We start from the raw sequence: 42,996 nt of genomic DNA on the forward strand, positions 1-42,996 counted from the left end.
ATGGCGCCGACACCCACCCCACAATCAGATCGAACACACGTTCGACCATAAAGGTGTGTGCGCCACCCCGACAAGCGTGAACCCAACGAGACCACACCAAGTTCACATTCGGCCCGGGAAGATTTGTTTTTGCGAACAGGTGACGGACTCTATCTTCGATATCTTCCCCGCTGGGCTGGGTGCGGCCTTTCGTGTCCTGGCCGTCCTCGCTCTCGGCTTGTATCTCGGATTTCTCGGCCTCGACGAACTCCTCGCCGCCACCATCTTCGAGATTCTTCGCGCCATCGTGATCGCGGTGCCGCAGTCCAAGTGACCACCCCGATCGACCCGCCCGAAGACTGACCCCCGGCGGCCTCTGTTCGCTGGGGAACCTCGCTTTCAGCGCCGCGGCGGACGGGCGCCACAAGCCGGCGGGAAGGCCAGCAGGGCATACGTGGAAAACGGGATTTTGGCGGCAGCCACCGACCGGGCGCCCGGATCTGATTACGAGTGGGGTATCGAGGTGAACCTGGGCAAGCCCGCAGGGGCGTGGATCCTGTCCTACCGCACCCGGGCGGCCGGTGACCCGATCTCGGCGACACAACGATTGAGACTGGGTTCGGATGATCTCATCCGTGAGATCGTGCTGTCCGGTGGCCCGCCGTGTTCGTCGACGCGATGGGACGCATAGGCTCTCGTCTCGTTGCGGGCTCGCCTCCACCCCGGCCAGCGCCGCACGCCCGTGCGAGGACACCCCGCGCCGGAAACAAGGGCCCCACCTCGCCGCTGCGGTTGTGGGAGGTGGCGGCTGGTCGGCAGGTGCGGGAACTTAGTCCGCGGCGAGCGCGGACGCGAGGTCCATCGGGTTGGGCCCGCCGTTCACGATCGAGAGGACCGGGGTGGTCACCCCGTGTTCGACGTACCGTCGCAGGCCGGCCCGGCACTGCTCGACCGTCCCGTGCACGATCAGCTCGTCCACGACCTCGTCCGGGATCGCGGCCAGGGCGGCCTTGCGATCGCCGGCCGCCCACGCGCTCCACATGCCCTCCAGCGCCGCCTGGCGGCCGAGCCACAGGTGGAACTCCCGGTACACCGGCACCGTCAGGTAGGCGGCGATCATCTTCCTGAGTAGAGGGCGGGCGGCTGCCGGGTCGTCGTGCACGTACACGAAGATCCGGGCGACCACCTCGGCGTCAGAGTTGTGTTCACGCACGTGCGGCAGGACGGTGTCGCAGTCGGCCGGCGAAAGCCAGTTGAGGATCACTCCGTCCGCCTCGCGACCGGCGAACTCGAGCATCCGAGGTCGCAGTGCGGCGACCATGATCTTCGGTGGGGCGGACGGTGCGACGCCGAGCCGGAAGCCGCGGACCGTGAAGGACGGGAACTCCTCGCTGATCTTCTCGCCGGCGAAGGCCCGGCGCAGGAACCGGACGGTGTCCAGCATCCGCTGGTACGGGCGGCTGAACGGGATGGAGTTCCAGTTCGAAACGATCACATCCGACGACGTGCCGAGTCCGAGGACGAACCGGCCCGGCGCGGCGGCGGCCATTGTCGCCGCGGTCTGGGCGAGCAGCGCCGGGCCGCGGGTGTAGGCCGACACGATCGCGCTGCCGAGCCGCAGCCGTGGTTCGCCGGCGGCGAGCGCCAGCGGGACGATCCCGTCCGTCGTGGTTGCCTCGGACGACCAGACGTCGGTGTAGCCGGCGTCCGCCAGTCGCCCGCACAGCGCGGGCAGGTCCGTCAGGGGCGCATCGGCCAGCGGAATCGTCATCCCCCAGCGGCCAGTTCCGGACGAGGCCGGATCCTGGCCGGTGACGGTCCCGGCTGGGGCGGGGCTGGCGCCTTGTCCGCCGGAGGGCGTCCTGCCCGCGCGGCCACTTTCGTCGCTCTGATCGCTCGTTGTCCGAGTCACCGGCGGAGTATCCCGCAAAACAGATTCGCATCTGACCCGGACAGCCGTCGTATCCGGCCGTCATCCGCCGCGATCGACCCCGGCGCCTTCGGGTCGCGTCCACGCGTACCGGCGGATACAGGATGTCGACCACTCCTGGCAGGTGGTGCTACATCCCGTGACGGGGGCGGCGCAGTACCCGACGTGCAGCGTGTCCGTCACCGCGGCCCCGTCTGGCGCAGGCGGCGATCCAGCTCAGCGCCCAGGGCCGCGCGGGCGGACAGGAGTCCTGGTGGCGCATGTGGCTGGAACCGCACGCCGTGGCTCCTGCCACCATCGCACGGGATACGGGTACGTGCATCTTTAACAGCCCCTGGAGGTGTGTTCCGGGTCCGCCAACGCAAATAGGTCGAAGTCGCGGGGATCTGGGCCGAGAATATCTTCTGGCCCTTCGTCGAGGCCGCCCGGAAATCCCACGGACAGAAACACGATGACACCTTCGATCGACCGGGAAAAGCACAGCCGTGCCCCGAAGTAAACACGTTGACCGGGATTGATCTCGTCGGCGTGCTCCAGCTTCCAGCCCGCCGCGGGCACGGCGCGGCGGTAGAAGTCCGCTACCTCGTCGACCGTGCCCGCGGAGTACAGGCGCGAGGCATACGGGATGTTGGTGCTGCCGGTGCAGCCGTAGCTGACGCCCTGGTCGTGAAGCGTCGCGCCGGCGGGGCGCAGCTCGAACTCGGCAAGATCGTTCAGTCGCGCGGCGAGGTTCCTGTCCTGGGCTGTGCATTTCCCCTCCGGCCAGCGATCGGACAGCATTGAGCAGCCAGTCGTCAAAAGTATGCTCATCAGGGCACAGAAACCAACTAGGGTCGGCGCTGCTCGATCGCCACCTCTGTTCGTCACGAGAATGAGCGTATGTGGTAGCCGTTTTCGGACAGACGGGGCCCGGGCGACTCTGCAATAGTATCTCGCCGATGTCTGAACGTGGCCGGCGCGAGGCTACCATTTTGACCGCGTCCACGGTGGTTGTGCGCTGCGCCGAGAAGTGCAGGCGCCTGCTGGCTCCATCTGGCGGAACCGTAACCGGGCAGTTGGAGAGGGGGCCACGCCGTGACGCTACTGCGCCCCAAGTCTTCGGATCATGAAAATACCTATGCCAGGTGCGTCAGTGGCCCACCCGAATGATCATCCGGAAGATCCAAAGCTGCACGCGTCGGGGGAGTGGTGTGGATCTCGCGGCGTTATGTTGCGGGGCGGAGTGGGACGGCGAAGTGGTGTGCGGTGATGGTCATGCCGGTGTTGAGGTACAGCCGGTGCGCGTCGGCCCGGTCGAGTCCGACGCCGGAGTCCAGGTGTACCTGCGCGCACTCGAGCCGTCGCGCCTCGTCGAGGAGCCAGTCGAGTAGACGTCTGGCGTATCCCTGCCGTCGGGCGCTCGCGATCGTGGAAAGGTCGTCCACGTAGAGGAATCGGCCGGCGGACAGGGAGTGGTGGACTCGGAAGCCGGCGACGGCCAGCGCGCTCGGCTGGCCCCGGTCGAACACGCCGACCAGCCGGTAGCCCTCCAGGCGTTGCACCTCGTCGACGATGCGGACGAAGTCGGCCGTGCCCACCAGTGCGGGCCGTAGCTGGGAAAGCGCGGGGAACGCTGAGGCTGTCGCCGGCGGCAGGATTTCACGGATCTGGCTGGTCACGTGGAAGGACGTTAATGCGGGAGGTCGGTGCCTGGGTGCCGGATTGTGGTAGTTCCTGCGCCAGTCGGAAATCGGCCAGTCGGGAACTCGCGCACCCCCGAGACAAGATAGTCAACGATGTTGACGCCCCTCGTTCGCTGTCGATCTTTCGGGTCGAAAAGGGGACCCGGCTGTTCCACCGCTGAAACCGCCGCTGCCACCCCTGCGTATTCGCCCCGCGTTCGGTGGATCCGTACCTCCTCGGCCGTAGCGCGGCGATCATGATCTCCGGTGGGGTGCTGCTACTGTCACGTCGCATGATCGTCGATCCTGGTGTGGGTTCGACTCGCAACTGCGTCGTGCGTGCGCTCGTCGAGCTGATGGTGGGCACATGCCCGGACCGAGTGCTGCGTGTCGCGATCGACGGTCCGGACGCGGCCGGCAAGACGACGCTGGCCGACGAGCTTGCCGGCGCCCTCGCTGACCGAGGTCGGCCTGTCATCCGGGCCAGCGTCGACGGCTTCCACCAGCCTCGGCTCGTACGCCGCGGCCGTGGGTCGCTGTCCCCGGATGGCTACTTTTTCGACGCATTCGACTACACCGCGCTACGGCATCTTCTGCTCGACCCGTTAAGCCCGGACGGAGATCGGCGCTACCGCGCAGCCGCGTTCGACCATCTCCGCGATGCCCCGCTTGACAGCCCCACCCGCGAGGCGGTGAGCGATGCGGTGCTCATCGTCGACGGTGTCTTCCTCCTCCGGGACGAGCTGCGCGATTATTGGGATCTCAGCGTGTTCCTCCAGATCAGCCCTGCCGAATCGCTGCGCCGTGCGATGTGCCGCGACGTCGCCCTGTTCGGTTCACCCGACGTGGTCCGCGAACGCTACGAGGCGCGCTACCTGCCCGGCCAGGCGCTCTACCAGGCTTCCGCCGCGCCCGGGGAACGCGCAGACGTGCTGATCGGCTACGAGCGTCCAGAGGCGCCCCGCGTTCTGCGCTGGCCCGTGTGAGCAGCCGGCCCCGTGCTGGCAGCAGAGGAGCACCGTGAACGAGATACGGACGTTGCTCACCGGGCGTGGCCTGGTCGAATCGCCGCGCTGGCATGGTGAGCGGTTGTACTTCTCGGACTGGTCGGCGGGCGAGATCGTCGCCGTCGATCTCGCCGGCGGTAGCGAGGTGGTCGCGCGGGTGGAGTCGCTGCCGCTGTGCACCGCCTGGCTGCCGGACGGCCGGCTGCTGATCGTCTCGTCCGCGGCCGGGCTGCTGCTGCGGCGGCAGCCTGACGGGGCCCTCGTCACCCACGCCGACCTTGGCGGGGTCGGCTGGAACGACATCGTGGTGGACGGGCGAGGCAACGCCTACGTCGACCGGGTCGGTTTCGACCCGGTGGGCGGGGGGCCGTTCGGGCCCGGCTCCGTCGCGCTCGTCACGGTGGACGGCGCGGTGCGCCAGGTAGCCGAAGACGTCGCCTTCCCCAACGGGATGGCGGTGACCCCCGACAACGCCACCCTGATCGTCGCGGACTCGTACCGCCACTGCCTGCTGGCCTTCGACATCGGCGCAGACGGCGGGCTGTCCAACCGTCGGGTCTGGGCCGACCTCGGCGTAGGCGCCCCGGACGGCATCTGCGTCGACGCGCAGAACGCGGTCTGGTACGCCGACGTGCCCAACCAACGATGCGTGCGGGTCGCCGAGGGCGGCAGGGTGCTGGGAACTGTCAGGCTGGACCGCGGCTGCTTCGCCTGCGCGCTCGGCGGTCCCGACGGGACGGAGCTGTTCATGGTGGCCGCCGAATGGCGGGGCATGACAGAAGCCGAGATGGTCTCCCCGGGCTCCGGGCAGGTGCTCGTCACCCAGGTCGACGTGCCAGGGGCGGGCTGGCCGTGACACAGCCCGCCGTGCGTCCGCGGGCCCTACGGATATGGAGCCCTACTGATCGTGGGGACGGGTCGCCGCCCACTGGGTGACAGGCATCATCGGGCGCCAGCCGGCGAAGCCGCCGACGGGTGACGCACGGCTCACCGCCAGCCGGATGAGATCCCCGCCGTGCCGGGCGTGCCACTTCGCCAGGATGACCTCGGATTCGATGGTGACCGCGTTGGCGACCAGGCGGCCGCCGGGGCGCAGCGCCTCCCAGCTGCGGGTGATCGTGTCCGGCGCGGTCAGCCCGCCGCCGATGAACACCGCGTCGGGGACGCCGGTCTCGTCGGCCAGGTCGTCGAGGGCGGCGGGGGCGGTCGCCGCGACGACCCGCAGTGCCGGCACGCCGAGCGCCTCGGCGTTTCGGCCGATCATGCGGACGCGGTCGGCGTGGGGCTCGACGGCGACGGCCCGGCAGGCAGGGTGGGCCCGCATCCACTCGATGGAGATGCTGCCGCAGCCGGCGCCGACGTCCCACAGCAGCTCGCCGGGGGCCGGCGCCAGCCGGGCGAGGGTGACGGCGCGTATCTCCCGCTTGGTGAGCTGGCCGTCGTGCTCGAAGACGTCGTCGGGCAGCCCGGGGATTCGGGGGAGGTGGCGGGTCTCCGGCCCGGCGGTCAGCTCCAGCGCGACCAGGTTGAGGTCGGCGGTGGAGTCGGGGCCGGCGCCCGAGCTGTCGGCCGAGGTCACGGCGCCCTCGTCGGAGCGGGTCTCGGAGCGGGCGCCGCCGAGGGCGCTTGCCCGGGTGTCCCGGCGGCGTTCCGCCGGGCCGCCCAGGTGCTCGAAGATCGTGACCGTGCTCCTACCGAAGCCGCGGTCGGTGAGCAGTCGGCACAGTTGCGCGGGCGTCCGGCGGTCCGCGCTCAGGACGAGCAGCCGCCGGCCGGGGGTGAGTGCCGGGTGCACCGCGGCCAGGGGACGGGCGACCAGGCTGACGATCTCGGTCGTGTCCAGCGCCCAGCCCAGGCGGGCGCAGGCGAGGGAGACCGATGACGGATGGGGGAGCACCCGGACGCGGGCGGCGCCCAGCTCCCGGACGAGGGTTGTTCCCAGGCCGAAGAACATCGGGTCGCCGCTGGCCAGCGCGCAGACCCGCGCGCCGGCGTGCGCGTCGACCAGCTTCGCCAGCGCGGGCACCAGTGGCGACGGCCAGCGCACCCGGCGGGCGCGGACCGCGGCGGGGAGCAGGCCGAGCTGCCGTTCGGAGCCCATGATGACCTCGGCCCGTGACAGTTCGTCGCGGGCGGCCCGGGTGAGGCCGTCCCAGCCGTCGTCGCCGATGCCGACCACGGTGACCACCGGGCCGCCGGCCTCCTGGTGGGTGACGTCTGTGTTCCCGGGGTCAGCCATGAGATCGACCTGCCACGGACCGCACGGTAGCGGAGCCGGCGGTGACGTGTGCCCTCTGGCGTGGTCTACCCCGGCGGCCACGCGTTCCGGTAGCCAGCAAGCTCACGTTGTGTGAGTGTTCGGGTACCCGTCGGTGTCGGGATGGTCCGCGTGCCGCTCGTCCCAGACGGTGGGCCGGACGCGAGCATGCCCGGGCGGGCCAGCAGGAAGCCCTGGACCTGATGGACCCCGGCCTCGCCGAGGACCTCCAGCTCCCTGGACGTCTCCACGCCCTCGGCGAGCACGGTCGCGCCGATGTCCTCCGCGAAACACACGAGCGCGGTGGCCAGCGCCCGGCAGGCCGGGGCGTCCTCCCCGATCTTCCGGATGATGCTCTGGTCCATCTTGATGATGTCCGGCCTGAGCTGCAGCAGCTGGTGCAGGCCCGCGTAGCCGGCGCCCACGTCGTCGAGCGCGGCGCGTACCCCGCGGCCGCGCAGGGCGTCGAGCGCGAGCATGATCGTCGGGTAGTCGTCGATGCGGCTGTGTTCGGTCACCTCGATGATCACCCGCTCCGGCGGGATGGTGGCGAGCAGGTCGATCAGCGCGCCCGACACGATGGCGGCCGGTGACGCGTTCACGGACAGCGGCAGCCCGGCGGGCAGCCATGGCAGCGCCGCGAGCGCGTTGCGGATCGCCGCGACCTCCAGCTCGACGCCCAGCCCGACGGACGCCGCGTCGGCGAACCACCGCTGCGGGGACGACTCGTCCGAGCCGGCGGTGCCGGTGCCGGGGCAGCGGGAGAGAGCCTCCACACCGGCGATGTCGAGCGTCGCCCGGTCGTAGATCGGCTGGAAGACCATCGCCGGCCCGCCGTCGTCGATCAGCCGGCTGATCCGGCGCCAGACGCGGTCCCGCTCGCGCCAGTCGCCCCGGTGGTCGGAGACGCAGTTCGACAGCGCGCCGGCGATCAGGGCCAGGAACGACGCGTCGCGGTCGCGCAGCGCCGGGTCCGGGTTGTGGCTCATGCACGCCAGCGAGCCGTACACGGAGCCGTCGGGCAGCAGCACCGGGGCCACGACATAGCTGCCGATGCCGACCCGTCGGGCCAGCGCCGGGTCCGCGGTGCGCCCGTCCCGCCCGGCGTAGCGGACGACCTGCGGCAGACGTCCCTCGAGCGCGGCCCGTGTCCGCTCGTAGCTGGCGGTCGTGCCCACGGTGATGCCGAACGACTCGATGTCGCCGTCATAGTGCTCGACGACCAGGACGTCGGCCACCCGGCGGGTGATGACGGCCAGCTCCATCCCGAGCCGGTGCCGGGCGACCGACATCAGCCCGGCCACGACCGCGCCGCACTGCTCGGTGTGGAGCGGGTCGACCGTCGGCGAGCCGGCGGACAGGTCACGCGGATACCGGGCCGTCGCGGGCATCGCTGCCTCCCTGGGCCGCCTTACGGGAGTCCCTGGAGGCGATACCCGCCGGTGGCGGGAAGTAGGCGTCCGCGTTCAGCCGCCGGCCGTCGTGGGGAGACGTCAGCCGGGGGAGACCGTCAGGAGGAGAACAACATCCGGGTGAGACGGCCGTGGCCGTACCCGTGGCCGTGGCCATGGCCATGCGAGCCCCAGGCCGGCGGGGCGTAGTGGCCGCCGGGCGGCGGGGGCGGCGGCGCCGGCTGCGCCCACTGCGACTCCAGGCGGGTGAGCGCCTCGAGCTCGCCGTAGTCGAGGAAGATCCCGCGGCAGTTGTCGCACTGCTCGATCTGGACGCCGTTGCGGTTGTAGGTCCGCATGGCTCCGTGACACTTCGGACACACCATGGTCTGGTAATTCACGGCAGCAGCGTACCGGGCGGGTCGCGTCGGTCCGTACTGTTCGCGGCTGTCAGCGTCCCGACCACATCCGGCGGGCGCAGGCCACGAAAGCGTCGGCGCCCTCGTCGAACGGGGTGCCGTCGGCGGCGAGGTCGGTGACGGCACCGGCCGCGTACTGCACGGCCACCGCCCGCGCCGGGCCGTCCAGGGCCTCCCACGGATCGCCGTCGGGGCCGGCCGCCGGGCCGCCGGCCTCCCGGTAGGCGCCGAGGAAGGTTCCCCAGACCTCGGCGGGCAGGATGCCCGCGGCGAACCAGGCCGCCGGACGGGCCAGATCCCAGGCGGGGTCCCCCCAGCCCAGGTCGTCGACGTCCACGATGCGCCATCCGGCGTCCGCGGCGCTGGCCGGAGCGGAGGCCACCCGGACGACCTGGCCGAGATGCCAGTCGCCGTGGATGAGGGCCGGCGCCGTACCCGGGCGGGCCGGCGTCCGCCCGAGCCAGGACGGCAGCGTCGGGTAGGCCCGCCGGACGTCGTCCGCCAGCCGCTCGATCCCGCGCACCGACGCGGCCCCGGCGGCCTGGGCCCCGGCGGCGCGAGCCTCGGTGGCGCCGGCCACAGCGGCCTCCATGCGGTCGAGCGAGCGCCGCAGCCGGGCGCAGACGCCGGCCGCCGGGACGGGCGCCGGGGCGAGCGAGGCAAGGTCCGTGGTGTGCAGGCGGGCGAGCAGCGCGGCGGCTGCCGTCCACGGCGCGTCCTCGACGTGGGCCTCCACGTCGTCGACGCACAGCGCCGTCCCGGCCGGCCAGGCGCTGACGAGACGGCCGTCGACCGGGGCGAGCAGGCCGCCGTGGCCGCCCCGGATGCGCCGGGGGGACAGCAGCACGTCGCCGAGCCGCGGGTCCGCGGCCAGCCGGAGCCGCGCGAGCAGCGGCTCGAGCTCCTCCTCGGCCATGTGCGTCTTGACGACGAGATCACCGTGCCGGACGACCAGCCGGCCCTTGCGGTCGGTGAGCACCTCGCCTCCGGGACGGGTGAGCTCGTCGAGCGTGACCTGGGCGGGGGACGTCCCCCGTGGAGGCCGGTGCCCGGGGGCGTCATCGCGCTGGGCGGCGCTGCTCGTCATTGGTCCGATTTTGACCGGTGGGGTCCTGAGCGGTGCGGCCCTGGGCCGGTTCCGGGCCGGTTCTGGGCGGGACGGGTGCGGTCGAGGGCCCGCGCGGAACCCGACAGGCGCGGTGGGGCGGGCCGGGCACTACCGTCGGGCAGATGCAACCGCTGAGCCAAGCCGAGGCCGTGGCCCGAGCCGCGCTCGTCCAGGTCCACTCGTACCACGTCGACCTGGACCTGACCGGGACCTCGTCCGGCCCGCGGTTCACCTCGACCACCACGGTCTCGTTCTCGTGCCGGCAACCCGGCGCGGCCACGTTCGCCGAGCTCAAGGCGATCGGGGTCGAGCTTGCCCGGCTCAACGGGCGCGACCTCGGCCCGGGTGCCGTCGCCGGGGGCCGGCTCGCGCTGCCCGACCTGCTCGCCGACAACACCCTCGAGGTGCGGGCGACCATGGAGTGCACGAACACCGGTGAGGGGCTGCACCGGTTCACCGACGCCGAGGACGGCGAGGTCTACCTCTACGCGCAGTCCTTCCTCGACGACGCCGCGCGGATCTTCGCCTGCTTCGACCAGCCCGACCTCAAGGCGCCGCTGAGCCTGACGGTGACCTCCCCGCCGTCCTGGGAGGTGCGGGGGAACGGCGCCGGCACCCGGGTCGGCCCGGGGCGCTGGGAGTTCGCGCCCACCGCCCCGCTCTCCACCTATGTGGTCTCTCTCGTCGCCGGGCCGTACCAGGTGTGGAGCACGACCCACGACGGGGTGGCACTGGGGCTGGTGTGCCGGCGGTCGCTCGCGCCGTACCTGGACGCCCAGGCAGCCGAGATCTTCGAGATCACCACCGGCTGCCTCGACCACTACCACGAGCTTTTCGGCATCCGGTACCCGTTCGGGAAGTACGACCAGGCGTTCGTGCCGGAGTTCAACATGGGCGCGATGGAGAACCCGGGCCTGGTCGTCTTCCGCGACGAGCTGGTGTTCCGCTCCGCGGTCACCGAGGCCGAGCGGGAGCGGCGTGCCGTCGTGATCGCCCACGAGATGGCGCACATGTGGTTCGGCGACCTCGTGACCATGCGCTGGTGGGACGACCTGTGGCTCAACGAGTCGTTCGCCGAGTACATGGGCACCCGGGTGACGGCCGCGGCGACCCGCTTCACCGACGCCTGGACGAGCTTCGCGGTCGGGCGCAAGAGCTGGGGCTACGCGGCGGACCAGCGGCCGTCCACCCACCCGGTGGCCCCCGACGACGTCGCCGACACCGCGCGGGCGCTGCTCAACTTCGACGGGATCTCCTACGCGAAGGGCGCCTCCGCGCTGCGTCAGCTCGTCGAGTGGGTGGGCGACGACGCGTTCCTGGCCGGGCTGCGGGCCTACTTCACCGCGCACGCCTTCGGCAACGCCACCCTGGACGACCTGCTGACGGCGCTGGCGCGGGCCAGCGGGAAGGACCTCACGGCGTGGTCCGCGGCGTGGCTGCGCCGCGCGCAGGTCGACACGCTGCGTCCCGAAGTGATCCTCGACGACAGCGGTGCCTACGTCTCCGTCGAGATCACGCGGACCGCCCCGGCGGACCATCCCGCCGAGCGACCGCACCGTGTCGGCATCGGCGTGTACGACAGTGACCCGGACAACGCCCCGGACGGCGCTCCCGGCCCGGTGACGCTCGTGCGACGTGTCCTCGTCGATCTTCCGTCGTCGCCGGCCGGCGGGCGCACGCCGGTGCCCGAGCTCGCCGGCACCCGTCCCGGCCGGCTGCTGCTGCTCAACGACGGGGACCTCACGTACGCCAAGATCAGATTCGTCGCGGGGGAGCTGCCCGGCCTCGGCGCCGTCCTGGCGGAGCTGGGCGACCCGCTCGCCCGCGCTGTCGTGTGGGCGGCCGTCGCGGACGCCACCCGGGACGCCGAATGGCCCGCGGCAGACTACCTGGCGCTTGCCGCGCGGGCGCTGCCCGCCGAACGCTCGGTCGCCGTCTTCGAGGACGCGCTGCGCTTCGCCGCCGCGACCGTCGTCGACGTCTTCCTGCCCGAACGGGACCAACCCGCCGCCCGCGCCGCGCTCGCCGGCGCCTGCCGCCGCGTCATCGCGGGTGCCGCCGGGACGTCCGGCCTGCTGCTGGCGGCGGCCCGTGGCCTGGTGTGGTGCGCGGGGACGTCCGAGGTGGACGAGCTGCGCGGCTGGCTCACCGGCCGTGGCGTCCCCGACGGCCTCGTCGTCGACCCGGACCTGCGCTGGCTGGTGCTCGACCGGCTGGTCGTCCTGGACGCCGCCGGGGAGGCCGAGATCGCCGCCGAGCTGGACCGCGACCGCAGCACCCGGGCCGCCGAGCATGCCGCGCGGAGCAGGGCGGCGATCGGCGAGCCGGCGGCCAAGGCCCGGGCGTGGCAGGCCGTCACCGAGGACCGCGCCACCTCGGTACGGCTGGTGGCGGCCACGGCCCAGGGCTTCTGGCGACCGGAGCAGGCCGGGCTCACCGCCGGCTACGTCGACCGGTACTTCGCCGACATGCCCCCGCTGGCGTCGGCCCGCTCCCCGCATGCCGTCCGGCAGGTGGCCGCCGCCGCCTTCCCCCGTTACGCGGTCGAGGCCTGGACGCTTGCCGCGGCTCAGGAGATGTTGAGCCGCGGCGACGTCGGCCAGGTGCTCTCCCGCGTGGTCGTCGACGCCGCCGACGACCTGCGCCGGGCCCTCACCGCCCGCGAGCTGCACCTGCGGGTGATCAGCGCCCCGTGAAGTCGGGGGTCCGCCGCTCGGCGAACGCTGCCCGTGCCTCGGCGTAATCCTCGGTGGACTGCACGATCGCCATGTGCGAGGCGATCATGTCGAGGCTGGCGCGCAGGTCCATGGTCTGCGACTGGTAGACGGTCTTCTTGATCATGGCGGCGGAGACGGGGGACATGCCCGCGAGCCGCCCGGCGAACGCGTAGGTCGCGTCGAGGAGCTCGTCGTCCTCGTAGACCCGGTTCACCATGCCGATCCGCTCGGCCTCGACGCCGTCCACCGTGTCGCCGGTCAGCAGCAGTTCCAGCGCCTTGGCCGGCCCGACCAGGCGGGGAAGCAGGTAGCACCCGCCATCGCCGGGAACCAGGCCGATCTTGATGTAGCCCTCGGCCAGCCGCGCCGAGCGCCCCGCGAACCGCAGGTCGCACATCAGCGCCATGTCGAGCCCGGCGCCGACGGCCACCCCGCTGATCGCCGCGATGAGCGGCTTCTCCAGGTCGAGGACGGCGCGGGCCACCTTGTGGACGCCCTCGGTGAGCATCCGCCGGCGCGCGATCGGTGTGGGCTCGATGCCGCCCAGCACCGCCAGGTCGATCCCCGAGCAGAAGGCGCCGCCGGCGCCGGTCACGACGACGACCCGCACCCGGGGGTCGGCGGCCGCGGACCGCAGCGCCTCCGCCCAACGGTCGATCATGGTCAGGGTGAACGCGTTCTTCACCTGCGGCCGGTTGAGGGTGATCGTCGCGATGGCGCCGTCCACCGTGTAGATCAGCTCGTCGGCGTCAGGGTGGGCCGGGCGGGCCGTGTTCTCGTCGCTCATCTGGCCGTCCTACCAGTCCGGCCCCGCCGGAGGCGCTGGTGTGTGCGCGAGGCCCTCTGCAGGCGTCAGTGCGAACGTTCCCACCAGTGGTGGCGGCTGTGCCGGCCGCCACCGGCGCTCGCGGGCTCATGGGTTCCGGCGGGCTCATGGGTTCCGGCGGGCGGGGTGTCCGCGCGGCGGGGCTCGTCCGGGTAGACCGACGCCTCGTCGAGGCCCGGCCCGGCGGCAGCCCGGCCGGCGGCCGCCAGGTCCGCGGCGGCCGGATACCAGACGGCCGGGTCCGCCGCGGGCGCGGCCGGTTGGAGCTGGCGGCGGTGGCCGCGGGCGTGCCGGCTCGGTTCGGGATGCCCGAGGCGCCGCCGCCGCGCCGTGGCGACGTCATGGACGCCGACCACACTGAGCCGGCCGAGCGCGCTCGCGCCGAGGAAGATCATCGCCGCGCCCAGCCCGTAGAAGAAACTGATCATGGTGAGCGCCTGGCGCCCCTGGCCCCCGAGCGGGACGCCCATCGCCGCCGGGTTCCAGATCTGTGACAGCGGTGGCCCGACGACGAACCACACCCCGGCGACCGTCGCCAGCGTGGCACCGAGCGCGGCCATCGCCCGGTTCTGGCTGAATATCAGGATCAGCCCGCCCACGATCGCGACGATGCCGGGCAGGACGGACAGCCAGAAGCGGTTGGCCGTCCACTCCCACGTCTGCGTCGTGAAGCCGAAGTCGAAATAGGGCCCGACGAACGGGATGAAGGCCCCCCAGATGCCGAGCGCCACGAGCAGGAGCCCGCTGAGGGCACCCTTCGTCCGCGGGACGTGCCACATGTCGCGACCACGTGGCCGATCGATCACTGCCGTGTCCATGCCTTCTCCCTCCCCGTCCGTTACCGCGGTCCGCGGGTGGTCGCCGAGCGAGTCGTGCTGACGTGCGACATCACGCCCGCGGGCCACAGGGCCAGGGTCGCGAGCACGGCCACGGTCGCGGCCACGACGAGCAGCACCCAGGCGTTGAGGATCATCCCGACCAGCGCGAGCACCAGTCCGACGACGACGACCCCCGTCAGCGCCCACACAAGGAGCGGACGTTCACGGGGCGGGCTCGAGTGCATGGTCATCGGACACCTCGGTTCCTCGGCCGGCCGTGGGCCTCCCCCATGGGCCGTCGGTGCCGAGATACCCCGTCTCCACGCATTCCAGCGGCCCGGACGTGGGATGACCTCGATTTCGTCAACTGTTCGACTACTGCCGTCGGTAATCTGGCGTCCCATGGGTTGGCTGTGGGGAGCCTCGCCGGCCCGGTTCGGGGCGGCCCGGTTCCGGCCTGCCCGGCTCTGGGTGGTTCGGGTCCGGCCCGGCTGGTCCCGGCTCGCCCGTTTTGTTGGGATCCGGTGGCATGGTGTCGGGGGTGTGGTCTGCCTGGTCGCGGTGGTGTCGGCGGTTTTCGTCCCGGCGGGCGTCGCGCTGCTGACCGTGCACGAGACAGCCCAGCAGGCCCGTTTCTACCGCGGTGCGCTGGACGAGACGCGGGTGCACGAGCGGATCAGCGACGAGGTCCTGACCGACCCGGTGCTCACGGACGTGACCGGTGACCTGCTCGCCGACCTGCCCGTCGACCCGGACCTGATGGTCGACAACCTGCAGCTCGTCGTCCCGCCGTCGGCGCTGCGCGGGATGACCGACGGCGTCGCCGACAACGTCGCCGCCTACCTCGACGGCAGCCGCGCCGAGTTCGTCCTCGCCGTCGACCTGCGGCCGATCCTCGACAACATCGGGCGGCTCGCGTCCGTCTACCTCGCCGGGCAGGTGTCGGGCGCGCCGCGGTACCGCACCGAGGACGTCGCCGCCGCCCTGCGCGACGTCCTCGACGGTGTGGACCGGGTCAGCCAGGGCCGCCCGCCCGCCTCCGTGCCCGAGATCGATCTCACCGACGATCAGGTCGCCTGGGCGACCGACCTGCTGGTGAGCCGGGTGGACGGGGCCGACCGGCCGCTCGCGCGGGAACAGGTGCTGGTCGCGCTGCGCTCCGGTGATCTCGGCGCCGCGCTGGCGGTCGTCGGCCCGCTGATCTTCGCGGGGGACGTGTCCGCCGTCGCCGACCTGCGGTCGCGCCTGGCCGGTGGCACCGTCCTCGACCTCGGCCGCCCGCTCGCGGACGCGCCCGGCGGCCCGGCCGGCTTCGTGCTCCGCACGATCCACACGATCGGCGGCACGGGCATGCTCGCCCTCGCCGCGCTCTGCTTCGCCCTGCCCGCCGGCGCGCTCGGTCTCGCCGTCCGGCAGCGCGGACCGTCGGTGCGGCTGGTGGGCGCCGCGCTCGTCGCGGGCGGGCTGGCCGCGCTGGCCGCGGGGGTCCTCGTGACCGGGCTGGTCGGCGACCCGCTCGCGCCGCTGCGCGGGCCGGACTCGCCGCTTCCCCCGGCGGGGCGGGTCCTCGCCGGGGACGTCGGCCGCGTGCTGGTCGCCAACGTGCGCGCGACCTGGAGCGAGATCGCGGCGATACCGCTCCTGGCCGGGCTTCTCCTCGGCACCGTGACGGTTGTGGTGCGCCGGCTGTCGCGCGCCGAGTGGCGCGTGCGGCGCCTGGTGGCGGTGGGCACGACCTGCTCGGTGTTCGTCGCCGTGTCCTGGGTGCTGATCCCCGGCGAGGCGGGCACCGGCACCGCGTTCTGCAACGGCGGGGCGGACCTGTGCAACCGGCGCTACTCCGACGTGGTCTACCCGACGACCCACAACGGGATGGCGTCCGTGCAGGCCGGGTTCCTCGGCGCGGTGCAGGACCCCGACCTGGTGGGCCAACTCGACAGCGGCATCCGCGCCCTGATGCTCGACGTCCACCACTGGACGACACCCGCGGAGGTCGAGTCGTTCCTGGCCGAGCTGCGCCCGCGGGCCCGTGAGGCGCTCGCCCCGTTCGCCACCGGTGCCCGTTCGAGCCGCCCCGGGCTCTGGCTCTGCCACGGCATCTGCCAGCTCGGCGCGACCCGCCTGGACGACGCGCTGGCCGGCGTCGCGGGCTGGCTGGCGCGCAACCCGGCCGAGGTCATCACCATCATCGTCCAGGACGGCGTCGCGCCCGAACCGATCATGGCCGCGTTCCGGGTGGCGGGCCTCGGTCAGTACCTGGTCCGCCCGCCCGCGCCGGGCCGGCCGTGGCCGACCCTCGGCCAGCTGATCGACCGCGGCCGGCGCCTGGTCGTCTTCGCCGAGAACGGGGACGTGCCCGGCACCTGGTACCGCAACTTCTACCGCTCCAACGCGGACACCCCGTTCGACGTCCGGATCCCCGGGGGCTTCAGCTGCCGGATCGGCCGCGGGGCCAGCCGGCCCACCATGCTCCTCATCAACCACTGGCTCACCGACCACGCCGCCACCCGTGCCGACGCGGCGCTGGTGAACACCAGCTCGTCGCTGACGGCGCACGCCGAGCAGTGCGCCGCCCGCGGGCTGCGCCCGACCTTCCTCGCGGTCAACTTCGCGACGGTCGGTGATCTTGTCGCCACCGTCGCCGCCTACAACCGGCATTCGCCTGACTGATCGCTCAGGTGCTCCCGGTCATCGGAATGTCGCTTTATGTGATGGGAAGATTCCCTACCGGGTCGGGACGGAGGTGACATCGACCCCCCGCCGCCCCGGCCGGACCGTCTAAGCCCGCCGCCCGCTGGGGAGGAACGCCTCATGGAACCGCGGCGTCACCTGCCCTTCCGGGTCCTCGGCCCGCTGGAGGTGAACGCGTCCGACGGCCACACCGTGCCGATCGGGCAACCGAAGAAGCGGCGCCTGCTCTCGCTGCTGCTGTTCAGCCGCGGCCGCTGGATGAGCACCGAACGGATCCGCTCGGTGCTGTGGGACGCCGACCCGCCGCCCTCGGCCCTCGGCAACATCAAGACCTACGTCTCCGACCTGCGTCAGATGCTCCCGCCGGGGGAGACGGCCGGACTCGGCCGCATCCAGAGCCGGCCGGGCGGCTACCGGCTCAACGCCGCCGCCACCGAGATCGACGTCTGGATCTTCGAGGACGCGGCGCGCCGCGGCCAGGACGCCCGGTGGGCCGGCGACCGCGACCGGTCCGTCGAGCTGTTCGGCGACGCGCTGGCCGTGTGGCGCGGCGAGCCGTACGACGAGCTTCCCGAGGAGGTCACCCGCGCCGAGTCGGCCCGCCTGCACGAACTGCGCGCGGTGGTGCACGAGGACCTCATCGACGCGCTGCTCGACCGCGGCCAGTACGACCGGGTCCTGCCGATGCTGCGGGCGCTGACCGTCCAGCACCCGTTGCGGGAGCGGCTGTGGGGCCAGTTCCTGGTGGCGGCATGCCGCTCCGGGCACCGCGCCGAGGCGCTCGCCGCCTACCGCACCGCCTACCACCTGCTGTCCCGGGAGCTGGGCGTGGAACCCAGCGGTGAGCTGCGCCGGATCCACGCCCAGGTGCTCGCCGGCGAGCTCGACGCGACCACAGCACCGACCACAGCGCCGGCCGGGGCGAACGGATGGGGCGGCGGCCGCGCGCGCCCGCGCGCCGCCGGCGGACGAGAGGAACGGGTCTGACCGTGTCGACGCAGCTGCGCAAGCACGTGATCCGCACCGAGACCGAGTACGGCGCCGTCCTGCTCGACGAGCGGACCGGCCGTTACTGGACCCTGAACCCCACCGCCGACCTCGCCGTCGGCGTGCTGGCCGGCGGCGGGACGCTCGCGCAGGCCGCGAGCGCGGTGACCGCCGCCTTCGACGTCGACGCCGCGACCGCGCGGTCCGACGTCGAACGGCTGGTCGCGACGCTGCGCTCGGCCGGGCTGGCCCGGTGACCCGCCGGCCCCGGCGTGGCGGGGCCCAGCGAGGCGGGGCCTGGTGGCGGTGGCTGCGCCGGGACGCGCTCGCCCTGCTGGCCGTCACGCTCGCCCGCGTGCTGATCAGGCTGCCGCCGGGACGGCTGCGTCGGGTGATGGAGCTGCTGGCCGCCGGGACGCGGCCGGCCGGGTACCGGCAGACCCTGGCGGCGATGGAGGCGGTCACGGCGGTCAGCCGGACCTGCCGCGGCCAGTCCGGGTGCCTGCCGCGCGCGGTCGCCACCGCGCTGGTCTGCCGCGTCTCGGGGAGGTGGCCAACATGGCGGACAGGAGTACGGGCCATGGGCTCGTTCGCGGCGCACGCCTGGGTGGAGGCCGACGGCCTGATGGTCGGCGAGTCCGTCCCGCCGGACACCTACCGGCCGATGATCACGGTCCGGTCGCGGCCGCGACCGGCCGCCCGGGCGAGGTGACCACGCCCCCGCGGCCGTGGCCGCCGACCGGCGGTCCGCCGCCCGGGCCATCGGGGCCGTCGGGTGGCCCGCCGCCCGGGTTGTCCGGGCCGCCGGGCCTGACGCCGCCCGGTGCCGGGCCGCCGGGGCCCCGCCCGGGTTTCGCTGACCTGTGGCGGCTGCTGCGCGGGCACGGCCGGCTGATCACGTTCGCGACCACCCTCACCGCGTTCGGCACGGTGATCGGCCTGGCGCAGCCCCTGCTGGTGCGCGCGGTCATCGACGCGGCGCGGGCCGGCGGGGTGCCGGTCCTGCTGATCGTCGTGCTCGTCGCGGTCTTCCTCGTCGAGGCGGCCGTCGACACCTGGGGGCACTACCTGCTGGAGTGCACCGGGCAGCGGGTGCTGCTGGGTCTGCGGCGCAGGCTGATCGGTCACCTGCTGCGGCTCCGTATCCGCGTGTTCGACGCCGAGCGCATCGGTGACCTCCTCTCCCGCTCGAACGCGGACACCACGGTGGTCCGGGACGCCGTGGCCTACAGCCTGACCACGTTCGTCACCAGCGTGATCGGGGTGCTCGCCGCGATCGGTCTGATGATCTGGCTCAGCCCGGTGCTGTTCGGGCTGGTGCTGATCGCGGTGGTCGCGGCCGGCGCGATCGTGCTGACGGCACTGGCCCGGGTGCGGGCCGTCTCGGAGCAGGGGCAGGCGAGCATCGGGCGGATGACCGCCGACCTGGAACGGGCGCTGACCGCGATCCGCACCGTGCGCGCCAGCAACGCCGAGGAGCGGGAGACCGAGCGCATCGGCGGGCACGCCGACGACGCCTACCGCGCCGGGCTGCGCATGGCCCGGCTCAGCGCGGTGATCGCCCCTGCCACCCAGCTCGCGGTGCAGGGCTCCGTCCTGGTGGTCCTGCTCGCCGGCGGTGTCCTGGTCGCCCGCGGCACGACGTCCCTGGGTGACCTGGTCGCCTTCCTGCTGTACGCGACCTACCTGGTGATGCCGCTGTCGCAGCTCATCGAGTCCGCGCAGACCATCCAGCGCGGCCTGGGCGCGCTGACACGCGTGAACGTCGTGTTCACGATGCCGCCGGAGGAGGAACCGGCACCGGCCGGGCCCGTGACGCGGGTGAGGACCCTGGCGTCGGTGGAGGACGGGGCGTCGGTGGGGGACGGGGCGGCCGCGACGCCGGCGCTGGAGTTCCGCGGCGTCTGGTTCTCCTACGTTGAGCGGCCCGTCCTGCGGGGACTGTCGTTCACCGTGCCGGCGCGGGGCCAGGTCGCGCTGGTCGGGCCGTCCGGGGCCGGCAAGTCGACGGTGCTGGGCCTGATCGAGCGGTTCTACGAGCCGGACGCGGGGGAGATCCTCGTCCACGGCGTGCCGCTGGGCTGCTCCGAACGGGCCCAGACCCGGCGGCAGGTCAACCTCGTGGAGCAGGACGCCCCGGTGCTCAGCGGCTCGCTGCGCGACAACCTCGCCTACGCCTGCCCGGACGCCACCGATGCCGAGATCGCCGAGGTTGTCGACATCGCCCGGCTCACCACGGTCGTCCGCCGCCTGCCCGCCGGCCTCGACACCGACGTCGGGGACCACGGGGTGCTGCTCTCCGGCGGGGAGCGCCAGCGCGTCGCCGTGGCCCGCGCGCTGCTGGCCCGGCCCACCCTGCTGCTGCTCGACGAGCCGACGTCCCAGATGGACGCGGTCAACGAGCACGCGCTGACCCGGGTGATGGCGGACATCGCCGCCCGCCGGGCGCTGCTGGTCATCGCGCACCGCATCTCGACGGTCCGGGCGTCGGATCTGATCGTCGTGCTCGACGAGGGCAGCGTGGTCGCCACCGGCCGGCACGAGGAGCTGCTGCGCACCTCACCGGACTACGCCCGCCTCGCCGCCGTCGGCCTGGACCGCACGGCCTGACGGGCGGGTCACGGGCCCTGCCGGCGCAGCGTCGCCGCGGCCAGGGCCAGGGCGACCAGCGTGCACGCGGCGATGACGAGGGCATCCCGGACGACCAGCGCCGGCACCCCGGGGGAGGCGCCGATCCGGGTCAGCGCGTCCACGACGTAGGTCATCGGGAGCAGGAAGCTCACCGTGGCGAGGACGGGATGCAGCTGGCTTTGCGCCACGAGGATGCCGCACAGCAGGAACTGGGGGAGCAGGACCGGCGGCAGGAACTGCACCGCCTGGAACTCGGAGTTCGCGAAGGCACTGGTGAGCAGGCCGAGCGCGGTGCCGAACAGGGCGGCGAGCACGGCGAGCAGGCCGAGCACCGGCAGCGGCCCGGCGACGTGCAGGTCCAGCAGGACGACGGCCGTCGTGGTCGTGACGACGGCCTGCGCGACGGCGAGCAGCCCGAACGCGATGCCGTACCCGGCGAGCAGGTCGCCGCGGCCGATCGGCGTGGTCATCAGGCGCTCCAGCGTCCCGGACCGCCGTTCCCGCAGCATGGCGACCGAGGTTAGAAAAAACATCGTCATCAGCGGAAAGACGCCGAGCAGGCCCGTCCCGGCCCGGTCGAAGGCGGTCGGGCTGCTCGCGAAGATGGCCTGCAGCAGCACCAGCAGCGCGGGTGGGAGGACGAGGACGAGGACGACGGTGCGCCGGTCGCGGCGCATCTGGCGGATCACCCGCAGCGCGGTACTGCTGGTGCGCGCGAGGTTCAGCGGCTGGCGCGTGTTCCCGTCACAGGCCTCCGGCGTGCCGCGGGTTCGGGGCACCTCGAGGGCCGAGGGCGCGTCGCTCGCCCGGGAAGCGCCGACGAGCCGGGGGCTGTCCCGCGGGGGAGGCGCGTCGCCGCGTACCGGGGAGTCGGCGCAGGCCGGCGCGGACGACTCCACCAGGCACAGGAACGCGTGGTCGAGGTCGCCGGCCCCGGTCAGGGCGAGCAGGTCGGCGGGCTTCTCGTCCGCGATCAGCCGGCCCTCGCGCAGCAGCAGGAGGCGGTCGCAGCGGGCCGCCTCGTCCATCACGTGTGAGCTGACGAGCAGGGTCAGGCCACGGTCGGCCATCCGGTGGAACTCGTCCCACAGCTCGCGGCGCAGCACCGGGTCGAGGCCGACGGTCGGCTCGTCCAGGACGAGCAGCTCGTGCCCGCCGATGATCGCGGCGGCCAGCGACACCCGGGAGCGCTGGCCGCCGGAGAGCTGGCCGACCGGGATGCGGCCCTCGGTCGCCAGGCCGACCCCGACGGCGGCGCGCTCGGCCCGGCGGATGATCTCGGCTGGGCCGGGGACCCGGTCCGCGGAGAGCGCCGCGAAATAACGCAGGTTCTCGTCGACGGTGAGATCGTCGTAGACGGAGGCGGTCTGGGTGGCGTAGCCAACCCGCCGCCGGAGCTCGATCTCGCACGCGTCGAGGCCGAGTACCCGCAGCTCTCCGCTCACTCCGCGCTGGATGCCGACGACCGCCCGCAGCAGCGTGGTTTTTCCGCATCCGCTCGGGCCGATGACTCCGGTGACCGATCCGCGGGGGACCTCGAACGACAGGCCGTGCACGATTTCCTGCCCGCCGTGGCCAGCATGGCCGCCCCAGCTCGTCCCACGTCGTATGTGGAGGTCCACCGCCCGGACCGCCAGATCGTCGTCGGCCTTTGGAACACGTCGTTCCGACGTTCTCGGCTCGGCCACGGGCGTCAGCCTAACGGCATCGCGAGGCCGCCGTCGCTCGCTACAATGACCGTATGGGTGAGGTTGGCAAGAATGCTGTGATTGGCAGGAATGCCGTGGTTGGCGGGAATGCTGTGATTCGCGAAGGAGTGCCGGATTCATGAAGGGTTGCCAACTGAAGAAGGCGTGGAAGTTCCTGAGTTAATGGTAGCCGAAGAAGATACGGGAGTTCGCGTGGATGTGTCCGCTCGGGCGGGTGGTGCGTTTCGCGAGAATTCGGTGAATGGCACGGGGTCCGATGGGGATCCGGGTGCGACCGGTGTCTGCGACGTGCCGTCGGGGCCGGGTGTCGGCCCACGGGCCGACGCCCGCAAGGCGCACGGGCGAGCTGGGAAGCAGAGCCGGTGCGTCTCGACCGATCCCGGGCGCCACTCCCGGGGCGAGCCGGGCGCGCCGGTGGTGATCGTCGAGTACGGCGACTTCGAGTGCCCCTACTGCGCCCGCGCGGCCGCCATCCTGCACGAGCTGGTCGACTCCTCTGACGGCCAGGTCCGGCAGGTGTTCCGGCACTTCCCGGTCTTCGACATCCATCCCTACGCACTCACCGCCGCGCTGGCGGCCGAGGTCGCCGGGGCGCACGGCCGGTTCTGGGAGATGCACGACCTGCTGTTCACGAACCAGGACAAGCTGGCCGACAAGTACCTCATGGCCTTCGCCCGGTCCCTGGGGATCGAGACCGACCTCGTCGTCGGCGACCCGGCCCAGCCCTACGGCGACGCCGTCGAGGCCGACTACGCCGGCGGCGCCGAGCTGCGGGTGCAGGGCACCCCGACGATCTTCATCGACGGGGTGCGGTACCGCGGCCGGCTCGAGCTCGGGCCGCTGCGGACGGCCGTCGCCCGCACGGGTTCCGGCCGGTCAGCGGATGACCGGGATGACGGCCGGCGTCGGCGAGTGCCATGGGCGCGGCGGTAGTGCCGGGATCGCCTCGTCGGAGCCCGGCGAGCACAACGACCAGCGTTCCCCGACATAGCGCAGCACGAGCGTGCCCAGTACCGCGGCGGCGAAGGAGCCGACCAGAATCCCGATCTTGGCCTGCTCGGCGAGGGCCTCGTCGGTGAACGCCAGCTCGGTGACGAACAGCGAGATGGTGAACCCGATTCCGGCGAGGACGGCCGCGCCCACCAGGTGGCCGTAGCGGACACCGCCGGGCAGCGCGCCGAGCCCGGTGCGCATGGCGACCAGCGAGGTCGCCGTGATCCCGATCCCGTTGCCGACCAGGAGCGCGACCGCGACCCCGATCGTGACCGGGGAGGTGGACGCGTCCGCGAGGGTGTGGCTGTCGAGGTGCACGCCCGCGTTGGCCAGGCCGAAGATCGGCACGATCAGGTACGCGCTGAGCGGGTGCAGGGTGTACTGCAGCCGTTCGCTGGTGGAGACGGTGGACTTGGCCGCGGAGACGGCCAGTGCGGCCCGAGAGGCCGTGGAGTCCTCCCGTAGCGCCCGGACGTAGATCGGCACCTCGTCGATCTGCTCGCGGCGCGGCGGCGCGGATGGCAGGACCAGCCCGATGATCACACCGGCGAGCGTCCCGTGCACCCCCGACGAGTAGATCGCCACCCAGAGAACGAGCGCGGCCACCACGTACGGCGGCAGCCGCCAGACACCCATCCAGCGCATGACCCCGATCACGACCAGGACGGCGGCCGCGGCGCCGAGCCAGACCGCGTCCACCTGGTCGGTGTAGAAGATCGCCACGACGGAGATCGCGCCGATGTCGTCGACGATGGCGAGCGTCAGCAGGAACAGCCGCAACCGGTCGGGGCAGCGCGGCCCGAACAGGGCGAGAATGCCGACGACGAAGGCGGTGTCGGTCGACATCGGGATGCCCCAGCCGTCTGCGGCGGGCCCGGAGGAGTTGAACAGGAAGTAGATCAGCGCCGGCAGTGTGAGACCGCCGACCGCGGCGAGCGCGGGCACGGCGACCGTCCGGCGGTCACGCAGCTCCCCGGTGGTGAACTCGCGGTTGATCTCCAGCCCGACGACCGCGAAGAAGATCGCCATCGCGCCGTCGTTGACCCAGTGGTGCAGGGTCATCGACAGCGCCGCGTCCCCCACCCCGAGGGTGGCGGTGGTCTCCCAGAGGTCGTGGTAACTGTCCGCGACAGGGCTGTTCGCCCAGATCAGCGCCGCCGCCGCGGCGATGACGAGCAGGACGGCGCCACCCGCCTCCGTCGCGAGGAACTCGCGGACGGACGGCGCGACCTGGGGCAGCCGGACCCGTAGCTCTGGTCCCGGCCTGGTCGGAACGGTCATGCGGTCGGGATTTCCGGGCTCGGCATCTCAGCGCTCGGGATCTCTGGGCTCGGGCTCATCGTGTGCGTAGATCCTCCTCGAGAGGACATCGTGCGTGCCCCCGCACGTCATCCTCGGGCCTGGCGCCGGCCGCGGCCGGGGCGTCCGGACCGGGTGACCTGTTCGTGGGCCGCCCCGGGACCCGGAGGTCAGACCCGGCGGACCTTCCAGATGCACTCCGAGGGCCACCGGCGCGCCCACGCCTCCTCGGCGCTGTCGCGGTGGGTGGCGTCCGTGCCGGTCTCGGGCCTCGGCTCGACGAGGTCCTCGACGACGAACCCGCTCTCGCGGAACAGCCTGATCCAGGCCCCGTACGGCAGGTTCGCGCTGACCAGGCCGTCGGTGTCGGAGATGAGGCGCAGGCCGAAGTAGTCACCGACGAGCCGGTCGCCGGCCGCCTCGGCGCCGTCCGGGATGCTGATCTCGTAGATCGGGCTCACATGACCGAAGGCGAGCAGGCCGCCGGGGCGCAGGATCCGGGCCGCCTCGGGGATCGCCCGGTAGGGATCGGCGAACGAGAAGGCGCCGTGATCGGCGAAGACGATGTCGAACGACCCGGCCGCGAACGGCACCTCCTCCGCGCTGGCCTGCACGAGCGGGAATTCGAGCCCGGTCTCGCGCTGGAGCCGGCGGCTGTGGTGCAGCTGGCGCTCGGAGAGGTCGAGCCCCACCGGATGCGCGCCGCGGCGGGCGAGCGCGGTCGACCACTGGCTCCCGCCGCAGCCCATCTCCAGCACGTCGAGTCCGACGACGTGGCCGAGGACATTCAGCCGCGACTCGGGGATGCCCCACACCCCCCAGGTGATGTCGCCGGTGAACGCCTGCCCGCGAATCTGGGGGGCGTTGAACCGCTGGTAGTCGTCGGAGATCTCGTTCCACCGGGTGCGATTGTTCCGCACGTGGGTGTCGTCGCCGATCATCCGTTCGTCCGCTCCTCGTTGAACGTCGCCGCCATTGCACGTCGTGGCCACCACGCGCCGTGGCGCGATGGTGGTCGGGCGCGGGGATGCCGTGGTGGGCGCCGGTGCCGGGTTCCCGCGTCATAGCCCTGACGTGGGCGTCTGCCGCGCACGCGGCAGACGCGGCATCCGCCGGGCCCCGTGACTGTACGAGACGCGACAGAAGGGGTACGCGGGGGGTGCGGCGGGCGAACCGCGCAGATCGGCTCCCGGGGCCGGGCCGTGGGAGGGCGACCCCGTCCGGCGGACGCGGTCACCGGATCCCGGGGGCCCGGTAACCCAGTCGGCCCGGTCGTCGGGTAACCCGGTAACCCGGTCAGCGCTGGTACGGGTGGGTGCGCCGCTTGTCGCGCAGGGCGGACCCCCACCAGCAGAGCTGGTCCAGCAGCGCTGTCGCCGCGCCGTTCACCGGGCCGGGGTCGAGCGGCTCGCCGTCGGCACCGAACCGGCTCCAGGCGTTGTGGAAGCTGACCGTGTCGCGGATCGTGACCGCGTGCAGCTCGGCGAAGACGACCCGCAACGCCTCGACGGCGCGTAGCCCGCCGGACATCCCGCCGTAGGAGACGAACGCGACGGGCTTGGCGTGCCACTGCCGGCCGAGTGCGTCGACGGCGGTCTTGAGCGGTCCGGGGAAGCTGTGGTTGTACTCCGGGGTGACGATCACGACCGCGTCGGCGGCGGCGATGCGGTCCGCGAAGGACTCCCAGGTCATCGGGTCGACCTCGGCGGTGTCGACAACGGCGGTGTCCACGCCGCCGATCCCGCCGATCCCGGCGAGGTCGACGACGTCCACGGTGACGTCGGGGCGCTGCCCGGCCCGGCGGGCGAACCACCCGGCCACGACCGGGCCGAACCGGGCGGCGCGGACGCTCGCGAGCACGACCGCGACCCGCAGCGGTGTGATGTCCGGCGTGTGCTCGGCGGCACCCGGTGGTGTGTCCGCGGGCCCGGCTTCAGTCGCCGCGCGCTGGTTGGAGATCGTCAGATCGCTCATGACGGCCAGACTAAAAGTTAAACCTGACTTTAGGCCAAGGTATGGGTACGGGACGTGGCAGGGCCTGGACGGTCGGTGGAGTCCGGGGATGGACGGGCGTTCAGCGTGGTCTGACGGTCACCCGGGTCCAGGCACCGACGAAGACGTGGTCGCCCTCGCGCACGAGCGCCGAGTCGCCCACACCCACCCTGGCCAGGTGGGCCGCGTCCGGGCCGAGCCAGGTCCCGTTCGCCGAGCGGAGGTCGGTCACCGTGACCGTCCCGTCGGCGTGCCGTTCGAGCAGTGCGTGTGAGCGGGACACACCGGGATCCCTGGGAGGCAGCGAGAGATCGAGTTCTGGTGCCTGGCCGCGGGAGCGGCTGCGCCGTCCGATGACTGCCCGTGGAGTCGCCATCCGGATGATCCGGCCGGCCCGGTCGGTGGGGAAGACCGCGCCGTCGTTCTCCCCGCGGTCGAAGTAGGCGCGGTCGGGAGCGATCTCGACCGCCCATGCGGCGCCTGCCGATCCGGTGCCCGCCGAACCGTTGGACGTCCACCCGTCGGTCGCCTCCGGAGCGGCGCGCGTCGCCGCGCGGCCCAGCGGGACCACGCCGACCGCCCGGGGTCCCGCCCCGGTGACGGCGTTGTGACCGCACGCGCGGCAGACGGGCTCGGTCACCGGCACGGGGAACCCGCACCCGGCGCACGCGGCGTCCGCGCTGACCTGGCCCGGGGGGTGCGGCGAGCTCACCGCCGGGCGGGCACGGTGACGGTCGAGCCCGCGTCCAGGTCCATCTCGTCGAGGGTGTCGACCTGGGGACGCAGCCGTACCGCTCCGGTGGCCGCGTCGTCGATGTCGACGACCTTCGCCAGCCGTCCGAGGGTGGCGCCGTCGTCGGCGGCGGCCGCGATCCGCGCGGCCCGCCCGAGCAGGGTGACCGCGCTGACCTCGTCCCCGTCGCGGCGTGCCGCGAGCCCGTCCTGCACGGCGCGCGCCAGCTCCGTCTGGCCGGTGTAGTGCGCGACGACCTCGTCGATGCGGGTCGACAGCTCGTCATCCTCGGACCACGCGGCGAGCACCGCAGTCCGGGAGAGCTCGTCCTCGCCGGCGATCACGCTGACGCGGGCGGCGAGCCGTTCGTTCCCCACCGGCGCCGGCGGGACGTCGACGCACAGGTGGTACTCCCGTGTCCCGGTGGCCCAGGCGCCCGTCGGATGGTCGCGGGTGAGCGGATTGACCTCGACGGCCCGCGCGGTGAGGTCCTCGAGCTCGGGCGACACCTGGCGCAGGAACCGGATCGTCGCCCCCTTGGGCGTCCACACCCGCAGGCCGACCCGGTCGATCCCGCGGGCCTGCGCCCGCTCGATCAGCGAGCGGAAGTCCTCCGCCATCTCCGCCGGCTCGCGCAGCAGGGCGACGCCGCCCAGCAGGGTGGAGGCGACGCGGCGCAGCTCCGCCACCTTCCAGTCGGCACCGACGCCGCGGCAGTCGCACTGGAACCGGCCCTCGCACGCGGCCAGTGCGGCGGCGAAGACGGCCTCGCTCTCGCCGTTCTGGCCGTCGGTCAGCAGGATCGCGTGGTGGATGGCGTCCGGGCGGGTGGCCATCAGGTCGCGGGCGAGCAGCAGCCACCGGCCCATGGCGGTGCCGCCGTGGGGCCGCAGCCGTTTCACCGCGGCCTTCGCGGCCTCGCGGGTCCGCGGCGACGCCTCGACGAGCTCCTGGCGCGTCGGGTACACCATTTCGGCCTGCCCGGTGCCCGCCACCACGGCGAACGCGACACCGTCGCGCAGCGTGTCGATGGCGGCCTGGGCCGCTCGGCGGGCTTCGATGATTTTCGAGTGGGGGTAGTCCATCGACCCCGAGCAGTCCAGCAGGATGACCTCGGCGGCGCCCGCCGTGGCGGCGGTCCCGGCCGTCCCGGCGGGGGTACCAGGGCGGACGTCGTGCGCGGTGACGGTGATGACGGCGTGCACCTCGCCCGACCCCTCGGGCAGGTACTTGTTCTGGCTGACCTCGAGACTGAAGTCCACCATCAGGTTCTCCCTGGAATGTCGATGACGATCGCGGTCACGTTGTCGGAGCCGCCCCCGCGCAGTGCCACCTCGACCAGGTGCCGCGCGACGTCGATCGCCGGCGCGCCGGGCCCGAGCGCGTCGACGTGGCCGGCGAGCGTCTCCGCCGCGGAGGCGTAGTTCCACAGGCCGTCGCTGCACAGCACGACCCGTCCCGCGCTCGGCAGCGCGACGGCGCGGATCCGGGGAATGGCGGAGGCGCTCCCGACTCCCAGCCAGCGCGTGATCGTATGGGCGTCGCGTCCGCGTTCGGCCAGCTCAGGGGCCAGCCGGCCGGCCCGCACGGCCTCGGCGGCGACGGTGTCGTCCTCGGTGAGCCGGCGTGCGCCGGAGCTGTCGACCAGGTACGCGCGGCTGTCGCCGAGCCATCCGACGACCAGCGTCGCGTCCACGACGACGGTGCCCACGAACGTGCACGCGGGGGAGAGGCCGAGCCCGACCGCCCCCGCGACGGCCGCGTTCTGCGCGGCCCGCGCGGCGTCACGCAGGGCGGCCGCCATCTCGCCGGCCGTGTCCCGCTCCGCTTCGGGTGTCGCCGCCCCGCCTGCCCGCCCGCCACCGAGACAGGCCTGCCGCGGTGCGAGGCCGGGTCCCGGCCCGCCCGCCGGCACCGGAACGGCCCGGGACCGCCAGGCCTCGACCCGGTCGGTCAGCAGAGCCGTCGCGGCAGCGGCCGCGGCCGCGGCAGCCGGACCGGAGCCCCGCGCACTCGACACCCCGTCGCAGACGACGCCGACCGCGCCGAGGCCGACCGCGCCGACGCTGCTGTCGGCGGCCAACGCCACGCCCATTCCGTCCTCGTTCGAGTGGTGGACGAGGCCGCGGTCGGACACGCCGGCGGCGGCGCCGAGGTCGGTCTCGTACCGGTCGGCGTCGGCGACGAGCACGGCGTGCGTGGCGGCGGCGGTACGCGACGAGGGGCCGGTCCCGGAGGTGGCCGTCGCGGTCAGGGCCGCGCCGCACCGCTCGCAGTACCGGTCCCCGGCGAGCGGCGTCGCGGCGCACCGCGGGCAGGCGGGCGGCGTCGTGACCGGGGCCCGCTCCTCGGGGCGGGGCAGCGGCCCCGTCGGGCGCCCGCTCACCGCCGCGTCCTCGGGCGCACGGCGTTCGCGAGATCCACCAGGTCGTAGCGCTCCTGCGCGCTCCGCGCCAGGGTGGCCAGCTCCCGGTAGGCGCGCTCCAGCCCGAAGCGCAGGTCGTCCTCGCGTAGGCGGATGCCGGCGACCTCGACGTCCGGGTCGGGTGGCGTGTCTCCCGCGAGGAGCAGGTCCAACGCGCAGCGCAGCAGGTCCCGGGTGAGTGCCACCCGGCGCCGCCGGTCGACGTCCAGGCCAGCGAGGATGCCCGACGCGGCGACCAGGTCGGCGGGCCGCGGCACACCGGCCGCCGTCCTGGTCCCGAGGACGAGCGCGGTCCGGATCCGGGCCTCCTGATACGCCGCCGACGAGGGCGGAACCCGCTCGTAGGCGGCGACCGCGCCGGCGCGGTCCTTCGCCGCGACCCGCACCCGGGCGAGGCCGAACGCGGCGCTGGTGAATCCGTCGTCCGTCCGCGAGACCAGGTCGAACAGCGTGGCGGCCCGGGCCTGGTCGCCGGCCGCCTCGGCCGTGACGGCCAGCGCCAGCTTGGGCGCGAGCTCCCCGGGCACCTGCGCGTACACGTCGGTGAACGCCGCGGACGCCGCGGCGGTGTCGCCGTCGCCGGCACCGCCGCCGAGCGCGAGCAGCCCCCGGTACCAGCGGACCCGCCACTCGAACGGATCCTCGGCCTCGACCTCGTCGAGCACGGCCGCGGCGGCGGCGGTGTCCCCGGTCTCGAGGTGGGCGCGGGCCAGCCGGAGCCGGACCTCGACCGTCGCCGGGCTGATGGCCGCCAGCAGCGTGGCGAGCTGCGCGGGCGAACTGTCGGGCAGCGCCGCGAGGGTGCCCGCGGCCGGATCCTCCGGGTCGACGCGCAGCCGCGGCAGGCTCGCCCACCGCGGCCTGACGACCGACCCGTCGGCGTCCTCCCCGGTCAGGTGGACGTCCCCGGTGAACCGCCGGCTCGGCGCGGGCACGGGTGCGCCCCGTTCCGCGGCGAGGATCTCGCGCAGCACGCCGAGCAGCTCGTCGCGCATCTCGTCGGCGGAGACGAACCTGTCCTCGGGCAGCCAGGCCGTGGCCCGGCGCAGGAACAGGTCGAGCGACTCGTGGCGCGTCAGGACCTCGTGCGCCGACGCCGGCGGGAGACTGTGGACGTAGGTGGTCGTGTTCCCGCGGAAGTTCAGGATCAGCGTGGCCAGCGTCCGCCCGACCGTGTACAGGTCGGAGGCGACGGTGGGCGTCTCGGTCTCGACCTCCGGGGCCGAGTAGCCGCGGGTCCGGTAGGACGCGCCGCTCTCGTCGTCGAGCCGGCGGACCGCCCCCAGGTCGATCAGCCGCAGGCTCTCGCGGCCGAGCATGACGTTGTCCGGCTTGAAGTCGCAGAACACCAGGCCGTTGCGGTGCAGGTAGGCGAACGCCGGCAGCACGGCCAGGATGTAGGCGATCGCCTGGGTGACCGGCAGTGGGTCGGGGCGCCCCCCCTCCGCCCGGCGCTGCCGCAGGACCTCGCGCAGCGACGTCCCGCCGACGTACTCCATGACGATGTAGCCGGTACCCGCGTGCCTGACGAACGTGTGGATGCGCACGATCGCCGGGTCGTCCACCGCGGCGAGGAAGCGGCGCTCGGCGATCGCGGCGGCCTGGGCGTCCGGGTCACCCCTGTCGAGTAGGCCCTTGAGCACGACCCAGAAGTTGTCCGCGACCTCACGGTTGCGGGCGAGGTAGACCCAGCCCTGCCCGCCGTGCGCCAGCGCGCCCGCGATCTCGTAGGAGCCCACCCGGTCACCGGCGCGCAGCGCCGGGACGAACGAGAACTGGTGCCCGCACGCGACACAGAAGCCCTCGACGGCAGCCGGCCGGCCGTCGCGGGCCCGCCCGACCTCGGCCCCGCAGGCCGAGCACACCCGCCGGTGCTCCGGAACACACGGGTCGGTGAGCAGCAGCGACTCCGGATCGGGGGTCGGCATGTCCGGGACGTCGACGAGCCCCTCCCCGAGCCGGCTCTGGGGACGACGGGCCCGGCCCGGGCGGCGACGCCGGCGCGGTGTCCCGCCCGCCGTCAAACTCCACGACGCGGACCCGCCAGCCGACCCGCTCCCGCCCGACCCGCCCGTGCCGGACCCACCCGTGCCGGACCCGCTCGTGCCAGGCCCGGTCGGGTCGGGATGGGGCGGTGGCCCCGGGTCAGGCTCGGGCGGCCGGTACGCCAGCCCGGTCACGTTGCAGTACCCGTCCTCGATGATTCCGTCGCAGTCGGGTTCCGGGCAGGCGATGCCGTCGACCGTCACCAGCGTTCCTCCGTCCACGCGGCATGGCCGCCCCCGTCACCAACCTGCCGCGCCGCCGACACCCCCGCCACCTCGCCCGGCGCGGACACTGAAGCTGCCACCGGCGCGGACGCCGGTGCCGGTGCCGGTGGCGGTGCCGGTGGCGGTGCCGGTGGCGATGGCGGGGGCGGGATGCTCAGCAGGGCGTCGCCAAATGCCGTGACCAGGGCTTGTGCCGCATCCAGATCAACCGGGACGGTGCGCAGCGCGGTCGCGGCGCGTTCGTACAGCTCGCCGATATGAGGCGACTCGAGCTGGCCGAGCCGGCCGGCCTTCGCGCGCAGCGCGCCCAGCAGGCCGCGCAGCTCGTCCCGACGGCGCAGCGGCGCCGAGTTCGTCGTGACGGTCTCCTCCGCCGCGGCGAGCGTCTCCCGCGCCACCCGGTGCCAGGCGCCCAGGCCGTGGGCGACCAGCCGCCACTCACCTGCCGCACCGGCCGTCACCAGCCGGTCCAACCATGGCCGCAGCCCGCTGCGTGGGCCGTCGAACCATCCGTCACCCAGCCGCACCAGGCCGGTCGCCTCACCGGTGAGGCGCTCCACCACGGTGCGGGCGGCGCGTTCACCCTCCTGCGCGACCGACACGATCCGGTGCAGCATGTCCTCGGCCGCGGCGAGCTCCGCGTCCAGCCCGTCGAAGGTCCGGCGCAGGGCGGCGGCCAGCTCGCCCACCTGGGCCGCCGCGGCGACGGCAGGCTCGAGGTCGTCCGGTGTGGTCTCCAGTGGGTTGGCGGTCACCGCCGCGGCGGCGGTCTCCATCGCCGCGCGGGCGGCGACGAGCTCGGGCAGGTCGGGTATCGCGAGCCGTGCGCAGACGGCGCCGGTCTCGGCGAGCCCGCGCGCGGCGTCGACGAGAACCCGGTGATGCGCGGCCCGGGCCGCCGTCACCGCCGCCAACTCGGCACGGACCGCCTCGGCGATCTCCCGGGTGCCGGCGAGAAGGCGCCCGGCCGCGCCGGCCGGCAGGTCGCCGGCCGCACTCCGCGGGAGCCTGTCGGTCGCACCGGCCGGCAGCTGTCCAGGGGCAGATCCCAGCTCCCTGGGCAGCGGCGCGGGTAACTCCCCGGGCGGCGGTGTGGGCGGATGCGACGGCGGCTCGCGCAGGAACGCGTCGACCCGCGCCGCCTGCCGGGCGCCGATCCGAGAATCCGGCAGGCCGCGCAAAGCCTCGGCCCGGCCGAGCACCTCGCTGACGGCGCGATGGCGGTCCCACAGCCATCCCAGCCCGGCCCGGGCCACCGCGGCGCGGGCGGCGGTCCGCCCGCGCAGCCGCGTGACGTCGCCGAGCACCTGTTCCGCGGTTGCGTCGAGCTCGAGCAGGCTCGCAGACAGCGCCGCCGTCTCCGACCGGAGAACGGCCAGCGCGTCGTCCACATCGTGTCGCAGGGCCATCCGGATCAGTCCCGGTATACGGGCGACGGTGGCGGGGGCGGCTGGCCCCCGTCCAGCCATCGTCGGTGGATCGCCGCCCAGGCTCCGTCGCGGTCCGCCCGCTCCAGCACGCCGTTCACGAACCGGGTGAGATCCGGCGCGCCTTTGGCGATGGCGATGCCCACGGCCACGTCGAAGGCGCCGAGGCCGACGATGCGGGTCTCCGGATCCTGCTTGACCATCCCGACCAGGATGGCCTCGTCGTTGACGATCGCCTCGACCGTTCCCGCCTGCATCGCCACCAGGCAGTCTGCCGGGCTGGCAAGCTGAACGGGGATCGGCCGCGATGGCGCGTCGACGACCTGCTGCAGCGAGGTGGTGCCGGCCGCCGCGCACACCCGCCGGCCGCCAAGGTCCGCGAGGCCCTGGTAGGGCGCGTCCTCTGCTACCAGAACGGCTTTGGCCGTCAGGTAGTAGGGCGCGGAGAAGTCGACCTCGGCCGCCCGGTCGCAGGTGATCGTCGTCGTGGCGGCGACCAGGTCGAGAGTGCCGTCGCGGACGAGAGCGACCCGCTCGGCGCCGGTCACCGCCCGGAACCGGACATGGCCGTCCGCGCCGAACAGTGCCCGGCCCACCAGCAGGGCCAGGTCGACCTCGAATCCCTCGAACTCGCCGGTGTCCGGGTTGCGTGACCCGAACGGCGGCGTGTCGGTACGGACCCCGACCGTGAGGTAGCCGCGGTTGACGATCTCGCGCAGGGTGGGGCTGTCCGGCTGACCAGGCGGGGGAAGCACGGCCGGCGGGCGCAGGCTCGCGGTGCGGTCGCCGCACCCCGGGGACGTGGTGGAGCGCGCCGGCAGCGGCGACTGCGGGGTGACGGCGGCCGGCAGGGGGTCGCCCGCCGCCGGCAGCGCGCTCGTCACGGTGCCGCAGGCCGCGGTGGTGCCGAGCAGCGGTACGGCGGCGAAGATCATCGCTCTGAACATGGTTCTCGGCGTGATCCTCGATGTGATCCGCCGGCTTCGGTGGCCTGGCCCGCGTCCGACCCTCCGCATGATCGCTGATGCTAGATCGTCGGTACTCCTCCGATCGTGACTTGTCGTGTTCTCGTCACCCGTTTCATTTCCGGCACACAACGCCCCACCCCACCCCGAAACCCCACAACCCCAGCCACTCCCGCCTACCTCATCCACCCCCGCCAGCCATCCCCGTCCCTCTCCCCGCCGGGGTAGCCGGGCCCGAAACGATGCGTGGCGCTTGGGAGAGTCCATGGACTCACTGACCCGCCACGGTCGTGTTGGGGTGGCTTTTTACTGGGTGTCAGGTTTGCGAGACCCTGCCCGGACCGTAACGGGGCAGGTGGGCGGGGTTAGTCGCAGTAGGTGGGGGTGGGTGGGGAGAGTCCGGGGAGCAGGTGTGGGCGAGGCGGTTCCAGCTTCCGTCGGCGATCGCCTGGGCGAGGACGCCGTTGACGAAGCGGGTCAGATCCGGGTGGTTCAGGCTCACGCGGCGGATGATCACCGGTGTTGCCGAGATGCCGTCAACGGTAGTCATTGATCCTCGACTGCACCCCGGCCAGCGTGAGGAGCATCGCCAGCCCGAGCGCCGTGCCGGTACCGGCGGCGACACCGTCGTAGGCGCCCGCGGCGGAGCTCAGCCCGGCGGCGAAACGCTCGCGGCTCGCGGTGAACGCCGTCTCTGCGTCGCCGTCGAAGCGGGTGAACGTCGAGGTTCCCTCGTCGAGGGCCACCCGCACGGCCTCCTGGAAGCCGCCGACGTCGCGGACCAGGTCCCGGACCCGGACGGCGGTGTCCTGGTAGCGCTCCCAGTCGGGTACGAGCACGTCCCGTCCCGGCGCGTCCGGGCCGTCCAGCGCCGCGGCGGTGGCGAGCGTCCCCGTACCGGCCGGGCGGCCCGCCGGGTCGTAGCCGAGGCGCTCGGTCACCCGGCGCGCGTCGGCGTCGAGGTCGTCGCCGTTGCCGCGGGCGATCAGGGAGAGGCTCTCGTCGCCCCAGGCCCGTAGCGCCAGCACCCGCACCTGGGCGACGACCGTCATCGGCCGGAAGGCGTCGTTCCTGCTGTCGACCAGGCGGGCCCGGGAGACACCGAAAGCCAGCAGGGTGAGACCCGTCGCGATCACGACCAGTACCGTCGCGGCGACCAGGCGCAGATTGAACATCCGGTGCGTCCGCCGGAACAGGCGGATCTGCAGGGCGACCAGGGCCGCCAGCGCCGCCGCGCCGGCCACGCCGACGAGGACCGGCTGGTACCAGCGCGTCGCCCGGGCGTACCCGTGATCGATGTCCAGTGCGTCCTCGGCGGCCAGCCGGTCGACCGCTGGGAGGATCCTGGTCTGCATGAGTTCGGAGGCCTGACGAAGGTACGCGCCGCCGACGACATTTCCGATCCGGTTGTTCGCGCGCGCCCGTTCGATCAGGCCGGTGTACACCGGCAGCTGGGCCGCCAGGACGCTCAGCGGCTCGCGCGGCCCGCCGGCGAGCGCCAGGTCGACGATGCGCCCGCTCGCCGAGGCGATGCTCTCCTGGTAGGCCGTCCGCTGGGCCGGCGGCTCCACGCCGCCGGCCAGAAACGCGCGGGCCACGGTCGCGTCGGCCACCGAGAGCTCGGCGTGCAGCTGTTGCGCCGCCACGAACGACGCACCGGAGTCGCGGGCGAGGGCGTCCACGGCGTGCTGGCGGGAGAGCGTGGACAGCAGGCAGACGGACAGCGTCACCATCAGGACACCTACGAGCCCGGCGGACAGCAGGCGCAGGAATCCGGGTGGAGTCCGGCTCCGTCGCCGGATCGTTCCCGCCGCCGCGGCGACGGAGGCCGTGGCAACGGAGGCCGTGGCGCCCGAAACCGTGGAGACAGCAGCCGCCGAGCCGGACGCGGGAGCCGGGTTACCGGCGGCCGGTGCCGCGGACGGCGTTCCCACCGTGCTCATGTCTGATGATCTTAATTCTGCTGTGGCGCAGGGAAAGACCCGCGCGCTGTCGGGTGCGCGTCATGGCCGCGGCGGTTTTGTCGGAGGTGCTGGCTAGCCTTGGTTCTGGGCGTCGGTGACCCGCGGCGGCCGATCGGGGCGGTGAATCAGGAGGGCGAATCGAGGTGACCTCTGATGGGTGACGTTCCTCCCGGCGGCAGAACCGGCGGGGCTGCTCTGGCCGGGGCGGAGGCGGGTGTCGAGAACCTTCTCGAGCCGTACCGCCGTGAGCTGACCGGCTATTGCTACCGAATGCTCGGCTCGCCGTTCGAGGCGGAGGACGCCGTGCAGGACACGATGATCCGCGCCTGGCGCGGAATCGACCGGTTCGAAGGCCGGGCCGCGCTGCGGTCGTGGCTGTACCGCATCGCGACGAACGTGTGCCTGTCGATGCTCGGCGCCAGTCAGCGGCGGGCACGGCCGATGGACCTCGCCGGCCCGTCGACAGCCGACTCCCCGCTGCCCGCGCCGCTGCCGGAGACGGCCTGGATCGTGCCCGCGCCGGACGGCCAAGTCTACTCCAGCGCCGCCGACGCGGCCGACCCCGCCGATCTCGCCGCCCGTCGCGAGACGATCAGGCTCGCGTTCGTCGTCGCGCTGCAGCACCTGCCGGCCCGCCAGCGGGCGGTGCTCATCCTGCGCGAGGTGTTCGGCTGGTCGGCCGCCGAGGTCGCCGACCTGCTGGAGACCTCCGTCGCCTCGGTCAACAGCGCCCTGCAGCGGGCGCGCGCCACGATCGCCGCGACGGAGATCTCCGACGCCGACCCGCTGCGCCCCGCCGACGCCGAGCAGCGGGAGCTGCTCGCCCGCTATGTCGACGCGTTCGAGCGGTACGACCTCGAGTCCCTCGCGGCGCTGCTGCACGAGGACGTCACGATGTCGATGCCGCCGCTGGGCCTGTGGCTGCGGGGCCACGCCGACGTCCGGGCATGGATGCTCGGTACGGGCCAGGGCTGCCGGGGCTCGCGGCTGCTGCCGACCGTGGCCAACGGCCACCCGGCCTTCGGGCAGTACCGGCCCAGCGCCACGGGTTCCGGGCACGACCCGTGGGGCCTGGTCGTCCTGGAGATCTCGGCCGGGCGGGTCGCCGGCATCAACACGTTCCTGGACGTCGAACGCCTCTTCCCGCTGTTCGGCCTGCCGGCCCGGTTGCCTGGCTAGCGCTGCCCGGTCAACGCCGGCCGGGCACGTCCTGTGCCTGCTGCGTCGAGGTCGGCGCGGCGGCGGGAGTGAGGAGTCCGACGAGCGGGGCGAGGCCGGTGAGAGCCAGCAGCTCCCAGACCCGTGGTGGTGCGTGCACCTGGACGAGCCGGTGGTGCCTTCGCGCGACGAGCACGAGCCTGGCGATCGCCTCGACGACGACGGCGTCCGGCCGGCCCACCGGGGTCGTGTCGAGGATGACGGCGGCTTCCGCGTCGGCGCGCAGGAGCTCGTCGAGCCGCGCGCACAGCTTGGGAACGGCCTCCCGCCGGAGCCCGGGAGGGAAGGGCAGCACAACCGTGGCAGCGGCGCCTGGCGGCGGTGACCCGTCATCGGGCATGATCGGCCTCCCGTCCGTGGGTGCGCGCACCGTGGCCCACCCACCGACACAGACCGATCGGTCACCCCGAACTCATCGCCTCCGCCACCGGCCGCGCCGCCGTCACCGGTCTCGGCCTGCCCGGATCAGTCGATGACGTCCGGTTCGAGGCCCACGGTGAGCCAGTCGGCGTAGGACTGACCGGTGACCTGCTCGAGCAGCGCGATGTCCGTGGTGAAGTAGGGCAGGACGGCGGCGCGCTGTGCCGGTGTCATCGTCGGCCTCCCGCCCCGTTGCCGCTGCAGGGCCGTCAGCAGCGGCCCGCGTGGCACGGCGCGCACCGGGGCCGGGAAATGGTGCCCGATCCGCCCGCCGGTGCGAAGGACGGCGCGCAGCACCGCGTTCGCCGCCGTGTCGGCGACGAACGGCGTCACGTTCTGGGACGGGACGGCGTCGAGCAGCCCGGTCTGCACACCCAGGAACTCGCACACCCGGTCGAGCGTCGGCACCGGCGAGTCCCGCAGGTCGCGGTAGCGCAGCACCAGCACCTGCTCCCGGGCGAACAGGCCGAACAGGTGCTCGAGCTGCCGGCCGTAGAGCCCCTGACTGACGTAGTGCCAGAAGTGCGCCCAGCCGGCGTCGCGGCGGTGCTCCTCCAGGGCGCATGCCCGCACGAAGTCACGTTCGGACTCCAGACCGGCGGCCCACAGATGCGTCCAGTTCGAGTGGGCCCGGTCGACCGGGTTGCGCAGCAGGACGACGAGCCGGGCCTTCGGGATCAGCCGGCGGATGCGGTTCTGCGCATCAAGATCGTAAAGGTAGAACGGCGTCGCCTCGCCGCGGAGGGCGCCGTCGGGCGCGGGGTCGAACAGTGCCTCGTAGTCCGCCCGGCGCCAGACGTGCTCCTGGTAGGTCTGCGCGTCCCCGGGGCCGCCGCGCGCGGGCGGCGGGCCTTCCGAGAGGAAGAACTTCGGTTCCTTGACCCGGGAGAGGAACAGCTCGGGGTGGCGGCTGAGCGCGGCGTGCAACGCCGTGGTGCCGGCTTTGGGAACCCCGATCACGAGGAAGTCGGGCAGGGACATCGACGACTGCTCCAGGGGCCGGCGCGGCTGATGTGGGATCGGAACAGACTAAGTTACTTTCCCGATTGAAAAAAGTGAAAAGGATCGCGCCGGGCACCCCCGTGGGTGTTCCGTGGCAGGCCGGCGTTCTGACCGACGCTACGGTCGAGGCCCTGGTAAGAGCCCGGATCAACTGCGGCGAGTGACCGGCCGTGTCGGTTGCCGGGTTTGTTCATCAGCTAAGTAGGATTCCGCCCGTGGTGACGTACGAGGTCGAGCGGACAGCCGTGAACGTGCCCCTGCCTACGCCGGACAACGCGGTGACGGTGGTGCCGCCCCCGGGCGAGGGTCCGGGCTTCTGGGCCGGGGCGCCGAGCGCCGTGCTCGTCGACGGCACGTTCTACCTCGCCTACCGGCTGCGCCGCCCGGTCGGGCACGGCCGCGGGTACGCGGTGGTGATCGCCCGTTCCGACGACGGTGAGCGGTTCACCCCGATCCACACGATTCACCGGGATGCCTTCCCCGCGGAGTCGCTGGAGCGGCCGGCCCTGGTGCCCACCCCGTGGGGGAGCTGGCGGCTCTACGTGAGCTGCGCAACGCCGGACAGTCCGCACTGGTGGGTCGACGTGCTCGAGGCGGACGCGCCGGACGCCTTCGACCCCGCCACCCGGCGCACCGTGCTCCCCGGCGACCGGTTGACCGCGGTCAAGGACCCGGTAGTCGTCTGGCATGACGGCCTGTGGCATCTGTGGGCCTCCTGCCATCCGCTGGACGACCCGGCGGCCACCGACCGCATGGACAGCCGGCACGCGACCAGCCCGGACGGGCTGACCTGGACGTGGCAGGGCACGGCGCTCGCGCCCCGGCCCGGTGCGTGGGACGCCCGCGGGGTCCGGATCTCGGCCGTCCTGCTCGGCGACGCCGGTGGCGACGGCGACGGCGACGGGGGCGGGGGCGGTCTCGACGGCGCGGGCGCCCGGCTGGACGCCGTCGCCTACTACGACGGCCGGGCCAGCGCGACGGAGAACTGGTCGGAGCGCACCGGCATCGCCGTCGGTGGGCTCGACGGGTTCGCGGCGGTCGGCGACACTCCGATCGCGGTCTCACCGTACGGCGGCGCGCTGCGGTACGTCAGCGTGGTGCCGCTGCCCGATGGCGGCCACCGGCTTTACTACGAGCAGGCCCGTCCCGACGGTTCGCACGAGCTGCGCACCGACCTGCACCCCCCGCGCTGATCCGGCCCCGGCCCACCAGGGCGGCGGGGTGACACCGTGGCGGGAGGGCCTGCGCGGCTGGCTGCTCGCCGGGACGGAGCAGGCCCGCCGCCATCCCGGTCCGCACGCGCAGCCCGAACCGCACCATCCCCGCCACCACTGGTGGCGGGTCATGTGCCTGACCGGCGTCGACTACTTCTCCACGCTGGGCTACCAGCCGGGCATCGCCATCCTCGCGGCCGGCGCGGTGAGCCCGATCGCCACGGCGGTGCTCGTCGCCGTGACACTGTTCGGGGCGCTGCCGGTCTACCGGCGGGTCGCCGGCGAGAGCCCGCGTGGTGAGGGCTCGATCGCGATCCTGGAGAAGCAGCTCTCCTGGTGGAAGGGCAAGCTGCTGGTCCTGGTGCTCCTCGGCTTCGCCTGCACCGACTTCCTGATCACGATCACCCTCTCGGCCGCGGACGCCACCGCGCACATCCTGGAGAACCCGTACGCGCCGGACCTGCTCGCCGGCCACGAGGTCGCCGTCACGCTGGTGCTCCTGGCCCTGCTCGCGGCCGTGTTCCTGCGCGGGTTCACCGAGGCGGTGGGGATCGCCGTCATCCTGGTCGTGGTGTACCTGGCCCTGAACGTGGTCGTCATCGTGGTGTCGCTGTACAAGGTCGCCACCCATCCCTCCCTGCTCGACGACTGGCACGCGCTGCTGGTGGCCGAGCATCCCGACGCGTTCGCGCTGGTGGGCGTGGCCCTGATCGTCTTCCCGAAGCTCGCGCTGGGACTCTCCGGCTTCGAGACCGGTGTGGCGGTGATGCCGCTGATCCGCGGCGGCCCCGACAGCCCCGACAGCCCCGCCGACACCGCCGACACCGACGCGAACCCCGCCGGCCGGATCCGCGGCGCGCGGCGGCTGCTCACCACGGCGGCGCTGATCATGGCCGTGCTGCTGCTCACCAGCAGTCTCGCGACAACGGTTCTCATCCCCGAGCAGCTCGCGGAGCCCGGCGGCCCGGCGAACGGGCGGGCGCTGGCGTACCTGGCGCACCAGGAGCTGGGCAGCGCCTTCGGCACCGCGTATGACGTCAGCACGATCGCGATCCTGTGGTTCGCCGGCGCCTCGGCGCTGGCCGGCCTGCTCAACCTCGTGCCCCGCTACCTCCCCAGGTACGGGATGGCACCGCACTGGGCCCAGGCGGTGCGCCCGCTGGTCCTGGTCTTCACCGCCATCGGCTTCGCGGTCACGATCATTTTCCGGGCGAGCGTGGACAAGCAGGGCGGCGCCTACGCCACCGGGGTGCTCGTCCTGATCACCTCGGCATCGGTCGCTGTCACGATCTCCGCCGCGCGCCGCGGGCGGCGGCGGGCGGCCTTCGGGTTCGGCGCCATCACCGCCGTGTTCGTCTACACGACCGTCGCGAACGTCATCGAGCGGCCGGACGGGCTCATCATCGGTTCGATCTTCATCCTGTCAATCCTGGTGATCTCCTTCCTCTCCCGGGCCGTGCGGTCCTTCGAGCTGCGGGTCACCGGTGTGCGCCTCGACGAGACGGCCACCCGGTGGGTCACCGAGGCGGCCCGTTCCGGGGCGCTGCACCTGGTCGCCAACGAGTTCGACACCGGCGACGCCGCCGAGTACGCCGACAAGGCCAGCAAGGCACACGAGGTGCTGCACGTCCCGCGCGCGGCCCGCCTGCTGTTCCTCGAGGTGGTCGTCCCGGACTCGTCGGAGTTCGAGGGGCGGCTCGACGTCTGCGGACGGGAGCGGCACGGGTACCGGATCCTGCAGCTGACCAGCAACTCCGTCCCGAACGCGATCGCGGCCCTGCTCCTGCACCTGCGCGACCTCACCGGGACCAGGCCGAACGTGTACTTCGAGTGGTCCGAGGGCAACCCGCTGCAGAATCTGGCGCGCTTCGTGTTCTTCGGAGTCGGCGAGGTCGCCTCGACGACCCGGGAGATCCTCCGCGAGGCGGAGCCCGACCCGCAGCGCCGCCCGTTCGTCCACGTGGCCTGAGCGGCTCCGGCGAGGGGGTGTGGCGCTCGCCCATGGCGCCGGCCCGAGGACGGTCGACCGCCGTAGCCTCGTCCCTCGTGAGACGAGGCGGCAACGGCGACCGAGTAGTGGAACACGATCGGCCTGCGGGCGGGCGGTCGGCGAGGGCACGGACAGGGGAGGCGCATCCCTCGAAGCACTCGGTGGGCGCGGGGTGGCTGCGTCCCGCGGTGTTCGGGGCGATGGACGGTCTGGTCAGTAACGTCGCGCTGATCAGCGGGTTCGCGGGCGGGGCCGCCGGGCGGCCGGCGGTCGTGCTGGCCGGGCTCGCGGGCCTGGCCTCCGGGGCGTTCTCGATGGCGACCGGGGAGTACACCTCCGTCCGCTCGCAGAGCGAGGCGATGCGGGCACAGATCGAGGTCGAACGGCGGGAGCTGGCGCTGTATCCGCAGGCCGAGCACGCCGAGCTGGTCGGGTTCTTCCGCGATCAGGGGGTCGACGCGCCGACCGCCGAGTCGGTGGCCCGCCAGCTGGCGCACAGCCCGGACACGGCGCTGCGCGTGCATGCCCGTAACGAGCTCGGCCTGGATGTGGACGATCTGCCGTCCCCGCTCGGCGCGGCCGGTGCGTCGTTCGGTGCGTTCGCCCTCGGCGCGCTGGTGCCGGTGGCGCCCTACCTGGCCGGGTTCGCCTCGTTCGCGATCGCGGCCGTGCTCGCCGGGCTGGGGCTGTTCGCCCTCGGGGCCGCGGTCAGCCGCTTCACCGAGCGCTCGGCGTTCTACAGCGGCGCCCGCCAGCTCCTGCTGGGCCTGGTCGCGGCTGCCGCCACCTACGGCATCGGCGTCCTGGTCAACGCCTTCATCGCCTGACGCCTCGCTGTCACACCTGACTTCGAGGCCGGCCGCGGCGGCTCCCGCCGCGGGGGGCGGGCGGGGGGGGGGGCCACGCCCCCCCCCCCCCCCCCCCGCGGGGGGGGGGGGGGCCCCCCGCCCCCG

The 42,996-nt window shown here is 73.3% G+C and carries 38 protein-coding genes; 14 read left to right on the plus strand and 24 right to left on the minus strand.

Translation table 11 applies throughout. The annotated features are described in order from the left end of the window. Window positions 1–313, plus strand: a 313-nt coding sequence (locus MXD62_RS14030; protein ID WP_248829708.1) for a hypothetical protein, incomplete at its 5' end; no start/stop codon positions are given. A 495-nt stretch (window positions 314–808) separates the two neighbouring features. Here the strand turns inward: MXD62_RS14030 and MXD62_RS14035 are convergent. The 3 genes from MXD62_RS14035 to MXD62_RS14045 form a co-directional block, all read right to left on the minus strand. Continuing rightward, a complete protein-coding gene (locus MXD62_RS14035; RefSeq protein WP_248829709.1) occupies window positions 809–1,750 on the minus strand; it encodes an LLM class F420-dependent oxidoreductase in 942 nt (313 codons plus the stop codon). Between the two features lie 483 nt (window positions 1,751–2,233). Continuing rightward, window positions 2,234–2,689 carry a hypothetical protein gene (locus tag MXD62_RS14040; protein ID WP_248829710.1) on the minus strand — a complete coding sequence of 152 codons (456 nt, stop codon included), beginning with the start codon at window positions 2,687–2,689 and terminating at the stop codon, window positions 2,234–2,236. Window positions 2,690–3,114: 425 nt separating this feature from the next. Beyond that, the gene (locus tag MXD62_RS14045; protein WP_248829711.1) at window positions 3,115–3,567 is read right to left on the minus strand and encodes an N-acetyltransferase; all 453 of its coding nucleotides are present in this window, start codon (window positions 3,565–3,567) and stop codon (window positions 3,115–3,117) included. A 296-nt stretch (window positions 3,568–3,863) separates the two neighbouring features. Here MXD62_RS14045 and MXD62_RS14050 point away from each other — a divergent pair, with 296 nt between their 5' ends. Further along, on the plus strand, window positions 3,864–4,556 hold the full coding sequence (locus MXD62_RS14050) for a uridine kinase (RefSeq protein ID WP_248829712.1): 693 nt from the start codon (window positions 3,864–3,866) through the stop codon (window positions 4,554–4,556). Between the two features lie 34 nt (window positions 4,557–4,590). Further along, window positions 4,591–5,433 (plus strand): SMP-30/gluconolactonase/LRE family protein, encoded by an 843-nt coding sequence (locus MXD62_RS14055; RefSeq protein WP_248829713.1) that lies wholly within the window; start codon window positions 4,591–4,593, stop codon window positions 5,431–5,433. A 42-nt stretch (window positions 5,434–5,475) separates the two neighbouring features. Here the strand turns inward: MXD62_RS14055 and cbiE are convergent, their stop codons facing one another. The 4 genes from cbiE to MXD62_RS14075 all read right to left on the minus strand — a co-directional run bounded on the left by cbiE (window position 5,476) and on the right by MXD62_RS14075 (window position 9,731). Next, a complete protein-coding gene (cbiE, locus tag MXD62_RS14060) occupies window positions 5,476–6,816 on the minus strand; it encodes a precorrin-6y C5,15-methyltransferase (decarboxylating) subunit CbiE (RefSeq protein ID WP_248829714.1) in 1,341 nt (446 codons plus the stop codon). A gap of 65 nt (window positions 6,817–6,881) precedes the next feature. Continuing rightward, on the minus strand, window positions 6,882–8,225 hold the full coding sequence (locus MXD62_RS14065) for an EAL domain-containing protein (protein ID WP_248829715.1): 1,344 nt from the start codon (window positions 8,223–8,225) through the stop codon (window positions 6,882–6,884). Between the two features lie 119 nt (window positions 8,226–8,344). Further along, the gene (locus MXD62_RS14070; protein WP_285224073.1) at window positions 8,345–8,611 is read right to left on the minus strand and encodes a zf-TFIIB domain-containing protein; all 267 of its coding nucleotides are present in this window, start codon (window positions 8,609–8,611) and stop codon (window positions 8,345–8,347) included. 64 nt (window positions 8,612–8,675) lie between these two features. Further along, on the minus strand, window positions 8,676–9,731 hold the full coding sequence (locus MXD62_RS14075) for a phosphotransferase (RefSeq protein WP_248829717.1): 1,056 nt from the start codon (window positions 9,729–9,731) through the stop codon (window positions 8,676–8,678). A 143-nt stretch (window positions 9,732–9,874) separates the two neighbouring features. On the opposite strand from MXD62_RS14075, the gene pepN reads away from it, so the two are divergent. Next, window positions 9,875–12,448, plus strand: coding sequence for an aminopeptidase N (gene pepN, locus MXD62_RS14080; protein WP_248829718.1), 2,574 nt, complete (start codon window positions 9,875–9,877; stop codon window positions 12,446–12,448). Here the strand turns inward: pepN and MXD62_RS14085 are convergent. The 3 genes from MXD62_RS14085 to MXD62_RS14095 all read right to left on the minus strand — a co-directional run bounded on the left by MXD62_RS14085 (window position 12,435) and on the right by MXD62_RS14095 (window position 14,364). Continuing rightward, a complete protein-coding gene (locus MXD62_RS14085) occupies window positions 12,435–13,256 on the minus strand; it encodes an enoyl-CoA hydratase/isomerase family protein (protein ID WP_248829719.1) in 822 nt (273 codons plus the stop codon). The genes pepN and MXD62_RS14085 overlap by 14 nt on opposite strands. Window positions 13,257–13,321: 65 nt before the next feature. Further along, window positions 13,322–14,113: a hypothetical protein gene (locus MXD62_RS14090; RefSeq protein ID WP_248829720.1), complete on the minus strand. Its 792-nt coding sequence runs from the start codon at window positions 14,111–14,113 to the stop codon at window positions 13,322–13,324. Between the two features lie 20 nt (window positions 14,114–14,133). Then, window positions 14,134–14,364 carry a hypothetical protein gene (locus tag MXD62_RS14095; protein ID WP_248829721.1) on the minus strand — a complete coding sequence of 77 codons (231 nt, stop codon included), beginning with the start codon at window positions 14,362–14,364 and terminating at the stop codon, window positions 14,134–14,136. 151 nt (window positions 14,365–14,515) lie between these two features. Here MXD62_RS14095 and MXD62_RS14100 point away from each other — a divergent pair, with 151 nt between their 5' ends. The 5 genes from MXD62_RS14100 to MXD62_RS14120 all read left to right on the plus strand — a co-directional run bounded on the left by MXD62_RS14100 (window position 14,516) and on the right by MXD62_RS14120 (window position 20,401). After that, window positions 14,516–16,783, plus strand: a complete 2,268-nt coding sequence (locus MXD62_RS14100) for a hypothetical protein (protein ID WP_248829722.1) — start codon at window positions 14,516–14,518, stop codon at window positions 16,781–16,783. Window positions 16,784–16,924: 141 nt separating this feature from the next. Beyond that, the gene (locus MXD62_RS14105) at window positions 16,925–17,791 is read left to right on the plus strand and encodes an AfsR/SARP family transcriptional regulator (RefSeq protein ID WP_248829723.1); all 867 of its coding nucleotides are present in this window, start codon (window positions 16,925–16,927) and stop codon (window positions 17,789–17,791) included. Window positions 17,792–17,793: 2 nt separating this feature from the next. Further along, the gene (locus MXD62_RS14110; protein ID WP_248829724.1) at window positions 17,794–18,048 is read left to right on the plus strand and encodes a lasso peptide biosynthesis PqqD family chaperone; all 255 of its coding nucleotides are present in this window, start codon (window positions 17,794–17,796) and stop codon (window positions 18,046–18,048) included. Next, the gene (locus tag MXD62_RS14115) at window positions 18,045–18,503 is read left to right on the plus strand and encodes a lasso peptide biosynthesis B2 protein (protein WP_248829725.1); all 459 of its coding nucleotides are present in this window, start codon (window positions 18,045–18,047) and stop codon (window positions 18,501–18,503) included. Before MXD62_RS14110 ends, MXD62_RS14115 begins: the two co-directional genes overlap by 4 nt. After that, window positions 18,500–20,401, plus strand: coding sequence for an ABC transporter ATP-binding protein (locus tag MXD62_RS14120; RefSeq protein ID WP_248829726.1), 1,902 nt, complete (start codon window positions 18,500–18,502; stop codon window positions 20,399–20,401). The genes MXD62_RS14115 and MXD62_RS14120 overlap by 4 nt, the downstream gene beginning before the upstream one ends. Before the next feature lie 8 nt (window positions 20,402–20,409). Here the strand turns inward: MXD62_RS14120 and MXD62_RS14125 are convergent, their stop codons facing one another. Next, window positions 20,410–22,044 carry an ABC transporter ATP-binding protein/permease gene (locus MXD62_RS14125; protein ID WP_248829727.1) on the minus strand — a complete coding sequence of 545 codons (1,635 nt, stop codon included), beginning with the start codon at window positions 22,042–22,044 and terminating at the stop codon, window positions 20,410–20,412. 324 nt (window positions 22,045–22,368) lie between these two features. Here MXD62_RS14125 and MXD62_RS14130 point away from each other — a divergent pair, with 324 nt between their 5' ends. Continuing rightward, entirely contained in the window at window positions 22,369–23,064 is a 696-nt protein-coding gene (locus tag MXD62_RS14130; RefSeq protein ID WP_248829728.1) for a DsbA family protein, read from the plus strand. Here the strand turns inward: MXD62_RS14130 and nhaA are convergent. From nhaA to MXD62_RS14185, 11 genes are all read right to left on the minus strand, one after another. After that, on the minus strand, window positions 23,008–24,405 hold the full coding sequence (nhaA, locus tag MXD62_RS14135) for a Na+/H+ antiporter NhaA (protein ID WP_248829729.1): 1,398 nt from the start codon (window positions 24,403–24,405) through the stop codon (window positions 23,008–23,010). The genes MXD62_RS14130 and nhaA overlap by 57 nt on opposite strands. A gap of 188 nt (window positions 24,406–24,593) precedes the next feature. Next, complete coding sequence (locus MXD62_RS14140; RefSeq protein ID WP_248829730.1) at window positions 24,594–25,364, minus strand: class I SAM-dependent methyltransferase; 771 nt, start codon at window positions 25,362–25,364, stop codon at window positions 24,594–24,596. Window positions 25,365–25,719: 355 nt separating this feature from the next. Next, window positions 25,720–26,397 (minus strand): NADPH-dependent FMN reductase, encoded by a 678-nt coding sequence (locus tag MXD62_RS14145; RefSeq protein ID WP_248829731.1) that lies wholly within the window; start codon window positions 26,395–26,397, stop codon window positions 25,720–25,722. Between the two features lie 100 nt (window positions 26,398–26,497). Beyond that, window positions 26,498–27,061: an FHA domain-containing protein gene (locus MXD62_RS39745; RefSeq protein WP_248829732.1), complete on the minus strand. Its 564-nt coding sequence runs from the start codon at window positions 27,059–27,061 to the stop codon at window positions 26,498–26,500. Between the two features lie 62 nt (window positions 27,062–27,123). Then, window positions 27,124–28,413: a VWA domain-containing protein gene (locus tag MXD62_RS14155; RefSeq protein WP_248829733.1), complete on the minus strand. Its 1,290-nt coding sequence runs from the start codon at window positions 28,411–28,413 to the stop codon at window positions 27,124–27,126. After that, window positions 28,413–29,534 carry a protein phosphatase 2C domain-containing protein gene (locus MXD62_RS14160; RefSeq protein ID WP_248829734.1) on the minus strand — a complete coding sequence of 374 codons (1,122 nt, stop codon included), beginning with the start codon at window positions 29,532–29,534 and terminating at the stop codon, window positions 28,413–28,415. The genes MXD62_RS14155 and MXD62_RS14160 overlap by 1 nt, the downstream gene beginning before the upstream one ends. Further along, on the minus strand, window positions 29,531–31,822 hold the full coding sequence (locus MXD62_RS14165; protein ID WP_248829735.1) for a serine/threonine-protein kinase: 2,292 nt from the start codon (window positions 31,820–31,822) through the stop codon (window positions 29,531–29,533). The genes MXD62_RS14160 and MXD62_RS14165 overlap by 4 nt, the downstream gene beginning before the upstream one ends. Further along, the gene (locus tag MXD62_RS14170; protein WP_248829736.1) at window positions 31,819–33,252 is read right to left on the minus strand and encodes a hypothetical protein; all 1,434 of its coding nucleotides are present in this window, start codon (window positions 33,250–33,252) and stop codon (window positions 31,819–31,821) included. Before MXD62_RS14170 ends, MXD62_RS14165 begins: the two co-directional genes overlap by 4 nt. Before the next feature lie 5 nt (window positions 33,253–33,257). Beyond that, window positions 33,258–34,217, minus strand: a complete 960-nt coding sequence (locus MXD62_RS14175) for a glutamate ABC transporter substrate-binding protein (protein ID WP_248829737.1) — start codon at window positions 34,215–34,217, stop codon at window positions 33,258–33,260. Between the two features lie 334 nt (window positions 34,218–34,551). After that, complete coding sequence (locus MXD62_RS14180) at window positions 34,552–34,785, minus strand: hypothetical protein (RefSeq protein WP_248829738.1); 234 nt, start codon at window positions 34,783–34,785, stop codon at window positions 34,552–34,554. Continuing rightward, the gene (locus tag MXD62_RS14185; RefSeq protein WP_248829739.1) at window positions 34,772–36,178 is read right to left on the minus strand and encodes a hypothetical protein; all 1,407 of its coding nucleotides are present in this window, start codon (window positions 36,176–36,178) and stop codon (window positions 34,772–34,774) included. Before MXD62_RS14185 ends, MXD62_RS14180 begins: the two co-directional genes overlap by 14 nt. A 174-nt stretch (window positions 36,179–36,352) precedes the next feature. Between MXD62_RS14185 and MXD62_RS14190 the strand changes: the two genes are divergently transcribed. Next, a complete protein-coding gene (locus MXD62_RS14190) occupies window positions 36,353–37,378 on the plus strand; it encodes a sigma-70 family RNA polymerase sigma factor (protein WP_248829740.1) in 1,026 nt (341 codons plus the stop codon). A 10-nt stretch (window positions 37,379–37,388) separates the two neighbouring features. Here the strand turns inward: MXD62_RS14190 and MXD62_RS14195 are convergent, their stop codons facing one another. Both MXD62_RS14195 and MXD62_RS14200 read right to left on the minus strand, forming a co-directional pair. Then, window positions 37,389–37,757: an STAS domain-containing protein gene (locus tag MXD62_RS14195; RefSeq protein WP_248829741.1), complete on the minus strand. Its 369-nt coding sequence runs from the start codon at window positions 37,755–37,757 to the stop codon at window positions 37,389–37,391. Between the two features lie 125 nt (window positions 37,758–37,882). After that, a complete protein-coding gene (locus tag MXD62_RS14200) occupies window positions 37,883–38,818 on the minus strand; it encodes a sulfotransferase (protein WP_248829742.1) in 936 nt (311 codons plus the stop codon). 236 nt (window positions 38,819–39,054) lie between these two features. On the opposite strand from MXD62_RS14200, the gene MXD62_RS14205 reads away from it, so the two are divergent. From MXD62_RS14205 to MXD62_RS14215, 3 genes are read left to right on the plus strand one after another with little or no spacing between them, the layout of a single operon-like run. Beyond that, window positions 39,055–40,032, plus strand: coding sequence for a hypothetical protein (locus tag MXD62_RS14205; protein WP_248829743.1), 978 nt, complete (start codon window positions 39,055–39,057; stop codon window positions 40,030–40,032). 28 nt (window positions 40,033–40,060) lie between these two features. Then, window positions 40,061–42,022, plus strand: a complete 1,962-nt coding sequence (locus tag MXD62_RS14210) for an amino acid transporter (RefSeq protein WP_248829744.1) — start codon at window positions 40,061–40,063, stop codon at window positions 42,020–42,022. 32 nt (window positions 42,023–42,054) lie between these two features. Beyond that, window positions 42,055–42,870, plus strand: a complete 816-nt coding sequence (locus MXD62_RS14215; RefSeq protein WP_248829745.1) for a VIT1/CCC1 transporter family protein — start codon at window positions 42,055–42,057, stop codon at window positions 42,868–42,870. The last annotated feature ends 126 nt before the right edge of the window (window positions 42,871–42,996 follow it).

The organism is Frankia sp. Mgl5, from assembly GCF_023242985.1.
Classification (GTDB): Bacteria; Actinomycetota; Actinomycetes; order Frankiales; family Frankiaceae; genus Parafrankia; species Parafrankia soli.

Coding starts and splice junctions, on each gene's coding strand:
- MXD62_RS14105 (WP_248829723.1), top strand. CDS start 16,925: ATGGAACCGCGGCGTCACCTGCCCTTCCGGGTCCTCGGCCCGCTGGAG.
- MXD62_RS14140 (WP_248829730.1), bottom strand. CDS start 25,364: ATGATCGGCGACGACACCCACGTGCGGAACAATCGCACCCGGTGGAAC.
- MXD62_RS14180 (WP_248829738.1), bottom strand. CDS start 34,785: ATGACTACCGTTGACGGCATCTCGGCAACACCGGTGATCATCCGCCGC.
- MXD62_RS14085 (WP_248829719.1), bottom strand. CDS start 13,256: ATGAGCGACGAGAACACGGCCCGCCCGGCCCACCCTGACGCCGACGAG.
- MXD62_RS14195 (WP_248829741.1), bottom strand. CDS start 37,757: ATGCCCGATGACGGGTCACCGCCGCCAGGCGCCGCTGCCACGGTTGTG.
- MXD62_RS14190 (WP_248829740.1), top strand. CDS start 36,353: ATGGGTGACGTTCCTCCCGGCGGCAGAACCGGCGGGGCTGCTCTGGCC.
- nhaA (WP_248829729.1), bottom strand. CDS start 24,405: ATGACCGTTCCGACCAGGCCGGGACCAGAGCTACGGGTCCGGCTGCCC.
- pepN (WP_248829718.1), top strand. CDS start 9,875: ATGCAACCGCTGAGCCAAGCCGAGGCCGTGGCCCGAGCCGCGCTCGTC.
- MXD62_RS14065 (WP_248829715.1), bottom strand. CDS start 8,225: ATGCCCGCGACGGCCCGGTATCCGCGTGACCTGTCCGCCGGCTCGCCG.
- MXD62_RS14175 (WP_248829737.1), bottom strand. CDS start 34,217: ATGTTCAGAGCGATGATCTTCGCCGCCGTACCGCTGCTCGGCACCACC.
- MXD62_RS14035 (WP_248829709.1), bottom strand. CDS start 1,750: ATGACGATTCCGCTGGCCGATGCGCCCCTGACGGACCTGCCCGCGCTG.
- MXD62_RS14170 (WP_248829736.1), bottom strand. CDS start 33,252: ATGGCCCTGCGACACGATGTGGACGACGCGCTGGCCGTTCTCCGGTCG.
- cbiE (WP_248829714.1), bottom strand. CDS start 6,816: ATGGCTGACCCCGGGAACACAGACGTCACCCACCAGGAGGCCGGCGGC.
- MXD62_RS14050 (WP_248829712.1), top strand. CDS start 3,864: ATGATCGTCGATCCTGGTGTGGGTTCGACTCGCAACTGCGTCGTGCGT.
- MXD62_RS14075 (WP_248829717.1), bottom strand. CDS start 9,731: ATGACGAGCAGCGCCGCCCAGCGCGATGACGCCCCCGGGCACCGGCCT.
- MXD62_RS14070 (WP_285224073.1), bottom strand. CDS start 8,611: ATGGTGTGTCCGAAGTGTCACGGAGCCATGCGGACCTACAACCGCAAC.
- MXD62_RS14095 (WP_248829721.1), bottom strand. CDS start 14,364: ATGACCATGCACTCGAGCCCGCCCCGTGAACGTCCGCTCCTTGTGTGG.
- MXD62_RS14200 (WP_248829742.1), bottom strand. CDS start 38,818: ATGTCCCTGCCCGACTTCCTCGTGATCGGGGTTCCCAAAGCCGGCACC.
- MXD62_RS14040 (WP_248829710.1), bottom strand. CDS start 2,689: ATGCTGTCCGATCGCTGGCCGGAGGGGAAATGCACAGCCCAGGACAGG.
- MXD62_RS14090 (WP_248829720.1), bottom strand. CDS start 14,113: ATGGACACGGCAGTGATCGATCGGCCACGTGGTCGCGACATGTGGCAC.
- MXD62_RS14100 (WP_248829722.1), top strand. CDS start 14,516: ATGGGTTGGCTGTGGGGAGCCTCGCCGGCCCGGTTCGGGGCGGCCCGG.
- MXD62_RS14215 (WP_248829745.1), top strand. CDS start 42,055: ATGGCGCCGGCCCGAGGACGGTCGACCGCCGTAGCCTCGTCCCTCGTG.
- MXD62_RS14185 (WP_248829739.1), bottom strand. CDS start 36,178: ATGAGCACGGTGGGAACGCCGTCCGCGGCACCGGCCGCCGGTAACCCG.
- MXD62_RS14155 (WP_248829733.1), bottom strand. CDS start 28,413: ATGGTGGACTTCAGTCTCGAGGTCAGCCAGAACAAGTACCTGCCCGAG.
- MXD62_RS14145 (WP_248829731.1), bottom strand. CDS start 26,397: ATGAGCGATCTGACGATCTCCAACCAGCGCGCGGCGACTGAAGCCGGG.